This window comes from Clostridium sp. FS41, from assembly GCF_000954015.1.
GTDB lineage: Bacteria > Bacillota > Clostridia > Lachnospirales > Lachnospiraceae > Enterocloster > Enterocloster citroniae.
This window is the reverse complement of sequence record NZ_JYHN01000052.1, coordinates 57,672-102,252: the sequence shown is the minus strand read 5'-3', so window position 1 is coordinate 102,252 and position 44,581 is coordinate 57,672. Positions and strand designations below refer to the sequence as shown.

The 44,581-nt window shown below is 50.5% G+C and carries 48 protein-coding genes and 1 riboswitch (1 of these 49 running past the window's edge); of the genes, 41 read left to right on the top strand and 7 right to left on the bottom strand.

Annotated features, from left to right (window positions below; translation table 11 throughout):
- A partial coding sequence (locus CLFS41_RS09510; RefSeq protein ID WP_200895090.1) for a hypothetical protein occupies nucleotides 1–451 on the bottom strand: 451 nt, incomplete at its 3' end.
- Entirely contained in the window at nucleotides 448–1,167 is a 720-nt protein-coding gene (locus CLFS41_RS09505; RefSeq protein ID WP_200895089.1) for a LytTR family DNA-binding domain-containing protein, read from the bottom strand. The genes CLFS41_RS09510 and CLFS41_RS09505, both read right to left, overlap by 4 nt.
- 215 nt (nucleotides 1,168–1,382) lie before the next feature.
- Between CLFS41_RS09505 and CLFS41_RS09500 the strand changes: the two genes are divergently transcribed.
- The 38 genes from CLFS41_RS09500 to CLFS41_RS09315 all read left to right on the top strand — a co-directional run bounded on the left by CLFS41_RS09500 (nucleotide 1,383) and on the right by CLFS41_RS09315 (nucleotide 35,189).
- Nucleotides 1,383–2,117, top strand: a complete 735-nt coding sequence (locus CLFS41_RS09500; protein ID WP_007859119.1) for a LytTR family DNA-binding domain-containing protein — start codon at nucleotides 1,383–1,385, stop codon at nucleotides 2,115–2,117.
- A gap of 359 nt (nucleotides 2,118–2,476) precedes the next feature.
- On the top strand, nucleotides 2,477–3,631 hold the full coding sequence (locus tag CLFS41_RS09495) for a TRAP transporter substrate-binding protein (RefSeq protein ID WP_045092136.1): 1,155 nt from the start codon (nucleotides 2,477–2,479) through the stop codon (nucleotides 3,629–3,631).
- 37 nt (nucleotides 3,632–3,668) lie between these two features.
- Entirely contained in the window at nucleotides 3,669–4,145 is a 477-nt protein-coding gene (locus CLFS41_RS09490) for a TRAP transporter small permease (protein ID WP_045092135.1), read from the top strand.
- Nucleotides 4,120–5,424, top strand: a complete 1,305-nt coding sequence (locus CLFS41_RS09485) for a TRAP transporter large permease (protein ID WP_242856814.1) — start codon at nucleotides 4,120–4,122, stop codon at nucleotides 5,422–5,424. The genes CLFS41_RS09490 and CLFS41_RS09485 overlap by 26 nt, the downstream gene beginning before the upstream one ends.
- 115 nt (nucleotides 5,425–5,539) lie before the next feature.
- The gene (locus tag CLFS41_RS09480) at nucleotides 5,540–6,544 is read left to right on the top strand and encodes a LacI family DNA-binding transcriptional regulator (protein WP_045092133.1); all 1,005 of its coding nucleotides are present in this window, start codon (nucleotides 5,540–5,542) and stop codon (nucleotides 6,542–6,544) included.
- A gap of 115 nt (nucleotides 6,545–6,659) precedes the next feature.
- Entirely contained in the window at nucleotides 6,660–7,154 is a 495-nt protein-coding gene (gene rpiB, locus CLFS41_RS09475) for a ribose 5-phosphate isomerase B (protein ID WP_045092132.1), read from the top strand.
- A gap of 14 nt (nucleotides 7,155–7,168) precedes the next feature.
- Entirely contained in the window at nucleotides 7,169–8,011 is an 843-nt protein-coding gene (locus CLFS41_RS09470; protein WP_045092131.1) for a sugar phosphate isomerase/epimerase family protein, read from the top strand.
- On the top strand, nucleotides 8,001–8,831 hold the full coding sequence (locus CLFS41_RS09465) for a transketolase (protein ID WP_045092130.1): 831 nt from the start codon (nucleotides 8,001–8,003) through the stop codon (nucleotides 8,829–8,831). The genes CLFS41_RS09470 and CLFS41_RS09465 overlap by 11 nt, the downstream gene beginning before the upstream one ends.
- Nucleotides 8,828–9,769: a transketolase C-terminal domain-containing protein gene (locus CLFS41_RS09460; RefSeq protein WP_045092129.1), complete on the top strand. Its 942-nt coding sequence runs from the start codon at nucleotides 8,828–8,830 to the stop codon at nucleotides 9,767–9,769. Before CLFS41_RS09465 ends, CLFS41_RS09460 begins: the two co-directional genes overlap by 4 nt.
- Before the next feature lie 281 nt (nucleotides 9,770–10,050).
- Nucleotides 10,051–10,377 carry a hypothetical protein gene (locus tag CLFS41_RS09455; RefSeq protein ID WP_007859117.1) on the top strand — a complete coding sequence of 109 codons (327 nt, stop codon included), beginning with the start codon at nucleotides 10,051–10,053 and terminating at the stop codon, nucleotides 10,375–10,377.
- A gap of 37 nt (nucleotides 10,378–10,414) precedes the next feature.
- The gene (locus CLFS41_RS09450; RefSeq protein WP_242856813.1) at nucleotides 10,415–11,254 is read left to right on the top strand and encodes a MerR family transcriptional regulator; all 840 of its coding nucleotides are present in this window, start codon (nucleotides 10,415–10,417) and stop codon (nucleotides 11,252–11,254) included.
- Nucleotides 11,255–11,469: 215 nt separating this feature from the next.
- Nucleotides 11,470–12,312, top strand: a complete 843-nt coding sequence (locus CLFS41_RS09445) for a MerR family transcriptional regulator (protein ID WP_045092127.1) — start codon at nucleotides 11,470–11,472, stop codon at nucleotides 12,310–12,312.
- A gap of 464 nt (nucleotides 12,313–12,776) precedes the next feature.
- Entirely contained in the window at nucleotides 12,777–13,064 is a 288-nt protein-coding gene (gene eutM / locus CLFS41_RS09440; protein WP_007859111.1) for an ethanolamine utilization microcompartment protein EutM, read from the top strand.
- Nucleotides 13,065–13,113: 49 nt separating this feature from the next.
- Nucleotides 13,114–14,133, top strand: coding sequence for a DMT family transporter (locus tag CLFS41_RS09435; RefSeq protein ID WP_007859109.1), 1,020 nt, complete (start codon nucleotides 13,114–13,116; stop codon nucleotides 14,131–14,133).
- Nucleotides 14,134–14,137: 4 nt separating this feature from the next.
- A complete protein-coding gene (locus tag CLFS41_RS09430) occupies nucleotides 14,138–14,425 on the top strand; it encodes a hypothetical protein (protein ID WP_007859108.1) in 288 nt (95 codons plus the stop codon).
- Between the two features lie 14 nt (nucleotides 14,426–14,439).
- Nucleotides 14,440–14,736 (top strand): BMC domain-containing protein, encoded by a 297-nt coding sequence (locus CLFS41_RS09425; protein ID WP_007859107.1) that lies wholly within the window; start codon nucleotides 14,440–14,442, stop codon nucleotides 14,734–14,736.
- 39 nt (nucleotides 14,737–14,775) lie between these two features.
- Entirely contained in the window at nucleotides 14,776–15,096 is a 321-nt protein-coding gene (locus tag CLFS41_RS09420; RefSeq protein ID WP_007859106.1) for a BMC domain-containing protein, read from the top strand.
- Nucleotides 15,093–16,604 (top strand): aldehyde dehydrogenase family protein, encoded by a 1,512-nt coding sequence (locus CLFS41_RS09415; RefSeq protein WP_052665689.1) that lies wholly within the window; start codon nucleotides 15,093–15,095, stop codon nucleotides 16,602–16,604. The genes CLFS41_RS09420 and CLFS41_RS09415 overlap by 4 nt, the downstream gene beginning before the upstream one ends.
- Nucleotides 16,605–16,625: 21 nt before the next feature.
- Nucleotides 16,626–19,193, top strand: coding sequence for a choline trimethylamine-lyase (gene cutC / locus CLFS41_RS09410; RefSeq protein WP_007859104.1), 2,568 nt, complete (start codon nucleotides 16,626–16,628; stop codon nucleotides 19,191–19,193).
- A 31-nt stretch (nucleotides 19,194–19,224) separates the two neighbouring features.
- Nucleotides 19,225–20,178, top strand: coding sequence for a choline TMA-lyase-activating enzyme (gene cutD / locus CLFS41_RS09405; RefSeq protein WP_007859103.1), 954 nt, complete (start codon nucleotides 19,225–19,227; stop codon nucleotides 20,176–20,178).
- A gap of 73 nt (nucleotides 20,179–20,251) precedes the next feature.
- On the top strand, nucleotides 20,252–20,605 hold the full coding sequence (locus tag CLFS41_RS09400; RefSeq protein ID WP_007859102.1) for a BMC domain-containing protein: 354 nt from the start codon (nucleotides 20,252–20,254) through the stop codon (nucleotides 20,603–20,605).
- Entirely contained in the window at nucleotides 20,602–21,117 is a 516-nt protein-coding gene (locus CLFS41_RS09395; RefSeq protein WP_045092126.1) for a EutP/PduV family microcompartment system protein, read from the top strand. Before CLFS41_RS09400 ends, CLFS41_RS09395 begins: the two co-directional genes overlap by 4 nt.
- 45 nt (nucleotides 21,118–21,162) lie before the next feature.
- On the top strand, nucleotides 21,163–22,305 hold the full coding sequence (locus CLFS41_RS09390; protein ID WP_007859100.1) for a 1-propanol dehydrogenase PduQ: 1,143 nt from the start codon (nucleotides 21,163–21,165) through the stop codon (nucleotides 22,303–22,305).
- Nucleotides 22,302–22,931, top strand: coding sequence for a hypothetical protein (locus CLFS41_RS09385; RefSeq protein ID WP_045092125.1), 630 nt, complete (start codon nucleotides 22,302–22,304; stop codon nucleotides 22,929–22,931). Before CLFS41_RS09390 ends, CLFS41_RS09385 begins: the two co-directional genes overlap by 4 nt.
- Complete coding sequence (gene eutJ, locus CLFS41_RS09380; protein ID WP_007859095.1) at nucleotides 22,913–23,755, top strand: ethanolamine utilization protein EutJ; 843 nt, start codon at nucleotides 22,913–22,915, stop codon at nucleotides 23,753–23,755. The genes CLFS41_RS09385 and eutJ overlap by 19 nt, the downstream gene beginning before the upstream one ends.
- Before the next feature lie 56 nt (nucleotides 23,756–23,811).
- On the top strand, nucleotides 23,812–24,117 hold the full coding sequence (locus CLFS41_RS09375; protein ID WP_007859090.1) for a BMC domain-containing protein: 306 nt from the start codon (nucleotides 23,812–23,814) through the stop codon (nucleotides 24,115–24,117).
- On the top strand, nucleotides 24,111–24,386 hold the full coding sequence (locus CLFS41_RS09370) for a EutN/CcmL family microcompartment protein (protein WP_007859088.1): 276 nt from the start codon (nucleotides 24,111–24,113) through the stop codon (nucleotides 24,384–24,386). Before CLFS41_RS09375 ends, CLFS41_RS09370 begins: the two co-directional genes overlap by 7 nt.
- Before the next feature lie 48 nt (nucleotides 24,387–24,434).
- Nucleotides 24,435–25,076 (top strand): cupin domain-containing protein, encoded by a 642-nt coding sequence (locus CLFS41_RS09365; RefSeq protein ID WP_007859087.1) that lies wholly within the window; start codon nucleotides 24,435–24,437, stop codon nucleotides 25,074–25,076.
- 10 nt (nucleotides 25,077–25,086) lie between these two features.
- Entirely contained in the window at nucleotides 25,087–25,776 is a 690-nt protein-coding gene (locus CLFS41_RS30990) for a BMC domain-containing protein (protein WP_045092124.1), read from the top strand.
- A 25-nt stretch (nucleotides 25,777–25,801) separates the two neighbouring features.
- Nucleotides 25,802–27,427: an acetaldehyde dehydrogenase (acetylating) gene (locus CLFS41_RS09355; protein WP_045092123.1), complete on the top strand. Its 1,626-nt coding sequence runs from the start codon at nucleotides 25,802–25,804 to the stop codon at nucleotides 27,425–27,427.
- A gap of 15 nt (nucleotides 27,428–27,442) precedes the next feature.
- Entirely contained in the window at nucleotides 27,443–28,129 is a 687-nt protein-coding gene (locus CLFS41_RS09350) for a phosphate propanoyltransferase (protein WP_007859081.1), read from the top strand.
- 37 nt (nucleotides 28,130–28,166) lie between these two features.
- Nucleotides 28,167–28,451 carry an ethanolamine utilization microcompartment protein EutM gene (gene eutM / locus CLFS41_RS09345; RefSeq protein WP_007859079.1) on the top strand — a complete coding sequence of 95 codons (285 nt, stop codon included), beginning with the start codon at nucleotides 28,167–28,169 and terminating at the stop codon, nucleotides 28,449–28,451.
- Between the two features lie 136 nt (nucleotides 28,452–28,587).
- A riboswitch (cobalamin riboswitch) is annotated at nucleotides 28,588–28,795 on the top strand.
- 336 nt (nucleotides 28,796–29,131) lie between these two features.
- Nucleotides 29,132–30,187 carry a sirohydrochlorin cobaltochelatase gene (locus tag CLFS41_RS09340; protein ID WP_045092122.1) on the top strand — a complete coding sequence of 352 codons (1,056 nt, stop codon included), beginning with the start codon at nucleotides 29,132–29,134 and terminating at the stop codon, nucleotides 30,185–30,187.
- Nucleotides 30,188–30,250: 63 nt separating this feature from the next.
- Complete coding sequence (locus tag CLFS41_RS09335) at nucleotides 30,251–31,264, top strand: hypothetical protein (RefSeq protein ID WP_007859074.1); 1,014 nt, start codon at nucleotides 30,251–30,253, stop codon at nucleotides 31,262–31,264.
- Nucleotides 31,261–32,454 (top strand): ABC transporter substrate-binding protein, encoded by a 1,194-nt coding sequence (locus CLFS41_RS09330; RefSeq protein ID WP_007859073.1) that lies wholly within the window; start codon nucleotides 31,261–31,263, stop codon nucleotides 32,452–32,454. Before CLFS41_RS09335 ends, CLFS41_RS09330 begins: the two co-directional genes overlap by 4 nt.
- Nucleotides 32,455–32,478: 24 nt before the next feature.
- A complete protein-coding gene (locus tag CLFS41_RS09325; RefSeq protein WP_007859072.1) occupies nucleotides 32,479–33,498 on the top strand; it encodes an iron ABC transporter permease in 1,020 nt (339 codons plus the stop codon).
- Between the two features lie 31 nt (nucleotides 33,499–33,529).
- On the top strand, nucleotides 33,530–34,630 hold the full coding sequence (locus tag CLFS41_RS09320) for an ABC transporter ATP-binding protein (RefSeq protein WP_007859071.1): 1,101 nt from the start codon (nucleotides 33,530–33,532) through the stop codon (nucleotides 34,628–34,630).
- Between the two features lie 193 nt (nucleotides 34,631–34,823).
- Nucleotides 34,824–35,189: a response regulator gene (locus CLFS41_RS09315; protein ID WP_007859070.1), complete on the top strand. Its 366-nt coding sequence runs from the start codon at nucleotides 34,824–34,826 to the stop codon at nucleotides 35,187–35,189.
- Between the two features lie 116 nt (nucleotides 35,190–35,305).
- Here the strand turns inward: CLFS41_RS09315 and CLFS41_RS09310 are convergent, their stop codons facing one another.
- The 4 genes from CLFS41_RS09310 to CLFS41_RS09295 form a co-directional block, all read right to left on the bottom strand.
- Complete coding sequence (locus CLFS41_RS09310) at nucleotides 35,306–36,139, bottom strand: EFR1 family ferrodoxin (RefSeq protein ID WP_045092121.1); 834 nt, start codon at nucleotides 36,137–36,139, stop codon at nucleotides 35,306–35,308.
- 61 nt (nucleotides 36,140–36,200) lie between these two features.
- Entirely contained in the window at nucleotides 36,201–36,608 is a 408-nt protein-coding gene (locus CLFS41_RS09305) for a MerR family transcriptional regulator (RefSeq protein ID WP_045092120.1), read from the bottom strand.
- 24 nt (nucleotides 36,609–36,632) lie between these two features.
- A complete protein-coding gene (locus CLFS41_RS09300; protein WP_007859067.1) occupies nucleotides 36,633–37,028 on the bottom strand; it encodes a hypothetical protein in 396 nt (131 codons plus the stop codon).
- A 23-nt stretch (nucleotides 37,029–37,051) separates the two neighbouring features.
- Nucleotides 37,052–38,710 carry a Na/Pi cotransporter family protein gene (locus CLFS41_RS09295; RefSeq protein WP_045092119.1) on the bottom strand — a complete coding sequence of 553 codons (1,659 nt, stop codon included), beginning with the start codon at nucleotides 38,708–38,710 and terminating at the stop codon, nucleotides 37,052–37,054.
- A 597-nt stretch (nucleotides 38,711–39,307) separates the two neighbouring features.
- On the opposite strand from CLFS41_RS09295, the gene CLFS41_RS09285 reads away from it, so the two are divergent.
- The 3 genes from CLFS41_RS09285 (at nucleotide 39,308) to CLFS41_RS09275 (ending at nucleotide 43,722) form a co-directional block, all read left to right on the top strand.
- On the top strand, nucleotides 39,308–40,282 hold the full coding sequence (locus CLFS41_RS09285) for a hypothetical protein (RefSeq protein ID WP_007859063.1): 975 nt from the start codon (nucleotides 39,308–39,310) through the stop codon (nucleotides 40,280–40,282).
- A 183-nt stretch (nucleotides 40,283–40,465) separates the two neighbouring features.
- Nucleotides 40,466–40,951, top strand: a complete 486-nt coding sequence (locus CLFS41_RS09280) for an amidase domain-containing protein (protein WP_040414919.1) — start codon at nucleotides 40,466–40,468, stop codon at nucleotides 40,949–40,951.
- 263 nt (nucleotides 40,952–41,214) lie between these two features.
- On the top strand, nucleotides 41,215–43,722 hold the full coding sequence (locus CLFS41_RS09275) for a response regulator (RefSeq protein ID WP_330393573.1): 2,508 nt from the start codon (nucleotides 41,215–41,217) through the stop codon (nucleotides 43,720–43,722).
- On the opposite strand, the gene CLFS41_RS09270 is transcribed toward CLFS41_RS09275, so the two are convergent.
- Nucleotides 43,719–44,581 carry the final stretch of a response regulator gene (locus CLFS41_RS09270; RefSeq protein WP_045092117.1) on the bottom strand. 1,657 nt of this gene lie beyond the right edge of the window, so only the last 863 of its 2,520 coding nucleotides appear in the window; its start codon lies beyond the right edge, outside the window; its stop codon occupies nucleotides 43,719–43,721. The genes CLFS41_RS09275 and CLFS41_RS09270 overlap by 4 nt on opposite strands.

Genomic DNA, 44,581 nt, shown 5'->3' with positions numbered 1-44,581 from the left:
CGCCATCGGGCAGGCCAGAGGAATCATCTTCATTGCCGTCAGGCGGGTTATAGGAATCATCTTCACCGCCATCGGGCAGGTCAGAGGAATTATCTTCATTGCCGTCAGGCAGGTCGGAGGAATCATCTTCATTGCCATTGGACTGGTTAGAGGAATCCTCTTCACCGCCATCAGAGGAACCATCCCCATCACTTTCAGCCTTTTCAGACGAATCCTCCATACGGCCCCTGTGATCTTTTGCATCATCTTTTGCTGCATAAGATCCAATTTCCCCGGATGAGACAGAGCCTTTGTTGCTGGAATCCCCATTCTCACCGGAGCACTGATAGGCATAAGGTGGCGGAACGGGCTGGGCAGCGGCCAGGGAGTAGAGGGATGTACTGCCTGTTGCCAGAGCAATGATGGAAAGGGCAATGGCAGAGCGCAGCATGATCATTTGTTTTTTCATCATTCATCACCTGCCATGGATGCAGTCAGGTACTGTCCATATTCTTTATCGAAAATTTTTTCCCGGGTGCGGCTTAACGGGATTTTCTCACCGGTTATTAACAGGATGTCATTTCCATCCTTTGAGGCGATAAAATCCATATTTAAAATAAAACTGCGGTGTGTCCTCAGAAAACGGGAGTCTGAAAGCTGCCCCATAACATTCTCCAGCGGACAGCGCAGAACAATGTCAGCGGACGCGTGAATGATGGTCTGGTTTCGGAATACTTCAACAAACCGTATGTTTCTCAAAGGCACTTTTATTTCATGCCCGTTGGAAAAGAAAAAGGCGCATCTGGCAGCAGATATCAGCAGCCGTTCGCACCGTTTGAGCGCTTTTTCAACCTGTTCATATGTAACTGGTTTTACCAGATAATGTTCCGCATCCACCTCATAGCTTCTGGAATAATGGTCCCTGCTGATGGTGACGAAAATAATGGCACAGCCATTTCCTTCTGCACGGATTGTTTCAGCCAGATCCATGCCGGAAAGAGGTGACATGTAGATATCTAAAAACATGATTCGGATATCAGGGTCCTGACGTGCAGTGTCTAAAAGCAGCGTGGACTGACTAAATTCCAGAATTGTGTAATCAAGAGCGTTATCAACGGCATATTGCTGGATAAACTGACGAAGCTGGACTCGTATGGACTCATCATCGTCACAAATTGCTATTTTCACAAAAATCCCCCTTACAAATTGTCATAGTATATTTATTTAAGCACAGAACATGGGGAGATGCAAGATTTTCAATGACCAATTGTCCCGTTTTGCATCTGTTTGTCCCGGAGGACTTACGGAAAAGCCCGGCTTCATCTATGATCATGTTATATTTGGTAATATATGGATTTCAGACTTGCTGATTCCAGGACATTCATTGGAGGAGGGGAATACTTATGTTGATTGCAATTTGTGATGATGAGAAATCAGAGAGAGAGCAGGTCGGAGGAATATTGGTACAAAAGATGAAAAAACGGGGAGAACCTTTACAGATTGCATATTTTGAGCAGGGGGAAGACCTGATCGAACAATATGAAAGCGAGGATCAGTATCCGGGATATGACCTTATTTTTATGGATATTTATCTGCAGAGGTTAAGCGGAATGGAGATCATACGCAGGCTGCGCAAACATGACAGGAATGTTGCTGTGATATTTATGTCCTCCAGTCCGGATTACGCCATAGAAAGCTATGATGTATGGGCAGATGGTTACCTGCTCAAGCCCATTGTGCGGGATAAAGTGGAAAATGTCCTGAACCGTTTTATGGAATACCGATATCCAAAGAACAAAAAGAGCCTTCTGATGGTAAATGGGAGTTCCAGCAGACGGATTTCCTATGACGATATCATGTATATTGAAAGCCGGAGGATGAATCTGAGGATTGTATGCGCCAAGGGGGTGGAGCATACTATTCGCAAAAAGCTGGATGAGGTCCAGGCAGAACTGACCCAGCCAAGGTTTTTAAAGTGTAATCAAAGTTATATTGTAAACATGGATTATATTACCCGCGCGGATACGGATTTCACAATGGAAAACGGTGACAGAATCCCCATCAAGGTCCGGGAACGGAAACGGATCAGGGAGAAGTATTTTGCTTATGTGCTGGAGCGGGGATGGGATGATATGTAAAGCCTGGCTTTTATTTGGGCAGGGGAGGGGGCAAATATACATGGGTATCTTTTGGATATCCATGTATTGTCCATGTGTTTTTGTTGAATATTCCTTGATAAGGGATTGACAGCTGCTTTTTTTTGTGATAATATACATATAAATGAAACGATTCATTCACATAAAGGCGGATATGGAGATAAAACGATAATATCTCCAAAATTTTTTAAAGTAAAAATGAAACGATTCATTATTGGGCGGGATATTTGTTCTAGATGGTGGTAGGGCGCATATCACAACTCATCGGAAATAAAGAAAACCTGCCAACAGTATCATACGTTTCCAGATGTACAGAAAAGAACATTAAAGGAGAGAATACCATGAAAAGAAAAGCATCTTTATTATTAGCAGGCGCATTGACGGTTTCAATTCTTGCAGGCTGCGGCGTTCAGTCAAGCACCCAGACCACAGCAGCGGCCGGTCCGGCTGCTGCTGCGGCAGATACTGCCGGCCAGACGGAGGCACAGGGCACAGGTGATGCCGGCAAGTCCACAGAAGACACAAAGAATTCTTCACAGCAGGGCGGTGAAATAATCGGGGATGCCGGCAATGCTGAGATTCAGATTTCCCTGTGTGACAGTCAGCCGGAGTCTTCCCTTATTGGACAGGCCGAGAAAAAGTTTGGGGAATATCTGGCCGAGGCTTCCGGCGGCAGGATTGCACTTAAGTATTATCCTTCTGCCATGTTGGGAGACGGAACTACGTGCATGCAGCAGGTACAGTTGGGTTCCCTGGATATGTACCGGTGTGATGCGGCAGTTCTGTATGACTGGGGCGTTGAGAGTATGAAGATCCCGGGGCTTCCCTACTTGTTCGGCTCCCAGGAGCAGGCATTTGAGGTAATGAGCTCTGACATTGGCGAACAGTGGCTTAAGGACATTGACAACGCAGGGATCGGAATGGTAGGAGTAGGTTATCTGGTGGATATGCCCCGCTGCTTTTTCACGGCTGACAAGCCTGTTTATAAGCTTGAGGATTTAAAAGGGATCAAGATCAGAAGCCTTGAAGGCGATGTGTTCATGGAATATAAATCATCCCTGGGGATGAATCCGACTCCAATGCCATGGAGTGAGGTTTATACATCTCTTTCCACAGGTGTGATCGATGCAGCTGCCAATACCCTGGACAGTTTTGTTTCCAATAAGATGAATGAGGTTTGTAAGTATTTTATTAACAATGATGGTATGTATCTGGTATGCCCCATGGTGTTCTCTGAGGTGACTTGGAATAAGCTTTCTCCGGAGGATCAACAGATCGTGGCGGAATGCTGGAATAAAGCGTCCCAGTATTATATCGATCAGTCCGAAGGCCTGATCGAAAAAGAGGTGGCTGATATGGAAGCAGCAGGAGTGACCTTCTGTGATATCGAAGACATGGATCGGTGGATCGAAGCAACCCAGCCTGTGGTAGATAAATTCAGCACCGGCTATGAGGATGTTGTGGCTGAGATACGGGGACAGTGGCTTAACAAATAAGTTTCCTTTCGGGAAAAATGTATGAGAGGGTGAGAAGGTGAAAACAATCAGAAAATATTATGATATGTTTTTTCAGGGTATTGAAATTATATGTGTTCTGTTCCAGGGAGCCATGGTCCTTATTCTGGCATACGGCGTGTTTATGCGGCATGTGATAAACAATTCACCCAGGTGGACGGATGAGATAAGCCTATTCTGCATGATCTGGTTCAGTCTTCTGGGAGCGGCGGTTGCGTTAAAGGAAAACAGGCATATAAGGATCCAGTTTTGGAACTCATTCCTGCCTCCTAAAGTGATGAAAGGGTTGGAACTGATCGTCCATGTGATCGTGTTCATATTTCTGCTGTGGTTTTTAAAATACGCCATTGCATTGACAAACCTGACCGGCAGCACGAAACTGACCGGCTCAGGTATCCCTATGAAATATTTATATGTATCGGAACCGGTCGCAGTGGGCTGTATGATCATTGCGGCAATTGGAAGGGTAGGTGAAATCATTGGCAGCAAATCCTAATGCAGTATTTTTACTCCTTGCAGTGTTCTTTTTTCTTATTATCATTGGAGTGCAGATTGGAATCTCTGTTCTGATTTCATCATTTATTACCTGCGCATACCTGGGGTTTCCGCTGCAGACAATGGCTATGCAGGTGATCAAAGGCCTGAATGTCTATACTTTGATGGCAGTGCCCCTGTTTATCCTTGCAGGGGAGGTGATGACAAGGGGAGGTATCACCAACCGGCTGGTGGATCTGTCCAATTCGCTGGTTGGGTGGATCCGCGGAAGCCTGGCTCAGGTAAATATTGTTGCCAGCCTGTTCTTTGGTTCAATCTCAGGCTCCTCTGCGGCGGACACTGCATCGGTTGGGGCAATGATGATACCCCTTATGGAAAAGGACGGATATGACACGGACTTTTCCACCTGTGTGACCATGGCAAGCTCCGTGGAGGGCATGCTGATCCCACCCAGCCACAATATGATCCTGTTTGCCCTTGCGGCAGGCGGTGTGTCTGTAGGTCGCGTGTTCATGGCCGGCGTGGTGCCGGGTCTTGTCCTGGCAGGTGTATTGGCAATTTACAGCTACATAATTTCTGTAAAACGTAATTATCCCAAAGGTGACAGATTTAATCCGGCACATGCGGCTTCCAGTCTGTTTAAAGCCCTTCCTGGCCTGTGTACCGTGCTTATCGTGGTAATCGGAGTGCTTGGCGGCCTGTTTACGGCAACAGAGGCGGCTGCCGCAGCTGTGGTTTATGCGTTTATTGTGGGCATCTTCTTTTATAAGGAGATTACAATCCGCGATATACCGGAAATACTGGCCAAAGCCTTAAAGACAACCTGTATGATCATGTTTTTGATCGGGTCCTCCAGCTGTTTCAGCTGGCTGGTATCTTATCTGAACATTGCCAGTATTTTTACGGAATGGCTGACGGGCCTGACCAACAATCCCGTCATTATCCTGCTGTTGATCAATGTCTTCCTGCTGCTGTGCGGAATGGTGATGGATATGTCGGCCATTATATTGATCGTCACTCCCATCCTTCTCCCCATTACCCAGAGCATTGGCATGGACGCCGCACATTTTTGTGCTATGCTGATCCTGAATCTGGGAATTGGAGTGATCACCCCTCCGGTTGGAAACACCCTCTTTATCGGAAGCGCTATTTCAGGCCGGTCCCTGGGGCAGCTGTCAAAGGCAATGATTCCATTTTATATCATGATGTTTATTGCACTTATGATCGTGACCTTTGTGCCCGCAGTGTCCACATTCTTACCCAACCTCTTAATGGCATGACAAGGAAAAGTAAGGGACAGTGCAGGCGGGGGAGGATATTGACAAAGTAAACCGCACGTGCTAATATGTTTTATGAAACGATTCATTAGGTCGCCATAAAAAGAGAGGATATGGAATGGCAACTGTAAAAGATGTAGCGCGTGCAGCAGGGGTATCCCTTGGAACGGTTTCCAATGTATTAAATGGCAAGGCAAGCGTAAAGCCTGAGAGCCGGGAAAAAGTTTACCAGGCAATAGAAAAATTGGGATTTCAATATAATATGACGGCCAGTGCCCTGCGGACAAAGGCCACTAAGAACATAGGCCTGATCATACCCACCATAGTTAACCCCTATTACCCGGAGCTGGCCAGAGGGGTGGAGGATGAGGTCAGGGAAATGGGATGTACCTTGTTTTTATGTAACAGCGACAGAAAAGAGGAAAAGGAGCGTCAGTATATCAATGCATTGCTGAGCAGGGGGACAGACGGACTCATATTGGTTAAGACCAGGCTGCCTGAACAGGAGCTGGTTCAGTTGAAATCACAGACAGAGGTGGTGCTGGTGGATTATGAGGGAGAGACCGGGGCACCATTTTCCATGGTAAACGTCAATGATACAGACGGCATTATACAGGGTATGAAACATCTGGAGGAATATGGACATAACCGTATTGCGTTTATCAGCGGTCTGGTGGATGCCTATTCCAGCCGCTGCCGAATGGATGCATACAAAAGAAGCCTGAGGGAACGTGGGATCGAATACAGGGCTGAGTATGTGCGGTTTGGGGATTACAGCTGGCACAGCGGATATGAGGCAGCCATTCAGCTGCTGGCATTGGATCATCCGCCCACAGCCATCTTTGCCGCAAATGATATTATGGCCATGGGCGTGATCAAGGCAGCAACCGAGAGCGGGATCCATGTGCCCGGGGAACTTTCCGTTGTGGGGTATGATGATATTGAGATGAGTAATTTGTGCAGTCCGGCATTGACCACCATCCATCAGCCTAAATACCAGGTAGGACTGGAAGCGGTCCGCATGTTAATGCAGGGGCTGGGAAAGTCAGAGATCCGGGATACGCAGATATGTATGGATACCAGTCTGGTGGTGAGAAAAAGTGTGGCAATGGCGCCGGAATAGGTACAAGAAGAGGAGGCAGTGATATGCCTCCAGTTCTTTACATAAAAAATGAAACGATTCATAAATGCGAATGATAAACTTGAGAAGTCAGAGAGCATAGGAAAGGGAGTTGAAAATGATCATATATATAGGAAGTGACCATGGAGGATATGAGTTAAAGCAGATCCTTATGGAACGGCTAAAGGAAATGGGAGTCGCCTGCGTGGATGTGGGGGCGGATTCCACGGATATTGTAAGATATCCTTATTATGCAGCCAATGTGGCGGAAGCAGTGGCTGACGGCAGGGCGGACAGGGGGATCTTAATCTGCTCCACGGGAATCGGGATGAGTATCATGGCCAACCGCTTTAGGGGGATCAGGGCTTCTCTATGTACAGATACCTATATGGCAAAAATGACAAGGAGGCATAATGATTCCAACGTCCTCTGTCTGGGAGGAAAAATAACAGGTGAGTTCGAGGCAGTGGATATCCTGGAAACTTGGATCAGGGAGTCCTATGAGGGAGGACGCCATGACATTTCCCTGGATCTGATCACAGAAGCGGAGCGCAAATTGTGCTGTGAGGAAATTCCTCAACAGGAAAAATTGTTTCACGGAGAACGGAAATAAGAAGGAGGCTATTTGTGAAAACAGCAGTAACTATAGCGGGAGCAGGAGCCAGGGAGTCGGCCTTTGTGGTGTGGAGGGGATTTGAGGAATCCATACGCAAAGCTTCGGAATACGGATATGACGGCGTAGAGCTGGCCTTAAAGCGGGCGGATGAGATAGAGGAAGGAACATTAAAGCGCTGGCTGAAAGACTGTCACATGGAGGTCAGCTGTATTACCACCGGACAGGTATTCGCTGATCTGGGATTGTATTTTACACATCCGGACGCGGAGATGAGAAAAAGGACTGTCAAGGTCTTTGAGGAAATGATCGATCTGGCAGGAACCTTTGGAGGACTTGTAAATGCAGGAAGGACCAGGGGATTTGTGGGGCCGGGACAGACCAGGCAGGAGGCGGAGAAGCTGTTTGTGGATACCATGCAGGCTCTCTGCGACTATGCAAAGGCCAGAAAGGTTGAAGTACTGGTCGAACCGGTCAACCGGTATGAGATCAATTTTATAAACAGCCTGGATCAGGGGAGCACACTTTTGGATAAGGTTCACAGGGATAACTGCGGGCTTCATGCAGATGTATTCCATATGAATATTGAGGATGACAAAATGGATGACAGCCTGATACGAAATGGAAGATGGGTCCGCTATGTGCATTTTGCGGATTCCAACCGTCTGGCTCCCGGATTGGGACATCTGGATTTTGACCAGGTCATGTCTGCCCTTAAGAAAATCCGATACAATGGATGGGTTTCAATGGAAATGCTTCCGGGAGATGACCCGGATGATATGGCCAGAAAGGCGATTGATTTTATAAGCCCTAAAGTGGCTGAGTATAACAGGAAAGGAAACAGATATGAATTCTGAGAGGAAAACAGAACTGGATCGATTATGTTCACAGTTTAGGAATGATTTAATGGATCTGCTCCATATGATCCAGACAGGGCATCCGGGCGGTTCCCTGTCCTGCACGGAAATCCTCACCGTACTGTATTTTGACAGTATGAGACAGGATCCTGCTGACCCTGATTGGGAGAAAAGGGACCGTCTGATATTAAGCAAAGGACATGCGGCTCCCATGTTGTATCTGATTCTGGCTGAATTGGGATATTTCCCAAAGGAGGATCTAAAGAATCTCAGACAGGTGGGTTCCTATCTCCAGGGGCATCCCTGCCGCCACAAGACCCCGGGGGTGGAACTTTCCACCGGGCCGCTGGGCCTGGGCCTGGGTGCAGGCATTGGTATGGCTCTGGGGGAGCGTTTAAAGGGAAACGACTCCTATATTTATGTGGTCATGGGGGATGGGGAGATACAAGAAGGAGCTGTATGGGAAGCGGCAATGGCCGGCGCAAAGTTCGGGACCACCCATTGTATTGCGGTTCTGGATCACAACGGAGTGCAGCTGGACGGTACCAATGATGAGATCATGCCCATGGGTGACATCGGGGAAAAATGGAATGCTTTTGGATGGAATGTGATCCGCTGTGACGGACATGATGTCCTGGAAATCAAAGCAGCAGTGGAATCAGCCAAGGCAGAAGACAAGCGTCCATCCATCATCCTGTGTGAAACAATAAAAGGCAAAGGTGTTTCCTTTATGGAAGGAAAGAGCGCATGGCATGGGAAAGCAATCAGTGATGCGGAGTATCAGCAGGCAAAAGCAGAGTTGGGAGGGGTGGTCAGGTGAGAGAAAAAATAGCAATCCGCGATGCCTATGGACAGGCACTGCAGGAATTAGGCCGGGCAAATGAGACAGTCGTTGCAATGGAGGCAGATGTGGGCGGCTCTACAAAATCCATTCTGTTTGGCAGGGAATTTCCAGACCGTTATTTTAATACGGGGATCAGCGAACTGAACATGGTAAATATGTCAGCCGGACTAGCGCTGGAAGGGTTTACCCCCTATGTGAATACATTTGCTGTTTTTTTGGCTTCCCGCGCCATTGACCCGGTCCAGTCCCTGATTGCATATGATCATTTATGTGTGAGGCTATGCGGGACATACTGCGGGCTGTCCGATTCATATGATGGGGCCAGCCATCAGGCTATTACGGATATTGCAGCCATGCGTGCAATCCCAGGAATGACGGTCCTCTCCGTGTCCGATGCAGTGGAAACAAAAAAAGCAGTGTTTGCCCTGGCTGATTACAGCGGGCCTGCTTATCTCAGGCTGTCCAGGGCACCGGCTCCTGTGATCTACAGTGAGGACATGGAGTTTGAAATCGGGAAAGGGATCGTTCTGAGAAAGGGCGATGATGTGACTATGGTGGCAACTGGAATTGTGGTCCACAGAGTGCTGGAGGCTGCTGCGCTGTTGGAAAAGGAGGGGATCCATGCAATGGTCGTGGACATGCATACGGTGAAGCCCATTGACCGGGAACTGCTTACAGCCTGCGCAAAAAAGACAGGCGCGGTCCTTACCGTGGAAGAGCATTCCATATACGGCGGTTTGGGCAGCGCGGTGGCGGAGGTATTATCCCGTGAATATCCTGTGCCTGTCTTTATCCTGGGACTCACCGGTTTTGCTGAGTCGGGGGATCTGGACCAACTTATGGATAAGTATGGATTCGGGGCGGATCATATTGCGGAGCGGGCCAGGGAAGTTATGGTGAAAAAGGAAAAATAGGAGCGGCAGCAGGAAGCTGGATACCAGGCAGCATTTGATGGATGTTGCGGTGGATAACCTGAAGGCATTTCTGGATGGGAATCCGATTCATATGGTGAATGGCTGATTCCACACAACAAATCATTTCAAATACATACTAAGCGCCGGTCTGTAAAGGTCCGATCATTCCTATAGCTAATTCATCCCCATTGTGCTATAATACCCTCAGTGTGCAAGGGTACACACCCTTCAGATGCCTTGTGCGCTGAAGGTAAGCCCTATTAAATACAAGTGAGGTTGTTATGGAATACGGAAATGTTCAATTTGGAAAAGAAATCAAGTTCTGGTGTTATTTAATGGTCACAGTGGCTGCGATCAATATTCTTGGGTGTGCGCTGCTTAAGGATTATTTTTCCATGGTGACCTGTATTGCGGCGGGGATCCTCTATTATTGGCTGATGATAGGAAGAAAACGTCTGACATTTTATCTGATCCTAGTTTTGTTTGGCGTTCTGATACTGTCCTCGGTCCTGATAAAGGTCAATCTGCTGGCAGCGGTTGTCAGGCATGGGATACCTCCGTTCATCACCTTTATATTACTCAAGAAATACTGGCCTTTTATGAAGTGACAGGGACTCTAAACACAGGGAAGGGATGGGTGGTTTCTTGAAGGAGAAGGAATTATACACCATAGGAGAGGTGGCCGGGATTTGCAATATTTCCGCCAAGGCTTTGCGCTACTATGATAAGATCGGCCTTCTTTCCCCTGACCATATCAGTGAGGAAAATGGTTACCGCTATTACAGCAGGAAGACCCTGCTTCTGGTTCCCGTGATGAAATATTATAAACAGATGGGGTTTAAGCTGGAGGAAATGCAGGAGATGCTGGGCGGAAATACATACCAGTTCCTGCAGCAGAATTTCCACTCCAAGATCAGTGGACTTAAGGACATGGAAAGGGAGATCCAGGGCAGCCTGGCGGCGGTCAAAGACTGGTATGAGCTGATAAAGGAAGCGGAACTGGTCATCCGTCACAAAATCCAGGACGTTTCCGTGCGTTTTATAGATCCCGCATCCTATTGCTATATGGATCAGGATTTTAATTACCAGTATATGGAATCCATTATCAATATCAGCTGGACCAATTATCTGGAAGCGGCGGGACAGAAGATAACAGGACCGGTCATCCTGAATTTTTCTTCCGCCGCCCATAAGATGTCAGGAATCTGTACCAGGGCAAGGATTATGCAGAAGGCGGTATGGGCGGATCCGGAGGATCCGGCTCAGATCATGTGGGGCGGCCGGATGGCGGCGTGCGCTTATCATGTGGGCGGTTATGAGGATATGGGACAAGTGTATGAGAAGATCTTAAAATGGGCGGATATGAGAGGATATGCCTGTGACCAGGGATGCTTTGAGCGCTACGTGATCGATTATTGGACTACCCGCAATTCCAGTGAATTTGTGACAGAAGTGATCGTGCCGGTGACCCCAAGATCCGGATAAAAACCTTCCCCTTTACAGGAATGTAACAAGGGAAGGAAACAGGAACGACCAGGTAAAAAGAGAAGGGAAAGGCCCCTTTTTTGGGCCTGGCCGTTCTTTTTTGCCTTATTTTCCGGAATCGGAGGTATTCGGGAATGGATATTGACATTCCACCTAACAGGAAGGTTTATACTAGTATTATGTTAAAAAACTGACAGGGGGTTTGATCGGGGAAGATGCAAAAAGAAAAACTTTATTCAATCGGGGAAGTCAGCAAAATATGCAACATTTCAAAAAAGGCCCTTCGCTTTTATGACCAGATCGGAATTATTTCGCCGGACGTAATATGTAAGGAGAACGGGTACAGGTATTATAACAGGGAGACCCTTTTGACCGTTCCCATTGTGAAGTATTACAAGCAGATGGGATTTAAGCTGGAGGAAATGCAGGACCTGGTGGAGGGGAACACATACTATTTTGTCAAACAGAATTTTATCAGTAAGATCGATGAGCTGAGGATCCAGGAACAGGAGATCCACAACAGTTATGTGGCGGTCAAGGACTGGTATGAGCTGATCCAGGAAGCGCAGCTGGTTTCCAGGAGCAAGGTGCAGGAGGTAGGGGTGAAATACATAAGCACGGCTAATTATTGTTACATGGACCAGCCGTTTTCCTACCACTACATGGAATCTATTATCAATATTGACTGGGTGAACTATCTGGAGAGCGTGAACAACGAGATCGCAGGTGAGGTGATCCTTCGGTTCCCTTCCTGGACGGACAAGATGAATGGGACCAGCACGTCCGCCAGGATCATGCAAAGGCCCATCCGTCCATGTATGGAGGGAACGAACCAGACTGTGTTCGGCGGGAACATGGCGGCCACGGTTTACCATTTAGGCGCATTGGAACAGATTGAGGATGCCTATGGGAAGATACGGGACTGGACAGCTGCCAGGGGATACAAATGCGGCCCGGAATCTTATGAGCGCTATGTGGTGGATTACTGGACCACCAGGAATCCGGAGGAGTTTGTGACAGAGGTGATCGTACCCATTGTCAGCGGTCCCTGTGACTGAGGACAAAAAGCTTCCCCTTAGGGGAAAGATTTATGCAGGACATACGGGGGGAGAATACAGAGATTTCCCCTTCCGAATGAAAATAAAGAGACGAGAATGGTCGGATTCTGACGTGCAGGTGCCTGGTCACCTGCTTCTTTTTTTGCCGGTTTTGATGGAATAATCTTCCATAAAACCCTTATATTTCAATGCTTTCCGAGAATACCCAATTCTTTGCAAAATTAAAAAGCAGCAAATAGTTAAAAAAATCTCAAAAAAACGGTTGACATTCCACTAAAGGGCAGGGTCTATACTAAATGCATAGAAAAACATGACGCGTATTTAAAAAGTTGGTAATATTGCTGATTTGGGATGTTTTCTAATTTGTGAAGGCCGAACACAAAATCATTAAAACAAAATATGATAACCGGCTTTTGTGCATTTTGACACTGCAAAAGCGGGCGCAAGAAAAGGAGCAACAGACCATGAAATATGATGCATTGGGAATGATTGAGACAAAAGGATTGGTGGGATCCATTGAGGCGGCGGACGCCATGGTAAAAGCCGCCAATGTTACACTGCTTGGCAAAGAAATGATCGGCGGAGGCCTGGTCACTGTGATGGTGCGGGGAGATGTTGGCGCTGTGAAGGCTGCCACAGACGCGGGAGCAGCTGCGGCCGGAAGAGTGGGAGAACTGGTAAGCGTACATGTGATACCACGGCCCCACGGGGAAGTGGAAACCATTCTTCCGGGAACCAGGACCTCAGAATAGAACATCACAGAACAGAACATCAGAATAGCGACCAAAGGAGATTCCATATATGAACGGAGACAGTGCAGCAGTAAATTATGGGGCGGCAGCCCCTATGACGGCTGATGACAAAATGAAACAGGTGAACAAAAAATTCCGAGTGACGGGAATAACCACAGGGCTGATATCCGGCCTGACCTACGGGATCTACACCACCCTGGTACTGGTGGCTGGATATTATGAGCCTCTTATGGGCGCGGCCGGTGTCCTGGCAGCTCCCTATGTGTGTTCAGGACTCAATGACCTGTTCGCAGGCATCTGGCTGACCCTTTACAACGCAAGATGCGGCAGGCTCAGTGAGCTTGGACGAAGCTTACATACATTTCCCGGCAAGATGATCGTGCTTGGATCCCTGCTGGGAGGACCCATTGCCAACGGGGCTTACCTGGTGGGCCTGGCCATGGCAGGGGCATACGCCATCCCCATTTCCGCCACATGCAGCTTGTTTGGAGCGATCTTTGCGTGGATCTTCTTAAAACAAAAGCCTACCAAGCGTGTCATTGCAGGTATGATGATCTGCGTGGCCGGCGCCATTGTGATCAACTGGGTAAAGCCTGAGGGCAGCCCCAACTTCACCCTGGGCATCATCTGCGCACTGATCGCTGCGATCAGCTGGGGACTGGAGGGAATGCTTTCCAGCTACGGCGGCGCTATGATCGATACGGATGTGGCGGTTAACTTAAGGGAACTGATCTCCGGCATTGTGGACCTGGTCGTGATCGTTCCGCTGGTGGGTGGAATGGCCCTTTTGGGAGGAACCTTTGCAGCAGGACTTCCGCTGATCTGGCTGGCGCTTTCCGGTTTAAGCGCAGCCGTATCCTTTGTATGCTGGTACAAGAGCAATTCCACTGTGGGCTGTGCCATTGGCATGTCCTTAAATGTAACATACGCCTTTTGGGGCGTGCTCTTCTGTGTCATGTTCCTGGGCCAGCAGCTCACATCCACCATTGTGATCGGATCCGTTGTCATCGTATTCGGAGCCATCCTGGTAACTATGAATCCACTGGATCTGCTTAAGAAGGGAGAGTAGGAAAATGCTATTACCGGCAAGAACAGCAGTGCTGAATTATTTGTACAGTGTTAAGAGCGCTGACATAAAAGAAATCATGGAAGCCCTGAAACCCCAGTACGGCGGGGAACGGCAGTTTACAAAGGAACGTTACCTGGATCACGTCATGTCCCTGGAAGCCAACGGCCTTTTAAACTTGGAGAGCTACAAGCTGGATGAGGCAGGGGAACTTTCCCTGCGCTATATCATAAACGAAGACGGAAAAGCAACGGTTGAAAAATATGTGCCGAAGAAATACCGTCAGTGCAGCTGACGGGAGGAAAACATATGAGATATTATGGTGAAGAAGCCCTGGGACTGGTGGAGACAGTGGGGCTGGTGCCCGCTCTGGAGGCGGCTGACAAGATGTTAAAGGCAGCGGATGTGGAACTGATCTCCTATGAAAATGTGGGCTCCACCCTTGTCACCATTATGGTGAAGGGGGATGTGGCAGCGGTCCGTTCCTCGGTGGAGGCAGGAGCAGCGGCAGCAGCCGCCATCGGAAAGCTGACAGCCAAGAATGTGATGCCAAGGCCCATCCGTGAAGTGGGGGATATTGTATCCGTCCATGACATTGACGCCTGACAAAAGAGAGCTTAAAACATGGAGAGAGGAATCGAATATATGGAACGATATGAAGCCATTGGACTGATCGAAACATTTGGCCTGGTATTTGTCCTGGAAGCAGCGGACGCCATGTGCAAGGCGGCGGATGTGGAATTGATCGGCTATGAGAACGTGGCCTCAGGATACATATCCGTCCTGGTGCGGGGGGATGTGGGCGCCTGCAAGACAGCTGTGGAGGCGGGGGTTAAGGCTGTGGAGGCCATGGGAGCAGAGGTATACAGCTCGGTAGTGATCCCAAGACCCCACCCGCACCTGGAAAAGATCATCGCCCGCTACTCACTGGAAAGCCTTTTGCCCGGGAAAGGGTGTGCGTCATGAAATTCGTTGACAAGGACCTGCTTTCCGTACAGGAAGCCAGAATCCTGATGGAACACGCAGAGGAGGCAAGAAAGGCCCTGGCGCTTTTTGACCAGGAAAAACTGGATTTTGGGGTGACGGCCATTCTGGATGGGATAAAAGGCTGTCTGAACGAATTGGCCCTTAAGTCCGCTGAGGAAACAGGTTACGGAAACCAACGGGATAAATACAGGAAAAACCGTCTTATCTTAAGCCGGATACAGGAAAAACTTGCCGGTATGCGCTGTGTGGGGCTGCTGGAGGAGGATCCGGACAGAAAGACTGCAAAGATTGGTGTCCCCATTGGAGTGGTCGCCGCCCTGGTTCCGGCCACAAGTCCGGTATCCACAACGCTGTTCCTGGCAGCGATCGCTGTAAAATCCGGCAATGCGGTGGTGTTCGCCCCCCATCCCAGGGCGGAAAAAACAGTGCAAAAAACAGTGGAAATACTGGCTGAGGCTGCAAAGGAAGCAGGGCTTCCTGAGGGAACTATTTCCTGTCTGAATACGGTGACAAAGGAAGGAACAGCCCAGCTGCTCTGCCATCCGTTTACATCCCTTGTGATCAATACAGGGATTCCCGGGCTGCTAAATGCATCCCGGGAGAGCAAAAAGCCGTTTATCTGCGGAGGGATCGGTCCCAGTCCTGTGTTTATTGAGCGGACAGCCGATGTGAGGCAGGCTGTGAAGGATATTATTGAAAGCCGCAGTTTTGACTGCGGGACATCGGCGGCAGCGGAACAGTATGTGGTGGCCGACCGCCAGATTGCAGAGGATGCGAGACGGGAAATGCTGACCTTAGGTGCATACTTTATGAACCGGACAGAGGAAGAACAGCTGATGGGCCTGCTGTGCCGGGAAAATGGCGGCAGGGATCCGGAGTACATGGGCAAGCCTGCCCTATGGCTGGCCGAAAAGGCGGGATTCACCGTGCCTGAGGGTACCAGGGTCTTGGTATCCCAGCAGAAATACATCACTGAGTTTAATCCATATGCCAGGGCGCTGTTATGCCCGGTGCTGGTGTTTTACATAGAAAATGACTGGATGCACGCATGCGAAAAATGCATGGAGCTGCTGGTCAATGAGAGCAGCGGCCATACCCTGGTCATTCATTCCAGGGACGAGGATGTGATCCGCCAGTTCATGCTAAAAAAACCTGTGGGAAGGGTCCTGATCAACACGCCGGCATCCTTTGGAGCCATGGGTGCAACCACCAACCTGTTTCCTTCCATGACTCTTGGAGGACTCACTGCCGGTTTGGGAATCACTTCCGACAACGTATCTCCCATGAACCTGGTGTACATAAGAAGTGCAGCCTGGGGCGTGAGGGGGATCCGGGACCTGGATCCATTGGATCAATGGGAAGGCATGGAAAGGGAAAAGATAGAGGAACCGGAAAAAGATAGTAAGGAAGCAGGAAAAGATAATAAGGAAGCTGTGGATGTAGCAGGACTGCTGAAAACCATATTGGAGCAGCTGGAATATAAATAAGCTGAAAGCGAGGGGAATAGATTGGATATTCGTGAATTTTCAAATAAATTGGCGGAAGCCGCAAAGACCATGTCTCCGGAAGAAAAAGCTTCACTGATGAAGATGTTTGAAGCTGTTTCTGACGAGATTACAAAAGTAGGGGCTGACCAGACAGGCAAGGCTTCACAGGGGGCTGCGGCTGACCGGATCGTTACAGAGGGAACCTCCATACCGGACGGTATGACGGCCCGCCTTCAGGCACTGAAGGATAATTACCTTACCCATAAACCAACCATCACAACACACCGGGCAAGAGCCATTACAAAGATTGCCGGTGAAAACCCGGGAATGCCTAAAATCATGCTTCGGGCCAAATGTTTCCGCTATTGCTGCGAGACGGCTCCCCTGGTTATCCAGGACCATGAGCTGATTGTAGGCGCACCCTGCGGCGCGCCCAGGGCAGGAGCATTTTCACCGGATATTGCCTGGAGATGGATGGAGGACGAGATCGACACGATTGGTTCCAGACCACAGGATCCATTCTACATATCAGAGGAAGACAAGAAGATCATGAGGGAGGAACTGTTTCCGTTCTGGAAAGGGAAATCAGTGGATGAGTACTGCGAGGACCAGTACCGCGAAGCCGGTGTTTGGGAACTTTCCGGTGAGTCCTTTGTTTCCGACTGTTCCTACCACGCATTAAACGGAGGCGGTGACTCCAATCCCGGCTATGATGTGATCCTGATGAAAAAGGGAATGCTGGATATCCAGAAGGAGGCCATGGATCATCTGGCAGAGCTGGATTACCAGAACCCTGATGATATTGAAAAGATCTATTTTTATAAATCCATTATGGACACCACAGAGGGCGTGATGATCTATGCCAGAAGGATGTCCGAATACGCAAAGGAACTGGCCCAAAAGGAGTCAGATCCCAAGAGAAAAGCTGAACTGCTGGAAATATCCAGGGTCAATGCCCGTGTTCCCGCCCATAAGCCGGAGACCTTCTGGGAGGCGATACAGGCAGTATGGACCATTGAGTCCCTTTTGGTGGTGGAGGAGAACCAGACCGGTATGTCCATCGGCCGTGTGGACCAGTATATGTATCCCTATTATAAGGGGGATATTGACAGCGGACGCCTGAACGATTTCCAGGCCTTTGAACTGGCGGGCTGTATGCTGATCAAGATGTCTGAGATGATGTGGATCACCAGCGAAGGCGGCTCCAAGTTCTTTGCGGGTTACCAGCCCTTTGTCAACATGTGTGTGGGCGGAGTGACCAGGGAAGGAAGGGATGCCACCAATGAACTGACCTACCTGCTCATGGACGCGGTGCGCCATGTGAAGATCTATCAGCCGTCTCTGGCCTGCCGTATCCACAATAAGTCCCCGAAAAAGTATCTGAAAAAGATCGTGGACGTGGTACGTTCCGGCATGGGCTTTCCAGCCTGCCATTTTGACGATGCCCATATTAAAATGATGCTGGCCAAGGGCGTATCCATTGAGGATGCAAGGGATTACTGCCTTATGGGCTGCGTGGAGCCGCAGAAATCGGGACGTCTGTACCAGTGGACCTCCACTGCTTATACCCAGTGGCCGATCTGTATTGAGCTGGTGTTAAACCACGGCACGCCTCTGTGGTACGGCAAGCAGGTCTGCCCGGACATGGGGGATCTAAGCGGCTTTAAGACCTATGAAGAATTTGAGGCAGCGGTTAAGGAAGAGATCAGGTACATCACCAAGTGGACGGATGTGGCCACGGTGATCTCCCAGCGCGTCCACAGGGAGCTTGCGCCAAAGCCTCTCATGTCCATCATGTACGAGGGGTGTATGGAAAAAGCAAAGGATGTCTCAGCAGGAGGAGCCATGTACAACTTTGGACCGGGCGTGGTTTGGTCCGGCCTGGCCACCTATGCGGATTCCATGGCAGCCATTAAAAAGCTGGTATTTGATGATAAGAAATACACACTGGAACAGATGAATGAAGCATTAAAGGCGGATTTTAAAGGCTATGAGCAGATCCGCACAGACTGCCTGAACGCTCCCAAGTACGGCAATGATGATGATTACGCCGACCTGATCGCAGCTGATCTGGTGACCTTTACCGAGCACGAGCACCGGAAATACAAGACTCTTTATTCTGTTCTGAGCCACGGAACCCTGTCCATTTCCAATAATACCCCCTTTGGCCAGATGACAGGAGCCTCCGCCAACGGCCGCCATGCCTGGCTGCCGCTCAGCGATGGGATCAGCCCCAGCCAGGGCGCCGACTACAAGGGACCGACAGCCATTATCAAGTCCGTGTCCAAAATGTCCAATGACAGTATGAATATTGGAATGGTACATAACTTTAAGATCATGGCAGGACTTTTAGACACCCCGGAGGGTGAGGAGAGCCTGGTTACCCTGCTGCGCACGGCCTGCATGCTGGGCAACGGCGAGATGCAGTTTAACTACCTGGACAACAACACCCTGATCGAGGCACAGAAGCATCCGGAACAGTACCGTGACCTGATCGTCCGGGTGGCCGGCTACAGCGCTTTTTTTGTGGAGCTGTGCAAGGATGTACAGGATGAGATCATAAGCAGAACCATGCTTACACATTTTTAAGGCGTTTGATGCCATGAATGGAGATAGGAAGATGGAACAGACAAATACGGGAGAGATAGAACGGAAAGCCCTGATCTTTAATGTGCAGAAGTACAACATGTATGACGGCCCCGGAATCCGTACCATTGTGTTTTTTAAAGGCTGTCCTCTGCGCTGTAAATGGTGTTCAAACCCTGAGGGGCTGGACAGGAAAATCCAGGTCATGTTTAAGAGGAATTCCTGTACGGACTGCGGCGCCTGTGTCAATGTCTGCCCGGTGGGTATCCACGTATTGTCAAAAGAGACCGGAACGCATATGATCCGGAGGGATATTGACTGTATCGGATGCCGCAAATGCAAGGACAGCTGTCCCCAGTCGGCACTTGAGATAACAGGAGAGACAAAGACCATTTCCCAGCTGTTAAAGCTGGTGGAGGAGGACTCCGCCTTTTATGAGACGTCCGGCGGCGGTGTGACCCTAAGCGGCGGGGAATGCACTTCCCAGCCCGAGGCGGCCAAAAGCCTGCTTATGGCCTGCAAGGAGGAGGGCATCAACACAGCCATTGAAACCTGCGGCCATGTTAAGACAGAAAAGCTGCTGCAGATCGCCGGGTATGTGGACCTGTTTCTTTATGACATGAAGCATATGGACCCGGTCCGCCACAATGAACTCACAGGCATCAGCAATGAGCTGATCCTGTTTAACTTAAATGAACTGCTGCGCCACAGGCACAATGTAAAAGTCCGGATGCCCATGTTAAAAGGGATCAATGACAGCAGGGAGGAGATCGACCAGATCATCCAATTCCTCCTTCCCTACCGGGGCAGCAAGAATTTTAAAGGGATCGACCTGCTGCCCTATCACAAGATGGGCGTGAATAAATATAAACAGCTTGATAAGCCATACACCATCGAGGGCGACCCCAGCCTCAGCGGGGAAGAACTGGACCGGATCGAGGGATGGATCAGGGAATACGATTTCCCTGTCAAGGTGGTGCGGCATTGAACGGCAGTACTGACCGGCCACTGATCAGCGGCGGACCGGATGCCGCAAACAGTTGGGAAAGGAGCTGACAGGGATGTGCCTTGCAGATAACAGGGATGTCAGAAGAGTGATTGAGGAATCGGTGCCGGGCAAACAGGTGACCATTGCACATGTGATCGCCTCGCCGGTGCCGGAAGTTTATGAGTGCCTTGGCATTGATGCCCTGGGAGCCATTGGCATTTTGACATTAAGTCCTTTTGAAACAGCCATCATAGCGGCGGATATTGCGGCCAAAGCATCCAATGTGCAGATCGGGTTCCTGGACCGGTTCACCGGATCCGTGGTGGTTGCCGGGGATGTGGAAAGCGTGGATACGGCCCTGAGAGCGGTAAACAGTACATTGTCAGGGCTTCTGGGATTTAATGTAGCGGAGATCACAAGGACGTGAGGAATAAGCGGATCATGATAATCGGAGCCGGGCGGAGCGGGAAAAGCTCCCTGGGAAGATGGCTGGACCAACAGGATTGGTTCCCGGGCGCTGCCCGGGGGGAAAACCCGGACAGCTGGAACAGGCGTACTCCCACCCTGGTGTACAGGGGCGCGGTCATCGAGGCGCCGGGTGCCTATTTGGAAAGTCCCTGGATGCGCCATCACCTCATAGCAGCGGCCCAGGACGCCTGCTGTGTGCTGATGCTGGCGGATTCCACGGGAAAAAGAGAGATTTATCCGCCGGGATTTGCCAGGGTGTTTCCCTGTACGGTCCTGGGCGTTGTCACAAAATGCGACCTGACGGCTTCGGATGGCAGACGGATGGAGGCCTGTTTTAAGCAGCTTGCCAGGGCCGGAATCAGGAACCCCTTTCTAAGGACCAGCATATTGGACCAGACAGGTCTGAAAGCACTGGGAAGGGAAGTGAAAGGCTGTCTTGAGGCAGCCGGAATAAAAGAGAAAGCGGAATGAAAGAGCCAATGTTATAGAATGATTGACGGAAAGGAGGGACAGAACATGGAAGAATTTATAATGAACACAAAGATCTATATGGGAAAAGCATGTCTTTCCCGGCTGAGCGGCCTGGAAATCAAAAAGGCATATATTATATGCGATCCATTTATGGAGAAATCAGGAAAAGCAGCGGAGATAGCAGGATTGTTAAAAGAGACAGGGGCTGACAGCCGGATCTTTTCAAAGGTTGTGCCGGATCCCACCATCCAGGTGGTGACACAGGGAATTGAGGAAATGGGAGCGTTTGAACCGGATACCGTGATCGCTTTAGGCGGCGGTTCGGCCATTGATACGGCCAAGGCCGTGTGCCATCTTTATGCGGCCATGAAGCAGGAAAAGCGTCCGTACCTGGCGGCAGTTCCCACTACCAGCGGGACCGGAAGCGAGGTCACATCCTTTGCGGTGATATCCGATCCCCAGGCACAGGCCAAATATCCCCTGAGGGATCCTGCCATGGTGCCGGATGCGGCTTTTCTGGATCCTGAGCTTACAGCCACCGTGCCGCCGCAGATCACAGCGGATACGGGGATGGATGTATTGACCCATGCACTGGAGGCCTATGTTTCCACCAGGTCCGGGGACTTTACGGACGCCTGCGCGGAAAAAGCGGTCCGCATGGTTTGGAAATATCTGGAACAGGCAGTGGCGGATGGAGGCAACATGGAGGCCAGAGAGCACATGCACAATGCTTCCTGCCTGGCGGGAGTTGCATTTAACGGCGCTTCCCTGGGAATCTGCCACAGTCTGGCTCATGCTTTGGGAGCGCGTTTCCATATCCCTCATGGGAGAAGCAATGCCATCCTGCTGCCGCACGTGATCGCATACAATGCAGGGCTTGAGGAGACCGGTGAGACAGAGGCGCTTTTGCGTTATGCCCAGATAGCCAATATGCTGGGGATCTCCGCCGGTACAGAGAAGGCCACGGTCCACTGTCTTATACGGCAGATACGGAATCTGATGAAGCGCATCGGCATTCCGGAGCAGGTCACGGAATTGGGAGTAGAGCGTGAAGAATTTGGACAGTGGGTGGAAGATATGGCAGGAAAGGCACTTCAGGACAACTGTACGGCGACCAATCCGAGAAAACCTGAACTGAAAGAATTGGAAGACATATATGGGAGGCTTTGCAAAGGGGGCCTGGGATGAAATTCATAACAGAGGATGACCTGCGCCTGGCCTATAAATCCGTGCCCTTTACCTCCTATGTGATCATGCCGCAGGAACGGCTGACCCCTGGGGGAAGGCAATTTCTCATTGACCGCCAAATCAGGATTTGTGATTCCAGCCCGCCGGATCCGGGGGAAGCCGGGCTGGGGAGGAAAGAGGACATCAGGTTATCTGGGGCAGACTGCAAAATTTCTTCGGACACTGCCGCCTTCATCCGAACTGTTCAGGCGCTGCTTTTGCAGACAGGTTCCGACCTGCTGGAGATCAATGTACTTACCGCCCAGGAGATATTCACACTGGAGCGGCGGGTGGCAGGACTTTTAAAGGAGCGCCCGGCCCAAGGTCCGGAATGTATAGGCTGTGCGGGTATCACGCCGGACAACTGGGACTGTCTGCTGGAAGACTGCTTTGAAGTCACCGGATTTCACGCCCAATCCCCCAGAGGGCGTGAGATTGTCCGCCTCCATCTCCTGCGGTGTACCCTGCGCCAACTGGCGGGAAAGATCCCCGAACACCAAAGGAAACTTGTTTACCCTGTGATCAACCGTCTGTCCCAGATGATCTGTCTGGCGTTTGGAGGAAATACATGTCAAAAGAAGCATTAACATTTGAAGCCTGTGACCGGCTGGTCAGGGAGTTTGAAAACGTGATCAAAAAACCTGTAAGAGGACACTCCGCCGTATACTACACGGGTGTGGATCTGGGAACTGCCTGCGTGGTGGTATCGGTCCTGGATGAAGATCTCCGCCCGGTGGCTGGTTCCTACCGCTATGCGGATGTGGTCAGGGACGGAATGGTGGTGGACTACATCGGTGCGATCCGTATTGTAAGGGAAATGAAGGAAGAACTGGAGAAAAAGCTGGGAACTGAACTGGTCTATGCGGCGGCCGCCATTCCTCCGGGCACGGATGCCCTGGATTCCGGCGCCATCAAAAATGTGGTCCAGGGTGCGGGCTTTGAGATCACAGCCCTGCCTGATGAGCCTACTGCAGCCAATGCGGTCCTGAATATACGAAATGGCGCTGTGGTTGATATCGGAGGAGGCACCACAGGCATCTCAGTGCTGAAGGATGGAAAGGTGGTTTACGTGGCGGATGAACCCACGGGCGGGACTCATTTTTCGCTGGTGATATCAGGTGCGTATCAATTGTCCTTTGAGGAAGCGGATGCTTACAAACGGGACCGGAAAAACCACAGGGAACTGCTGCCGGTATTAAAACCAGTGATTGAAAAGGTCTCCGCCATCATCAGCCGCCATATTGAGGGCAGGGATGTGGACGGGATCTATTTGGTGGGGGGAACCTGCTGCCTCACGGGAATCGAGGAGATCATAGAGAAGAAAACCGGGATCCCCACCTATAAGCCGGCAAACCCCATGTTTGTAACACCCCTTGGAATTGCGAAAAATTGCGCGAGCGCCTGCGGATGACGGACGCTGAGCCCGTCTGCCAAGGAGAACTGAGCAGAAAGTAAAGGAAAGAACCAATGGAATACCGAATCATAAAATCGCCCACCCAGGGCACCATTGACATACTGTGCCGCAGAAAGGGGTCCGGTGCTTCAAAAACCATGGACTACCCGGATGCCATCGGCCTGATACAGGGCAGGATGATTGAAATGGTCTGTGCGGCCGATGTGGCGGAAAAGGCAGTGGGAGTAACGGTGGAGGATATACGGGGCAACTGCCCCCAGAACATGATCCTGCTGGCAATCTTCGGTGACACGGCTTCTGTGGAGGCTGCCCTGGATGAGATACGCAAAAAGGAGAAGGAGGGAAAGGAAGAGTGGTAACTGCAAGACTGATCGATAACATATGGGCCACCAGAAAGGCGGAGGCTCTCAACGGCTGCAAGCTGATGCTGGCCCAGGTGATCGGAGGAGCCAGAGCCGGGGAACAGCTGGTTGTGGTAGACACCATCAGCGCAGGCATTGGAGACAGGGTCATGATTACCACAGGTTCCTCTGCCCGCCGGATGCTTAAGGATGATGAGATTCCGGTGGACGCCGTTGTGGTTGGAATTATAGACGAGGACTGCACCTTTGATATGGAGCATGCATAAGATGCGCTCCTGAAAAGGCAGCGGTAATTGCAGAGAGGAAGTGAGGGTATGAAACAGCTGGTTTGCGCAAAAGACGTGGAAACCCTGAAGGAGGAAGGAAAGACAGAGTACTGTATCTGTGAGGGCGCGATCATCACACCTTCCGCAAGGGATGCAGCTGACTCCTTTGGAATTACATTTTCATATAAAAAGGAAAGCGGTGGGGGAAATGCCCCATCAATAAGCCGGGACATAGACAGCGGCCAGATCTATATGGTGCTAAAGGCCCTGATGGATAAGGGATTGTTAAACAAGGGACTTTTAGACGGGATCCTTGATCCCTACGATTCACAGCGCCACCCAAATGGCCTTAAGGTCGTGCGCGGTGATTCAGTAAAAATGGATGTGTTTGACACGGGAAACCCGGAGGCAAAGGTTTATTTCCAGGAATTGGTAAGCAAGGAGGAATCCCATATCAGCGCCGGTTTTCTGGTGATCGACCACTCGGACTTCCAGTGGGAACTGACCTATGAGGAGATCGACTATGTGATTGAGGGCACTCTGACCGTAACCATTGACGGAACAACGTACTGCGCCCATGCAGGGGATGTGCTGTTTGTCCCGTCCGGCTCTAAGGTGGTCTGGGGGTCACCGGACAAGGCAAGGATATTCTACGCTACCTATCCGGCAAACTGGGCAGACCTGGTATAGGAGGTAGAAGATGCAGGCCCTTGGATTAATAGAAACAAAAGGATTGCTGGCAGCCATAGAAGCGGCGGATGCCATGTTAAAAGCAGCGGACGTCAGTATCCTTGAAACGATAAAAGTGGGCGGCGGGCGCATGAATGTGTCCGTAACCGGGGACGTGGCGGCTGTAAAGGCGGCTGTGGACGCGGCCGGGGCAGCAGTGGAACGCCTGGGAGCGGGACTGCTTCTGTCCAGCCATGTGATTCCCTGGCCCCACGAGGAATTGGAGACAGTGATCGGCGGGCCGCCGCCCGGGAAACCGCCAACGGGCGGCATTGGGGCTGAAGGGGATGCGGAAAGCACAGAGGATGCGGCCGGAGCAGAGGGTGCGGCCGGAGCAGAGGATGCGGCCGGAGTAGAGGATGCAGGCTGCATAAATGCAGCAAAAGACCGGGAATATGCGGACAATGTACAGGATTGGGAGGAACCAACGCCCCCCATTATCTTCACAACCGCCCCGGACCGCCACGCACTGGACTGTCTGGCCGCCGAATCAGGAGCGGAAACAGCTGTTCGGGCTCTTGTCAGCCTGAAGGTAACAGAACTTAGGGCACTGGCAAGGGAGTACCCGGAGCTTGGCATTGGAGGCCGGGAAATTTCCAAGGCAAATAAGACCTTGCTGCTGACGGAGTTTAAGGCATTTTATGACAGGACAGAGCAGTAAATAAGCAAAGAGAGGGAATTCTTACATGGAAAATTTTGATTACGATCTGCAATCCATTCAGGAAGCCAGGGATTTGGCACGCCGTGGAGAAGCAGCAGCAAAACAGATGGCTGGTTATACCAGTGAACAGATAGACCGGATATTACAGAACATGGTCAAAACCGCGGAGGAACATGCCGCCTGCCTGGCCCAGATGGCGGTGGAGGAGACCGGTTTTGGAAAGGTTCTTGATAAGACCTATAAAAATCATGCGGCATCCACCCTTCTTTATAATGATATAAAAGAGATCAATACCGTGGGGATCATATGTGAGGACAAGGATAAGGGAACCATGGATGTGGCGGAGCCGGTTGGCCTGATCATGGGCATCGTACCATCCACCAATCCCACCTCCACTGTTATCTACAAGTCCATGATCGCCATAAAGGCTGGCAATGCCATTGTGTTCTCACCCCACCCTTCAGCTGCAAAATGTACCCTGAAGGCAGCAGAACTAATGGGCCGGGCAGCTGAGGAGGCGGGAGCGCCTGAAGGTGTGATCAGCTGCATTTCCATGCCCACCATGGGTGCCACCAATGAACTTATGCACTGCAAGGAAGTATCCATCATCATTGCCACCGGCGGACCAGGCATGGTAAAGGCGGCTTACAGCGCAGGAAAGCCGGCCATTGGTGTGGGCGCCGGCAACTCACCGGCTTACATTGAAAGGACTGCTGATGTGCGCCATGCGGTCAGGACCATCATAGCCAGCAAGACTTTTGACAATGGAACTATCTGTGCATCCGAGCAGTCCATCATCTGCGAGGAATGCAACCATGACCAGGTGGTGGCTGAATTAAAAGCCCAGGGCGGATATTTTATGACAAAGGAAGAGACCGAAAAGGTGTGCAGCCTGCTGTTTAAAAACGGCCACAGCATGAACGCCAAATTTGTGGGCCGCTCTCCCCGGATGATTGCCGAAAAAGCGGGGATCACTATTCCGGAAGGCACAAAAGTCCTGATCGGTGAACAGGGCGGCGTGGGGGAGGGATACCCGCTGTCCTATGAAAAGCTGACCACCGTGCTGGCATTTTACACGGTAAAGGACTGGAAGGAAGCCTGCAAACTGAGCATGGATCTGCTGCAAAACGGCATTGGCCATACCATGAGCTTACATACCCAGGACCGCGGCATGGTGCTTAAGTTTGCAGCCAAGCCGGCATCCAGGATTCTGGTGAACACAGGCGGAAGCCAGGGCGGAACAGGAATCAGCACAGGCCTTAATGTGGCATTTACGCTGGGATGCGGAACCTGCGGCGGAAGCTCTGTTTCGGAGAATGTAAGTCCCATGCAGCTGATCAATATAAAGAAGGTGGCTTACGGCCTGAAAGACTGCGTAACCCTGATGGAAGATGACAAAACCTTCCGTCCGGGCGCGGCTGTTTCAATGCCTGCTCCGGTTTCCGCTCCCAAGGCGCCTTTGGCCTGCTCAAGCTGCGGAGGGAGTATGAGTCCGGCGGCAATCGTGGCAGCCTATGAAGCAAGGAATCATGCAGAGGAACATACGGGCAGCCCGGCCCCATCCGGTGCAGCACCTGCATGCGAAGATGAAAAATTGGCAGCCCTGGTGCGCCAGCTGATCACTACCATGAAAAACCAGCAGGATGCGTAAGGAAAAGGAGACAGCATGGATCAGTATGAGGCAATAATCAGGCTTTTGATGAAAGCTGCAAAGGAGGATGCTTTGGGCAGTCAGGCCAATGGTCAGGATAGCGGTCAGGCCGGTGGTCAGTGCCCTGAGAAGGACGACAGGATCCCTGTAGGCATCTCCAACCGTCATGTACACCTTTCCCGTGAAGATCTGTCGGATCTCTTTGGTGCAGGGTATGAGCTGACAAAGATGAAGGATTTGTCCCAGCCGGGACAATATGCGTGCAAGGAGACAGTTACGATTTGCGGTCCCAAGGGTGCTATTGAGAAGGTCCGGATCCTGGGACCGGTGCGCCCAAGGACACAGGTGGAGATCCTGTCCGGGGACTCCTTTAAACTGGGGATCAAGGCTCCTGCCAGGCTGTCCGGGGACCTGGACAAAACGCCGGGAATTACCATTATAGGCCCCAGGGGCTCTGTCCAGACAAAGGAAGGGCTGATGGCCGCGCAGCGGCATATCCATATGCTGCCCCAGGATGCTGCCCGGTTTGGGGTGCATGACGGACAGAATGTAAGCCTGGAAATAGACGGGATCCGCGGCGGCATTTTGAGAAACACCATTGTGCGCGTAACCGGCCAGTCCGGTCTGGAATGCCACATTGATACGGAGGAAGCCAATGCCCTGGGGCTGGATTCTTCTTCCACTGTAAAGATCATTAAATAAAATAAAAACATAATAGAAATTTCAGGAGGACAATCAAATGAAGTATGATGCATTAGGAATGATCGAAACAAAGGGACTGGTAGGTTCTATCGAAGCAGCTGACGCAATGGTAAAGGCAGCAAATGTTACGCTGATCGGCAAGGAGTTTGTGGGCGGCGGCCTGGTAACCGTAATGGTAAGAGGCGATGTGGGCGCTGTCAAGGCAGCCACTGATGCCGGTGCAGCGGCAGCCCAGAGAGTGGGAGAACTGGTGTCCGTACACGTGATCCCGCGTCCCCATGCAGAGGTGGAGGTCATTCTTCCGGCTGTAAAGGAAGTATAGCCGTAACAGGTTAGGGACCAGATCAGGTTTTGGAAATGCTGCTCATGCCAATGGGCAGCATTTTTTGTGGCTGATTTTCAGCGGCATCCTGATACAAGGATTGCATTTTTCGCCATTAAGTGGTAGGATAAAGCATATCGAGTTAAGAACAGCCGGTGCCGGTGTCTGCTTTGGCAGACAATGGATAATAGGGAAACAGGTGAAAAACCTGTACGATCTCGTCACTGTAAGTAAGGAGCGCATGACCTGCGTCATGTACGGTCACTGATCCGAAGCGGATTGGGAAGGCGGTTATGCGTGTTGATCTGCAAGTCAGGAAACCTGCCAGCTGTTGGTACAGGAATACACTTCCAAATCACGAGTAATTGGTTGTGCCGGTCTGTGGTGCTTCGGAGCGTTCCTATGTTTAAACCATTCATATGTTTTAAACGGTGCATACGTTTCAACCGCGGATTTCTGACTCTTAGACATGGACAGATTTTTTTTGCTTTGGAGATACATATAGTTTGCAGGGCAGGAGACTTTGGGCGGATACATACACGCAAAGAAAACTTCTGCTGCTTGTTTTTGCGAAAAACTGCCGGTTTGAGATATCATCAGATACTGGGGAGGATCCTTCAGTACATTCCTATACCTTTTATAGACCGATATTGTGTTACAAAAAAAGGAGGAAAAGAAAGATGAAAATGAAAAAACTGGTAGTTTTATTTGCGTTAGCAGCCCTGTCAACCACAGTGATGGCCGGGTGTTCAGGCGGGCAGAAGGAGACGGCTGCCGCCGGCGCAGCCCCGGAGACGACCGCGGAGACAACTGCAAAGGAAACTGATTCAGAAACCACAACAGCAGAGGAAACAATGGCAGAAGAAAACGCAGCTGAAGAGGATGAGGAAAACTACGACACAGGTGATGCGTCCCTGGACAATACCAGAAATCAGGACGAGATCGGTGAGAATGAACTTCTGGTGGTCAGCTTTGGTACCAGCTATAATGATAACAGGCGTCTTACAGTGGGATCCATTGAGGATGCCATTGAGAAGGCGTTCCCGGATTATTCCGTGAGAAGAGGATTTACCAGCCAGATCATCATTGACCATGTAAAATCCAGGGATCAGGTCTCCATTGATAATGTGGGGGAAGCATTGGATCGCGCGGTTGACAATAAAGTTAAGAACCTGGTGATCCAGCCGACCCATTTGATGAATGGATTGGAATATACGGATCTTGTGAATGAAGTGGCGGAGTACTCGGATGCGTTTGAGAAGGTTGCAGTGGGAGAGCCTCTGCTTACCACAGATGATGATTTTAAGGCTGTGATCAAGGCTATCACAGAGGCAACAGCCGAGTATGATGACGGAGAGACCGCCATTTGCTTTATGGGTCATGGCACTGAGGCGGAATCCAATCAGGTTTACTCTAAGATGCAGGACATGCTGACAGATGCAGGCTATAAGAATTATTATGTGGGAACAGTGGAGGCATCTCCCACGGTTGAGGATGTTCTGGCAGCTGTTCAGGCCGGCGGCTACAAAAAGGTAGTGCTGGAGCCGTTAATGATTGTTGCAGGTGATCATGCCAACAATGATATGGCGGGGGACGAAGAGGGATCCTGGAAAAAGACCTTCGAGGACGCCGGATATGAGGTGACATGCCTTGTCCGCGGACTTGGGGAGATGGAAGCCATACAGCAGCTCTTTGTGGAGCATGCCAAGGCTGCGGTTGAAAGTCTGTCAAAGTAAATCAAAAGGAAGAATGGGCGGTCGGGGAAGTTTGCTGATCGCCCTTTTAAAGGTGGAACGCATATGAGTTTATATAAAGACAGTTTATGTAAGACCTATTTACGTAAGGCCAGTTTATATAGGACACGATTAGCGGCAGTTATATTTGCCATGAGCCTGATGGCTGCCGGCTGCGGGGGAACAGCTTCCCCAGATGATTCCGGTGGGGCGGTGACCGGGGCACCAGGGACCATGGGATCAGCAAAGGAATCGGAAGAGAACGGAGAGTCCATGGAAACCGGAGAGTCCATGGAAACCGGAGAGTCCATGGAAACCGGAGAAGCCAAAGAAAACAGGGAAGCGGATCATGAAAGCGAGCCGGTCTACGGCGATGAATTGAAAGACGGCGTCTATCCGGTTGCGGTGGAGTCCAGCTCCAATATGTTCCGCATCACCGAATGCGAACTTACGGTCAAGGACGGCTCCATGAGCGCGGTCATGACCATGGGGGGCACGGGGTACCTGAAGCTGTATATGGGTACCGGGGAGGAAGCCCAAAAGGCTTCTGATCAGGATTTTGTCCCTTATGTGGAGACAAAGGACGGAGTACATACATTTACGGTGCCTGTGGCAGCCTTGGATCAGGAGATAGACTGCAGCGCCTTCAGTAAGAATAAAGAGAAATGGTATGACCGGGTCCTGGTGTTCCGATCCCAATCCCTTCCGCTGGATGCATTTGCGGACAGTAAGATGACAACGGTTGAGAGCCTGAAGCTGGAGGATGGGTCCTACACCGTGGAAGTGAAGCTGGAAGGAGGTTCCGGGCGGGCCGCAGTGGAGTCACCCACAGTGCTTCGTGTGGAAGATGGAAAGGCATTGGCAACCATTATCTGGGGAAGTTCCAATTATGATTATATGAAAGTGGATGAAGAGAAATTTGAACTGATCAACACGGAAGGCAATTCCGCCTTTGAGATCCCGGTAAATGGCTTTGACTGGAAAATCCCCGTGATCGCAGACACCATTGCCATGAGCCGGCCCCATGAGATCAGCTACACACTGATCTTTGACTCTTCAACACTAAAAAGGGCTGAATGATGAAAAAAAACAGATATTGTTTAATACTGGCGCTGGTTGCCCTGATTTTTTCCGTCCTTTGGGGCTGTTCTCCTAAAAGAGATCCGTTCATAACGCCCCAGGCCGTGACAGCTCAGTCCACAACGCCTAAGTCCGCAGGAAAATGGAGTGAACAGACAATCCGCCGCACCATGGAACTTCTCTATGCGGACCAGTTTTCAGTGGATTATTATGATGACAACTATGCCATGATCACCATTAAGGACAACAGGCGCTACCTGGTGGTGCCGGAGGACCGGGAGCCATGGGAAGGGCTTCCTGATGATGTGACAGTGATCAGGCAGCCCTTAAAGAATATCTATTTGGCAGCCACCTCAGCCATGGATCTATTTTGCAGTCTGGACAGCGTGGACCGGATCACCCTGTCCGGGACAGATGCCTCAGGATGGTATATCCGGGAGGCAAGGAAGGCGATGGAGGAGGGCAGGATGCTTTTTGCCGGCAAATACAATGCGCCGGATTATGAACGGATCCTGTCAGGCTCATGTGACCTGGCCATTGAATCCACTATGATCTACCATTCGCCCGAGGTAAAGGAGCAGTTGGAAAAGCTGGGGATCCCCGTGTTTGTGGAGCGTTCCAGCTATGAGAACCACCCATTGGGGCGGATGGAGTGGGTAAAGCTGTACGGGGTGATGTTGGGCGGAGAGGAACTGGCAGAGTCCTGTTTTAAAGAGCAGGTGGAACATCTGCAGCCGGTGATGGATCAGGAGGAAACCGGCAAGACAGTGGCTTTTTTCTATATCAGCTCCAACGGATATGTGAATGTGAGAAAATCCGGGGACTATGTGGCCAGGATGATCGACCTTGCAGGAGGAACCTATGTGCCGCAGGATCTGGACGAACATAAAAATGCCCTGTCCACCATGAACATGCAGATGGAGGCCTTTTATGCGACGGTAAAGGATGCGGACTGTCTTATTTACAACAGCACGATCGATGGGGAACTGAGATCACTGGATGAGCTTCTGGATAAAAGCAGCCTGCTGGCTGATTTTAAGGCGGTTAAAGAGGGAAATGTGTGGTGTACGGGGAAGAACCTGTTCCAGGAAACCATGGGACTGGGGGATATGATCCTGGACATTCACAGGATCCTTACAGAGGACGAACCCAAACCACAGGAAATGAATTACATATACCGGCTGGAATAAGCTGACAAATAAGGAGTTGCCCCTATGACAAAAAGGACATATATAAGATACGCGGTTTCCTTTGCATTTCTGACAGCCATGCTGATCCTATTGCTTTTCTGGAATATCAATTCGGGCAGCGTCCACCTGTCGGCGGGGGAAATAGGGAAAATACTGACAGATCAAACAGGGGATAGCACCGCCTATCATATTGTATGGGATATACGGCTTCCCAGGATCCTGGCCGTTGTTATTCTGGGAGGGGCATTGTCCGTGTCCGGTTTCCTGCTCCAGACCTTTTTTGCCAATCCCATTGCAGGTCCCTTTGTGCTGGGTATCTCTTCCGGCGCCAAACTGGTGGTATCCCTGCTGATGATCTTCATGCTGGGAAAGGGGATGTCCGTCAGCTCCGCTGCCATGATCCTGGCAGCCTTTGCAGGCGCCATGATCTCCATGGGTTTTGTCCTTCTTATATCCGGCAAGGTAAAGAAGATGTCCATGCTGGTCATATGCGGGGTGATGATCGGTTATATCTGTTCCGCCATAACGGATTTTGCGGTAACCTTTGCTGATGATGCCAATATTGTGAATCTTCACAACTGGTCTATGGGAAGTTTTTCAGGGATGTCCTGGGAAAATATTCGGGTCATGACAGGGGTCGTCCTCCTGTCGCTATTCCTGGTGTTCCTCATGGCAAAACCCATCAGCGCATATCAGCTGGGAGAGGTGTACGCACAGAACATGGGGGTCAATATCCTGAGATTTAGAGTGGCGTTGATCCTGATGTCCAGCATTCTCTCTGCCTGTGTGACAGCATTTGCAGGCCCTATCTCCTTTGTGGGGATCGCGGTGCCCCACCTGGTAAAGAGCCTGTTTAAGACGGCCAGGCCAATCATGGTGATTCCCGGATGTTTTTTGGGCGGAGCGGTTTTCTGCCTGTTCTGTGATCTGGTTGCCAGGACCGTATTTGCGCCCACAGAGCTCAGTATCAGTTCGGTCACGGCAGTGTTTGGCGCGCCCATTGTCATCTATATGATGGTGCGGGGCAGAAAAGGTATGCAGTAGGGTGAAGCTATGCAGTGAGGTGAAGGAGATAATGGCAGAGGATTACATTTTCACAGAAAATATGACAGTGGGTTATGGCAGGATTCCCCTGATCGAACAGATTGAACTCCATGTGAGGCGGGGAGAGATCGTTACCCTGATCGGGCCAAACGGTGCGGGGAAGTCCACGATTTTGAGAAGTATCATCCGGCAGCTGGGCCTTCTTGGGGGGACCGTATACCTGGATGGACAGTCCATGGAGGGAATGACGGAAAAGCAGATCGCAAGACGCATGTCGGTTCTGATGACTGAGCGGATCCGCCCGGAGCTTATGACCTGCAAGGATGTGGTGGGCACGGGCAGATATCCTTACACGGGAAGGCTGGGGATCCTTACGGCTGCGGATCATGAAAAGGTGAGGGAGGCCATGGAACTGGTACATGCCGGGGAATTGGCAGACCGGGATTTTATGGAGATCAGCGATGGACAAAAACAGAGGATCCTTCTGGCGCGCGCCATCTGCCAGGAGCCCGAGGCAATTGTTCTGGATGAACCAACCTCCTTTTTAGATATACGTCATAAGCTGGAACTGCTGACCATCCTTAAAGACCTGGTCCGCGAAAAAAAGGTGGCAGTGCTCATGTCCCTCCATGAACTGGATCTGGCCCAGAAGCTTTCGGATTTTGTTGTATGTGTAAAGGGAAATGCCATTGAACGCTGCGGTACTCCGGAAGAGATCTTTGTGTCTTCCTATATTAAAGAACTTTATGGCATTACCAAGGGAAGCTATCATGCGGAAATGGGCTGTCTTGAGATGGAGCCGGTGAAAGGAGAGCCAAAAGTTTTTGTCATAGGCGGAAACGGAAGCGGTATACCGGTTTACAGGAGACTGCAGCGCCAGGGAATCCCCTTTGCCGCCGGTATCCTTCACGAGAATGATATGGATTATCCCGTAGCAAAGGCCCTGGCATCGGAGGTGATATCAGAAATCCCCTTTGAGCCCATCCGGGATACAACCTACGAGCGGGCAGTCTCTGTGCTAAAATCCTGTGAACAGGTAATTTGCTGCCTTTCCGGGTTTGGGACCCTGAATGAAAAGAACAGGGAGCTGGCTGAAGTGAAAACATGCCTGAAGGATTTGAGAAAGATTTAAAGACCAGAAATTTATGGAAGCTCGATTTTTGTCAAAGACGTGTCGATGGAAAATTTTGGATGGATCGTCCCGTTTGGCTTGACGCATTCATGGGGATATTGTACACTGGTTAATATAGTATTAAGAACTTTGAATACTTGCAACTGTTACTATCAACATTGAATTCTGCAAATGATTAAATGGGGGTATTGGTATGAGACAGGTCTTAATAATAAGTAAACAGCATGAAACCGTAACTGAATTGGCATCGATCATCCGTTCACTGGGATTTAAACATATTGACAGTGCGTCTGACAGTAAGATGGTCCACACAAAGCTTTACCATAATCCGCCCAGTGTTATTATCTGTGACATGGACATGAACCAGGAGGAACTGACTGTAATAAAGAGGATCCTATCAGGTCCGCTTGCCCGTATTGTCCTTATGCTCACGCCAAAATCAAATGCTGATACGCGTTACCTGGAGCAGATGGGCGGCGAGGCGTCACATTTTCTTATGTCGCCCATGGACAAGGGGAAGCTTCATTATGCATTGGACACGATCTTGGGAGCCGAATAGGCTCCCTTTTTTTGATGCCATGCAAGGAATTCTGATGCCTTGGCTTGCGGATTCATGGAATACTCCTCTGCGCGACATGGGAGCATACCCTCTGCGCGATACGGGAAGGATATCCCTCAGCGCGATGTGGGAAGGATATCCTTTATGGCGATCTGGGGATGGTGATACCGGGGGCGGTCTGACAGCGGGCCGCCGATACGGATAGCTTGGCGGGGACACCAGTGAAAGCAGGCCAGGCAATGGATGCAATTCTTTTCCCAGCAGGGAGTGCTGCCTGTTAGGGTGATATTGGAAGCAGGGCATACCCTTTGGCAGATGCCGCACCCGGAACATGCTGCTTGTTCCACATGGAAATGGTTGGGATTTACCACAAGATTAGTGCCGATCATCTTCACGGCCAGAGCCCGCAGACGCTCTGTTGGAAATGCTGCCGGGGGGAAGGCCTGCCTTCGGTTTTTAATAAAGGCGCTGATCTCCTTGATGGAATGGGAAAAAACCTTAAGTCTTTTTTCAGATTCGGCCAGGGGAGTGATCAGCGCATTACCGGGCATGTTCAGGGTGAAGCCGGCGCACAGGCGGTTGCCCTGTTTTTGGAGCTGCTTGTCCAGTGTGGTCAGACTAATGCCGGGAACGCCGTTGCAGGTAGCAATGGCAAATATATAGGCTTCAGGACGGAAGGTCATTTTTTGGATACATGTAAGAAATTCCCTTGGTATATCGGCAAAATAGACAGGAAATATAAAACCCACAGTGTCATCATCCGTATGGATATGGGACATTATGCGGATTTCCCTGAAAGAATACAGGGAGACAGGATCCTGCCTGCCCTGGATAGAGCGGCCGGCCGGTTCCCTGACCAGCTTTTTGGCCGGTTTAACGGCTAGTTCTTTGACCAGTTCCCTGGCGGTAAACAGGCTGTTGCCTGTGGCGGATAGATAATAGATTTTCATGGTTGCGCCTCCTTGTTTAAGTGATACGCAACCATTATACAGGTTGTACTATGGTACAATGTCAAGAAGTTTTTTTCGTAAGTGTCCGAAAGGCTTGGAAAACGGGACATTCCTCAGGTGTATCCAGATGCCCCTTTATGTCCATCAGATTTTCCTTGGTCCGATCCAGGGCCTTTTTCTTTTCCTCTACCTCTGCCAGCTTTTCTTCTATAATATGCTCCAGATCGACCGTGTCAATGGTCGGACCTTGCAAATGTGAAAATAGTTCTTTGATTTCCCGCAGGGAAAAACCGGCCTCCTTGGCTGTGGAGATAAAATCCAGCAGAACCAGGGTCTCGGACGGATAGGCCCGGTATCCGTTGGCTTCACGCCCGGCTTTTGGAATCAAACCGCTGTTCTCATAGTATCTCAGAGCTTCTCTGTTCAGACGGGCTGTTTTTGCCAGCTGTCCTCTTGAATACGTTTCCATGTAAATGTTTCCTTTCCATATTATTTAGTTTCCCATTGTCCCTTCCCCGGATACCGGGGGGCACAGATACTTGCGGATCAGAAAGATGATGCCCACGGCAGTTACCCCCATCAAGGTTTCCAGGGAACCTGAATGTACCACCACCATTTCCCTGGCAATGGCAAACAGCAGCACCTCCACCACGGCTTCCGGTGTGTGTTTTACCAGCATTTTTACAAATTCGATCCCCACCACCAGGGACAGGGCATCGCCCAGCGACTGATTCAAATCCAGCAGCCGGGGATTGCTTATAAGTGTGCCGGTCAGGTCCACTGCCAGAAGCAAGGCCCCTACCAGGATGGCTGCCAGCAGGATTGCTCCCACACAAAGTTCCAGAAGGGACGATAGTTTGGTGTAGAGAGCAGCTATGTTATGGTTCATGTTTTACCTCGTTCGCTGTGTGCTTATATGGGTCTTACAGGACCGGTGCCGGCGCCGTTTCCCAGTTTGGCGCAGGCCTGGGCAATGTTTAATGCATGGTCGCCGATTCTCTCGTAATCCGTGAGGATTTCAGAGTATAGAATGGATGTCTCCACATGGCAGGTCCCATTTCCCATCCGTTCGATCTGGTTGGCCCGAAAGAGCATGGTCTTATTGTCAATATCCTCTTCCAGGGCAGATGCCTGGCTTAACAGGTTTTGGGGAGTCAGCCGACTGGTATTGCAGATCAAGTGCATGGCAGCCATGGCGGTATCCCTCATTTCCTTCAGCTCCACATGGGCCTGGGATGTCAGTTCCAGGCCGCGTTCCATCATGGTCTGGGCGTACTCGGCAATATTGACGGCATGATCGCCGATCCGCTCCACATTACCGATAATAGTGAACATCCGGCGCAGTGCATCCACCTCCGAGGGAGAGTTTTCTATGGTAAGAACCTTGGAAATGCGCCGTGATAAACGTGCATTAAAGAGATCGATCTCTTCCTCCCGTGCAGTGATTCGTTCCAGTTCTTCCGTATCCTTATCATCAAAAGCCAGGAATCCTTTTTCTACATTTTCAACAGCCAGGCCCAGCATCTGGTTGATGTCTTCCATCAGCTGCTTCCGTGCAATAACGGATACGCCAAGAACATGTTCGGAGGCCAGCAGCTCTTCAAACCAGCGCTCCTCGTCTGCAGGCTGCTGCGGTCGGTCCGGCAGAAGCTTTTCGGAAATATGCGCAAGCTGGGTGCCAAAGGGCAGCAGCAACAGGGTTGTCACAATATTAAACAGGGTATGTACATTGGCGATCTGTGCCGCGGGGTTGCTGGGAGTAAATGCCGCCATCCATGCAGTAAATGGAGTTATGATGCAGACAGCGGTGAACAGGGCGGTCCCGATGATATTAAACATCAAATGAATCAGTGTGGTGCGTTTGGCATCACGGTTTGCGCCAATGGATGCCAGAGCAGCCGTGATACAGGTGCCGATGTTCTGTCCGAACAGTACAAACACGGCACTGTCCAGCCCGATCAGGCCGCTTACGGCCAGAGCCTGGAGAATACCTACGGATGCAGAAGAGGATTGGATGATAGCGGTGAACACAGCGCCGGCCAGAATACCCAGGAAGGGATTGGAAAATTTTGTCATCAGACGCACGAACGCTTCCGATTCCCTTAAAGGTATCATGGCGGCACTCATCATTCCCATGCCCAGGAAAAGGATACCCAGGCCGGCCACAATTCCTCCTGCAAACTGCACTTTTTTCTTTTTGACAAATAAAATAAGCCCAACGCCCACAAAGGCGATCAAGGGGGCGATCGCCCCGATATCAAGTGCAATCAGCTGTCCGGTGATAGTGGTTCCGATATTGGCGCCCATGATGATCCAGACAGCCTGTTTCAGTGTCATGAGCTGGGAATTGACAAAGCCAACCACCATGACTGTGGTGGCGGATGAGGACTGGATGATGGCCGTGATCCCGGCGCCCACGCACACGCCCAGAAAGCGGTTGGCGGTCAGCCGTTCCAGGATTTGTTTCATACGGTTCCCCGCAGCGGCCTCCAGATTGGTGCTCATCATCTGCATTCCATATAAGAATAGCGCAAGACCACCCAGCAGGCTGAAAAACGATTCGATTTTCAAAGTAATATCCCTCCTACGTAAATTAAAAGTCTGTATTTATACAAAAAGACATAGCCTGCATTGGTACATAAATGCAGGTTATGTCTTTTGATTTTTTTGATTTCATCTGTCCATCTGTGATGTATATGAAGATGTGGCCAGCGTCACTTACGGCGTTGTCCATAAGTATATCATTTCCTTTCAGTTTAAAATACAGAGAATGATCCTGTTCTGATGGAATTATATGAGGGACAGGAACAGATGTCAACATCAGGTCCCCAATATTAACAACACTTTAATGTTGGGTGATTTTCAGAAGGTAGGAATTAGTACTAAAATGGTTGGAAAGGGTAGGATCTATGAGGGTTTTCTGGGACCGGGCGGCCTTCTTGAATCTACCGCCTTCTACTGGGAGACCAGGGGCTGGCAGACACGTCAAAGCCACAAATCTATCTTAAAAGGAATTGTAAAAATGCCGGCAAAATATTTTTGGTAGTAAAATGTATCTTATGGGTGGTCAACTCCGGGGAGTATGAAGAAACTGTGTTTTTCAGGTTTATTTCAGGTTGATGTGGTATTTATTATATATACCCTCAGTGGACAAAAGGAGGAAGCGATATGACAATTTTAAAACCATTGACAGCAATTACAGCCATGGCCCTGGCGCTGTCCGTTCCGATGACCTCACTGGCAGCATCCAAGATCAGCAGTGTGTCCTTAAAGATATCCTCAGAGATCGAGGCAGGGGACAGCGGCAGCGATGTGGAAGTGACTACCAGTTCCAGCAAGTATGATGTGTCTGATACGGAAGTGACCAACGAGCCGGATGACGAGTGGGAGGACGGGGATAAGCCCAAGCTGAAGGTGACGCTGACAGCGGATGACGACTATACCTTTGCATCAGGATTTTCCAAAAGCGATGTCAGCTTAAGCGGTGATGACGGTAAGGTGACTTCCGTGAGCCGCAGCAGTGATGAATTGGTGGTATACATCACCCTGGATGCGCTGGACGGGGATGATGGGGATTACGATCTGGATGTAAGCGGCCTGGAGTGGAGTGAATACGATGGGACTGCCGACTGGGACGAGGCGGAGGATGCGAAGCGGTATGAAGTGCGTCTGTACAGAGGAAGCAGCGCCGTAACCTCGGTTTTGACCACCTCGGATACCAGCTATGATTTTTCTTCCTACATCACAAAAAGCGGTTCTTATACCTTTAAGGTACGGGGGGTTTACAGCGCTTCCTATAAGGGAAGCTGGGAGGAATCCGATTCCTGGTATGTATCTTCAGATGAAGCGGAAGAGATAAGCGCAGGCAGCAGCTTGGGCAGCCCTTCCGGCACAAGTGACGGCGCCTGGCTGAAGGATGACGTGGGATGGTGGTACTGTAATGCCGATAAAAGCTATACGGTCAGCAATTGGCAGTATATCAATGGTTATTGGTATTATTTCAACGAGTACGGATACATGGTAACAGGATGGGTTTCCTGGAATTCCCAGTGGTATTACTGCAGTGAATCGGGCGCAATGCTTTCCGGCACCACCACACCGGATGGTTATTATGTGGGGAGTGATGGGGCCTGGGTGCAGTAATTTAATTTTTTTAAATAATAAAGGGATCGTAAATAAGCGCTTAAGTTGTTGCTATGTGTAGTAACACTTTCAGCGCTTTTCCTTTTTGATCCTTATTTTAAATCCGATTCCCCCGCCAACCTGAATGATATAATCAATCCCTCCGTCATATGATAGATAATAAATAATGCATTCGGGTGTGCGATGTTGAAAGAAACAGGTTATGACCGGGAGGCGGCTTTACAATACGCCAGGCAGTGGGCTATGGGAAGAAATCCGCGCTATTTGGATTTTGAACATTTGGGAGGAGACTGCACTAATTTTGCGTCCCAGTGTATTTATGCGGGGAGCAGGGTTATGAATTATACCCCCACCTTGGGATGGTATTATAACAGCAGTTCAGACAGAAGTCCAAGCTGGACAGGAGTGGAGTATCTTTACCGCTTCCTGGTAAAAAACAGATCCGTAGGTCCTTACGGGGCAGTGACTGATGAGGGCGGGGTGCAGCCGGGGGATATTGTGCAGTTGGGCAACAGAAACGGGTATTACCATAGCCCGGTCATTGTCGCCGTGGAAGGTGGGCACATCCTGGTGGCAGCCCACAGTTATGATGCGTATATGCGCCCGCTGGATTCCTACGTGTATGAACAGGCGCGTTTTATCCACATACAGGGGGCGCGCAAATGGTAAGTGACAGCATCGTTGAACTTTTGTCTTTTCTGTGTTATGATTGAAAGGTATCAACATGAACAAGGTTGGAGGGAAGCCCAGGAGATAAAGGGGGTGGGAGGATGGCACAGCCAGGCGGGGGAGGAATGGAAGTATTTCCGGCATCCAGCTTAAGCAGCTCCGGGATTTTTGAACCTGCAAAGGCTTTTAAGTGAATGCATGTCCGGCATTCCTGAGAATAGATAGGATCAGATAGTGAATTACGGCTGGGAGGAAGCATTGAGATGGCTGAACTGGAAATTGAAACAATGGAGGATAATGAGGGTCAAATGGAAGGCCGGGCAGCAGGCCCTATGGCAGACAGGGCAACAGGACCGGCAGCAGGACTGGCAGCAGGCCCCATGGCAGGCTATGAATACAGCACACTGATGCATCTGTTGGGAGTCAGTGTGAGCAAACATCTGTTGGATGAACATTTTACCCTGGTTTGGGCAAATGAGTATTACTATAAACTCATCGGCTGGCCAAAAGACGAATATGAGGCAAGGTTCCATAACCGGCCCGACCTCTATTATGAGAATGACCAGGCTGAGTGGAATGAACTTTCGCAGACCGTGCTCAATGCCATCGCGGCCCATCAGACCGGATATCAGATGGTGTCACGGATCCGCCGCAGAAATGGAGATCATGTGTGGGTGCAGTTTTCAACCAGGTTTGCAGACGAATATATCGATGGATACCAGGTGGCCTATTCTGTACTTACCAATATTGATAAAGTGGTGCACATGCAGAAGGAGCAGTCCGTTACATACGAAAGCCTGCCGGGATTTGTGGCCAAATATCAGGTCCGGCAGACAGGGGGAGATGTTAACCTCACCTTGCTGGAAGCAAATTCCCGTTTTTTGGAATACTTTGGGAAAGATGGCAACCGCGTCACAAGCTCTTTATACAGGAAGAATATACAGGATAACATTGAAACCATTAATGAGTATAGGGCAGACATGCTTTCAGGCGCACCGCTCCATTTTGTCATGCATGTGGAGAGCAGATATGGACAGGCTCTGTGGCTTCAGATCAATGCCACCTGTGTGGACTGGCAGGAAGGATGCCCGGTTTACCTTGCGATCTTCATTGATATCACGGATGTGACGGAGATGAGAAGGATGCAGAAAAAGCTGACCGAACAGACAGAAGCCCTGAGGGATGCTCTGACTGTGGCGGAGCGGGCGAACCGCGCCAAGTCGGACTTCCTTTCCCGGATGAGCCACGAGATCCGTACCCCTATGAACGCGATCATTGGTATGACCACCATTGCTGCCGCATATATAGAAGAACGCCAGAGAGTAGAAGATTGTCTGGAGAAAATCGGATATTCATCCAAGCACCTGATGTCCCTGATCAACGACATTCTGGATATGTCCAAAATTGACGAGGGTAAAATGCAGATCGCCCATGAAGTATTTAACCTGGAAACAGTGGCAGAGTCCATTACTTCCATTATTTATCCCCAGGCATTGGAAAAGGGGCTGGCCTTTACCGTTCCGCTGGTGGAACTTACAGATACCGTTCTGGTGGGGGACGCCCTGAGACTGAACCAGGTGCTGCTCAACCTTTTATCCAATGCACTTAAGTTCACACCCGGGGGAGGTACCATACGTATGGAGATCCGTCAGCTGCAGCATGCGGGCACCAGGGCGCGCATGCGGTTTACAGTCGGTGATACCGGTATCGGCATGAGCCGGGAGTTTATGGAACGGCTGTTCACACCCTTTGAGCAGGAGAGCGCGTCCACGGGAAAGAGGTTTGGCGGAACCGGCCTTGGAATGGCGATCACCAAAAACCTGGTCACACTGATGGGAGGGACGATCTCTGTAAAAAGTGAGGTGGAAAAGGGGACGGCATTTACTGTGGAACTGGATTTTGAAGTTCCGGAAGGGGAGTGCGGTATACAGGCCCAGAAGCAGCCTGCTCTGGAGTCCCTGAAGGTGCTGGTTTCTGATGATGACAGGGACAGCTGTACCCATACATCTCTTTTGCTGAAGAATCTGGGCATTCAGGCGCATTGGGCCATGACCGGTGAGGAATGTGTGAAAAAGGTTGGGGAAGCGCACCGGGTCGGACAGGACTATGACGTGTGCCTTATTGACTGGAAGATGCCTGATATTGACGGCATAGAGGTGACCCGGAGGATCCGGGAACTGGTGGGTAAGGATACCACCATCATTATCATTACAGCCTATGACTGGAGCATGATCGAACAGCGTGCAAGGGAGGCTGGCGCCAATGCCTTTTTGGCAAAACCTATTTTTGCGTCCACACTTTATAATACCCTGCTCACGGTGACTGGGATCAACAAGGCGGTGATGATCCCCGCCCCTGGGGGTCATCCCAATCACCCGGAACTGGCAGGCCGCCACGTACTTCTGGCAGAGGATAATGACCTTAACAGGGAAATTGCCGTGGAACTTCTGAAGATGACAAGCATTACAGTGGATTACGCGGAAAATGGCAGAGAAGCATTGGAAAAATTCCTGTCCCAGGGGGACCTGTATGACCTTATTCTGATGGATGTGCAGATGCCTGTGATGGATGGATACCAGGCAACGGAAGCCATCCGCAGATCCGGCCGGCCCAGGGCGCAGACCATACCCATTATAGCCATGACCGCGGACGCATTCCACGAGGATGTGGTACAGGCCCTGGCAGCAGGGATGGATGGGCATTTGTCCAAGCCCATTGACCCAAACCTGCTGTATCAAACCCTTGCTGATATGTTAAGTAAAAATGATTAAGGCTCCAAATATTTCTTGATCTCCTGCATCATAGCCGGAATGTCCAGCGGTTTTGCTAAATGGCTGTTCATTCCGGCTTTTTTAGCCTCCTCCATGTCCTCTGCAAAGGCATCTGCCGTTATGGCAAAGATGGGGATGGCGAGGGCATCGGGGCGGTCCATGGTACGGATCTGCCTGGCCGCGTCATAGCCGTTCATAATGGGCATCTGTATATCCATCAGTATCAGGTCAAAATACCCGGGAACCGACTGGGCAAAAAACTCCACACATTCCTGACCATTGACAGCTGTCTCTACCTGAGCGCCCGCACTTATGAGCAGTTCAAGGGAAATTTCCCTGTTCAATTCATTGTCCTCTGCCATGAGGATCCTTCTGCCGGTAAGGTTTACTCTGTCATCCTGCCATTGGGGATACCCGTCCTCATGGAGGACATGCTGCCGGATACAGTGGTAGAGGGTGGATTTAAAAAATGGTTTCTGGATAAATCCATTGACCCCTGCTTCCATGGCCTCCTTTTCAATGCTGATCCAGTCGTAAGCTGAGACAATGATCACAGGCAGGTCATATCCCGCCTGGAGGCGGATGGCCTGTGCTGCCTGTACCCCGCTTAGATCCGGCATTTTCCAGTCCAGCAGGGCCAGATCGTAATCCCTGCCCTCAAGGTGGGCAGCCACTGCTTTTTCCACAGCCTCCTGTCCGCTGGATGTGATGTCCGCAGTCATTCCCAGTTCCTTAAGAAATTCGCTGGCAGAACGGCAGGTATCTGAGTCATCATCCGCCACAAGGATCCGGATGCGGGGCAATGACATATCCGGCAGGGCAATACCGGAGGGAATGGGCAGATCCAGGTCAACCGTGA

Excerpts from the sequence above, each read along its gene's own strand:
- CLFS41_RS09500 (WP_007859119.1), top strand. The coding sequence starts at position 1,383 with ATGTTGATTGCAATTTGTGATGATGAGAAATCAGAGAGAGAGCAGGTC.
- CLFS41_RS09495 (WP_045092136.1), top strand. The coding sequence starts at position 2,477 with ATGAAAAGAAAAGCATCTTTATTATTAGCAGGCGCATTGACGGTTTCA.
- CLFS41_RS09480 (WP_045092133.1), top strand. The coding sequence starts at position 5,540 with ATGGCAACTGTAAAAGATGTAGCGCGTGCAGCAGGGGTATCCCTTGGA.
- rpiB (WP_045092132.1), top strand. The coding sequence starts at position 6,660 with ATGATCATATATATAGGAAGTGACCATGGAGGATATGAGTTAAAGCAG.
- CLFS41_RS09465 (WP_045092130.1), top strand. The coding sequence starts at position 8,001 with ATGAATTCTGAGAGGAAAACAGAACTGGATCGATTATGTTCACAGTTT.
- CLFS41_RS09455 (WP_007859117.1), top strand. The coding sequence starts at position 10,051 with ATGGAATACGGAAATGTTCAATTTGGAAAAGAAATCAAGTTCTGGTGT.
- CLFS41_RS09445 (WP_045092127.1), top strand. The coding sequence starts at position 11,470 with ATGCAAAAAGAAAAACTTTATTCAATCGGGGAAGTCAGCAAAATATGC.
- eutM (WP_007859111.1), top strand. The coding sequence starts at position 12,777 with ATGAAATATGATGCATTGGGAATGATTGAGACAAAAGGATTGGTGGGA.
- CLFS41_RS09435 (WP_007859109.1), top strand. The coding sequence starts at position 13,114 with ATGAACGGAGACAGTGCAGCAGTAAATTATGGGGCGGCAGCCCCTATG.
- CLFS41_RS09430 (WP_007859108.1), top strand. The coding sequence starts at position 14,138 with ATGCTATTACCGGCAAGAACAGCAGTGCTGAATTATTTGTACAGTGTT.
- CLFS41_RS09425 (WP_007859107.1), top strand. The coding sequence starts at position 14,440 with ATGAGATATTATGGTGAAGAAGCCCTGGGACTGGTGGAGACAGTGGGG.
- CLFS41_RS09420 (WP_007859106.1), top strand. The coding sequence starts at position 14,776 with ATGGAACGATATGAAGCCATTGGACTGATCGAAACATTTGGCCTGGTA.
- CLFS41_RS09415 (WP_052665689.1), top strand. The coding sequence starts at position 15,093 with ATGAAATTCGTTGACAAGGACCTGCTTTCCGTACAGGAAGCCAGAATC.
- cutD (WP_007859103.1), top strand. The coding sequence starts at position 19,225 with ATGGAACAGACAAATACGGGAGAGATAGAACGGAAAGCCCTGATCTTT.
- CLFS41_RS09400 (WP_007859102.1), top strand. The coding sequence starts at position 20,252 with ATGTGCCTTGCAGATAACAGGGATGTCAGAAGAGTGATTGAGGAATCG.
- CLFS41_RS09390 (WP_007859100.1), top strand. The coding sequence starts at position 21,163 with ATGGAAGAATTTATAATGAACACAAAGATCTATATGGGAAAAGCATGT.
- CLFS41_RS09385 (WP_045092125.1), top strand. The coding sequence starts at position 22,302 with ATGAAATTCATAACAGAGGATGACCTGCGCCTGGCCTATAAATCCGTG.
- eutJ (WP_007859095.1), top strand. The coding sequence starts at position 22,913 with ATGTCAAAAGAAGCATTAACATTTGAAGCCTGTGACCGGCTGGTCAGG.
- CLFS41_RS09375 (WP_007859090.1), top strand. The coding sequence starts at position 23,812 with ATGGAATACCGAATCATAAAATCGCCCACCCAGGGCACCATTGACATA.
- CLFS41_RS09365 (WP_007859087.1), top strand. The coding sequence starts at position 24,435 with ATGAAACAGCTGGTTTGCGCAAAAGACGTGGAAACCCTGAAGGAGGAA.
- CLFS41_RS30990 (WP_045092124.1), top strand. The coding sequence starts at position 25,087 with ATGCAGGCCCTTGGATTAATAGAAACAAAAGGATTGCTGGCAGCCATA.
- CLFS41_RS09355 (WP_045092123.1), top strand. The coding sequence starts at position 25,802 with ATGGAAAATTTTGATTACGATCTGCAATCCATTCAGGAAGCCAGGGAT.
- CLFS41_RS09350 (WP_007859081.1), top strand. The coding sequence starts at position 27,443 with ATGGATCAGTATGAGGCAATAATCAGGCTTTTGATGAAAGCTGCAAAG.
- eutM (WP_007859079.1), top strand. The coding sequence starts at position 28,167 with ATGAAGTATGATGCATTAGGAATGATCGAAACAAAGGGACTGGTAGGT.
- CLFS41_RS09340 (WP_045092122.1), top strand. The coding sequence starts at position 29,132 with ATGAAAATGAAAAAACTGGTAGTTTTATTTGCGTTAGCAGCCCTGTCA.
- CLFS41_RS09335 (WP_007859074.1), top strand. The coding sequence starts at position 30,251 with ATGAGTTTATATAAAGACAGTTTATGTAAGACCTATTTACGTAAGGCC.
- CLFS41_RS09330 (WP_007859073.1), top strand. The coding sequence starts at position 31,261 with ATGATGAAAAAAAACAGATATTGTTTAATACTGGCGCTGGTTGCCCTG.
- CLFS41_RS09325 (WP_007859072.1), top strand. The coding sequence starts at position 32,479 with ATGACAAAAAGGACATATATAAGATACGCGGTTTCCTTTGCATTTCTG.
- CLFS41_RS09320 (WP_007859071.1), top strand. The coding sequence starts at position 33,530 with ATGGCAGAGGATTACATTTTCACAGAAAATATGACAGTGGGTTATGGC.
- CLFS41_RS09315 (WP_007859070.1), top strand. The coding sequence starts at position 34,824 with ATGAGACAGGTCTTAATAATAAGTAAACAGCATGAAACCGTAACTGAA.
- CLFS41_RS09310 (WP_045092121.1), bottom strand. The coding sequence starts at position 36,139 with ATGAAAATCTATTATCTATCCGCCACAGGCAACAGCCTGTTTACCGCC.
- CLFS41_RS09305 (WP_045092120.1), bottom strand. The coding sequence starts at position 36,608 with ATGGAAACGTATTCAAGAGGACAGCTGGCAAAAACAGCCCGTCTGAAC.
- CLFS41_RS09300 (WP_007859067.1), bottom strand. The coding sequence starts at position 37,028 with ATGAACCATAACATAGCTGCTCTCTACACCAAACTATCGTCCCTTCTG.
- CLFS41_RS09285 (WP_007859063.1), top strand. The coding sequence starts at position 39,308 with ATGACAATTTTAAAACCATTGACAGCAATTACAGCCATGGCCCTGGCG.
- CLFS41_RS09280 (WP_040414919.1), top strand. The coding sequence starts at position 40,466 with ATGTTGAAAGAAACAGGTTATGACCGGGAGGCGGCTTTACAATACGCC.
- CLFS41_RS09275 (WP_330393573.1), top strand. The coding sequence starts at position 41,215 with ATGGCTGAACTGGAAATTGAAACAATGGAGGATAATGAGGGTCAAATG.